The sequence below is a fragment of the Leptospira gomenensis genome (genome assembly GCF_004770155.1).
In the GTDB taxonomy this organism is placed as follows: domain Bacteria; phylum Spirochaetota; class Leptospiria; order Leptospirales; family Leptospiraceae; genus Leptospira; species Leptospira gomenensis.
Map to the genome: position 1 here is coordinate 1 of NZ_RQFA01000066.1, position 57,671 is coordinate 57,671.

The following is a 57,671-nucleotide window of genomic DNA, read 5'->3' on the forward strand; positions in this document are numbered from 1 at the left end:
CGCCTCTCCCCCCACCCAAAACCCGGGCGGGGCGCCCCTCGTCTACGGAAGGATCGTCGGAACAACGACAACGTTCGGCGTACGAGCGTCTCATTTTTTATCCGAGTTCAGGAGCGCGCGTAAAACGGATCCTGTAGATAATTCTCTTTGTATTTGATGTAATTGCCCGTTGTGCGCGTTATGATTTCCCGTTCTTTTTCCGTGATATCCCGGACGATTTTTCCGGGGGAACCCATTACCAACACTCCAGGAGGAATTTTTTTTCCCGGAGTAACGAGCGCTCCCGCACCGATAAACGCAAACTCTCCTACTTCAACGTCGTCCATCAAAGTGGCGCACATTCCCACAAAGGAATTGTCTTTGAGTTTGCATCCGTGAATGGTAGCACGATGTCCGATCGAGACGTTATTTCCGATTTCCACCGGATAAACGTCCCGAGCCACGTGGATCACCGTAAGATCTTGAATGTTCACGTTTTCTCCGATGCGAATGTAGTTGACATCCCCTCGGACCAAGGTCTGAAACCAGATGGAGGAATTTTTTCCGATCGTAACATCTCCCACAACTTGCGAGCCGGGGGCGAGAAAAACCGTCTCGTCAATCTTCGGCCGTTTTCCCATGTATTCCAAAATCTGATAGTTCGACTTCATCTTCCCTCTCGATTCCACTTCCAGATCTTTCTTCGGGAGTCCGCAAAACAAGTCTAAAAAAAGATTTTCTTTTGACCCCCATCTCCGGAGTAAAAGAATGCACGCATGAGTCGCTTGTCCTCCAATCAGGAAAAAGAACGAAGAGAAAAAATCCGTGTCCTATTGAAACGGGCGGGAATCGGCCTTTTTCTCGGGGTCATCTGCGCGATCTGCATACGGCATTTTCTGATCTTTCCATGGAACGTGGAAACCAAGGACATGCTTCCTAACTATTCACCCGGAACGAGAATATACGTTTCCCGTTTCGTCAATCGCACCAATCTATATCTGGGAGATCCGGTTTTAGCCAAACATCCCACGCAGACCGAAAAAGTCGTTTTCTTGCGAATTTCCGGAAAACCCGGAGACACGGTCCAGATGAAAAACAAGGTTCTTTATCGGAATCAGAATTCGGAAGACAACGCCGGTTCCGGAAAAGGATATATGCTTCAGTTCGATGACAAACGAGGTCCCTTCCCCGCCAGTTTTTCGGGGAGAGACAACGGAGAACCGCTGATCCTCAAAGACCGGGAATATTTTCTTCTTTGTGATAACCGTGATTCCTGCTCGGATTCCAGGGATTTCGGTCCGATTCCCATCGAGAATATCCTAGGCAAGATACTTTGATGGTCGAAACAGAAAACTCCCGTATCGTTTCGTTCTAACACAAAGGCAGATCGTTCCGCCCGCAAAATATCCGTACGACGTCCATTATCGAAAGTCAATATTCTAATGTACGATTTTTTAAATTAGAAATTCGTATTTTAGTATTTGACTCGGGGGACGATCGGTGTTATAAATTTCCCGTTTTCTACGGAAAGAAATAGGATTCCGTTTCTCGGGAAACGTTTTCTAAAAACCACTTTCCTTCTCCTTCGACCGATTCCGATCGTCATCCGTATTTAGATTCATTGTAAGGCTCAGAATGAAATTGTCCGAACTCACATTTCAGTTGATGGTGGAATCGACGCCGAACGCGATCCTACTCGCCAATCGGGAAGGTAAAATCGTTTACGTCAACATACAAACGGAACGATTGTTCGGCTACTCGCGGAACGAACTGATCGGACAACCCGTCGAGGAACTGATTCCGATCCGCTACAGACCAAAACATCCCGACTTTCGAAACGCGTTCTTTCAATCGCCGCAGGTTCGTCCTATGGGTGCGGGAAGGGATCTCTTCGGACTCAAAAAAGACGGCGCGGAATTTCCGATCGAAATCGGTTTGAATCCAGTCGTTACTGCGGAAGCGACTTTGGTCTTAGCGTCCATCATCGATATCACGGAAAGAAAAAAAGCGTTGGAGCGGTTTCGTTCCGTGGTCGAATCGGCTCCGAATGCGATGGTATTGGTGAATCGGGAAGGAAACATATCTCTCGTAAACAATCAAACCGAAAAACTATTCGGTTACGAGAGAAACGAACTGATCGGAAATAAATTGGAATTACTTTTGCCCGAACGTTTCCGGAAGGATCATCCCGATCATAGGAATCATTTTTTCACATATCCTATGGTTCGTTCCATGGGTGCCGGAAGGGAACTTTTCGCGTTGAGAAAGGACGGTTCGGAAATCCAAGTGGAAATAGGACTCAATCCGATCGATACGGACGAAGGCCTGATGGTCCTCGCTTCGATTATCGACATCACCGAGCGTAAGATTCAGGAAATAACTTTGATTCGAAAGAACGAATTGGAAGCGAAGAATCAGGAATTGGAACAATTCGCGTATCTCGCGTCGCACGATCTACAGGAACCGCTTCGTACCGTCTCCAACTACATTCAAATCTTGGAAGAGGACTACGGAAAATTTCTCGACGGACCAGGGACCAAACATCTCAAAACGATCGATCTCGCCACCAAACGAATGAGCGCTCTCGTAAAGGCGCTTCTATTGTATTCCAGGATCGGAAGGGATAGAAAGTTGGCCAGGACCGATTGTAACACTCTTCTTACGGAAGTGATTTCCGATTTGGAAAATCTGATCTCCAAATCCGGTGCGTTTATTTCAACGCAAAAACTTCCCGTTCTGAACGTCTACGAAGTGGAGTTCAGACAACTCATCCAGAATCTGATTTCCAACGCAATCAAATTCAAAAAACCGAATATAACTCCGGACGTAAGAATCGAATGCGAAAAACAAGGTGAATTTTGGAAATTCTCCGTAAAGGACAACGGAATAGGAATCGATTCCAAACATTTCGATAAGATCTTTTTTATTTTTCAGAGATTACATCTGGAAAACGAATACGAAGGTTACGGAATCGGATTGGCAAACTGTAAAAAGATCGTAGAATTACACGGAGGAAAAATCTGGATCGAATCGACTCCCGGAATCGGAAGTACGTTTTCGTTCACCGTTCCCAACATCAACTTATGATTCAAAAATTAAATTGCATTCTTTTGATAGACGACAATCAGGACGATAATTTTTTTCATGAACGTGTGATCCGCAAAGGGAATTATGCCGAGATGGTCGTTTCCAAACAGTCCGCCGAATCGGCGTTAGACTATCTCAAAGGTCGTGATCTTTCGCGGGACCCGCGCCCCGATCTGATTTTTCTGGACATAAACATGCCTGGGATGAACGGCTGGGAATTTCTTGAGGAATACAATCATCTTCCTCCAGAGTTTCAGAGTAGAATCATCGTGGTGATGTTGACGACCTCGGACAATTTGGACGACAAGGAAAAAGCGAAACGATTTGGAATCCTTTCCGATTTCAAAACGAAACCTCTTACGGACGCGATGCTTCGCGATATTTTGGAAGAATATTTTTAATCTCTGAATCTTGTTTTTTTCGAACCGCGTCTTGATCTTTTTCTCCGAATGAAAATTCTTTTTTTCGGATTCGGTGGGAGTTCCTACGCGGAACTCTCGCGCGGATTTCGCTTGCCTTTTCCCGAAATTTCCGGTAAAGGAAAATTTCGCCGCAAAGGATTTCCCGCCTCCACACCCCACCACCCAAATCAGGGTGGGGCGCGAGAACTTGCACGGCAAAATCGTGGGAACTCCAACAAATTCTCCTCTTCCCTTCTTTTTTAAAATTCCCTCCAAATTCCCCCAAAAAAACGGATTTTCAAGAGAATGTTCCGTGAAAATACTGTAATCAAATCTTAAAAATTCTCCCCCGGGAACGTAAGCTCCAAACGGGAAGAACGTTGATAAATCTTAACAACAAAGGGAAGAAAATGACCAGAATAGCCATCAATGGATTTGGAAGAATCGGAAGACTTGCTTTCCGTTCAGGAATCAAGGACCCCAATCTGGAATTTGTCGCAATCAATGATTTAGTTACTCCTGACAATCTCGCCTATCTACTCAAATACGATTCCACCCACGGAAGATTCCAAGGAACCGTAGAACACACCGAAAAAGAACTGATCGTAGACGGTAAAAAAATTATCTGCGTCTCCGAAAGAGATCCGGAAAAACTCCCTTGGAAAGACCTCAAAGTGGATTTCGTAATCGAATCCACCGGACTTTTTACCGACAAAGCCGGAGCGGAAAAACATATCAAAGCCGGAGCCAAAAAAGTAGTCATCTCCGCTCCCGCAAAGGACAAGGACGTTCCCACGTTCGTAATGGGAGTCAATCAAGAGAAATACAATCCTTCCAACGATCACGTAGTTTCCAATGCCTCTTGTACGACAAACTGTCTCGCTCCGATCACTAAAGTCGTTCTCGATAATTTCGGAATCGAAGAAGGTCTCATGACCACGATCCACGCCGCAACCGCGACACAACCGACCGTGGACGGACCTTCGAAAAAGGATTTCCGCGGAGGAAGAGGAGCGATGCAAAACATCATTCCTGCGGCAACGGGCGCGGCTAAAGCGGTCGGACTTTGTATTCCGGAAGTAAACGGAAAACTGACCGGAATGTCGTTTCGAGTTCCTACTCCGGACGTTTCCGTGGTGGATTTGACCGTAAGAACCACAAAAGAAACCTCTCTGAAAGAGATAGCCGCAAAGATGAAAGAGGCTTCCGAAGGATCCATGAAAGGAATTCTCGGATATACGGAGGACATGGTCGTTTCCAACGATTTCGTAAGTTCCACCCTTTCTTCCGTCTTTGACAAGGACGCTTGTATCGAACTCAATTCCAGATTCTTCAAATTGGTATCCTGGTATGACAACGAGATGGGATACGCCAATCGTGTTTTGGATCTCATCCGCTATATGGCGAAGAAAGGTTAATTCATGGAATTACCTAGACTCGAAAACGTCGATCTCTCGGGAAAACGCGTTTTCTTGAGAGTGGACTTTAACGTTCCTATCGAAAACGGAAAAGTCACCGACAAAACCAGAATCGAAAAAACTCTTCCGACGATCGAACTTCTCCTCAAAAAAGGAGCGAGAGTCATCGTCGCCAGTCATCTCGGAAGACCGAAGGGTCAAGTGAATCCGGAATTTTCCCTAGCTCCGGTCGTAGAAACTTTCAAGGGCCTTGTAAAAGCGAACGTTCACTTCTCCAAAACCGTGATCGGAGACGAGGCGGTAAAACTTTCCAAGGAACTAAAAGACGGAGAAATCCTCGTCATCGAAAACGTACGTTTCCATAAGGAAGAAGAAGAGAACGACCCGGGTTTTTCCAAAAAACTCGCGGCTCTCGCGGACGTGTACGTCAACGACGCGTTCGGTGCGGCTCACAGAGCGCACGCTTCCACCGAAGGAATCGCCCATCTTCTTCCTTCTTACGCGGGGCTTTTGATGCACAAAGAAATCGTGGAACTTTCCGCGCTTCTTTCCAAACCGGCCCGTCCTTTTGTCGCGATCATCGGCGGTTCGAAAGTATCGACGAAGATCAAGGTTCTCAACAACCTCTTCGATAAAGTAAATCACCTCCTCATCGGAGGTGGAATGGCGTATACCTTTTTGAAATCCAGAGCGATCCCTGTCGGAAATTCTCTGGTGGAAAAAGATTTCGAAGTGCAGGCTTTCCAGTTGATTGAAAAAGCCGGAGTGGCGGGAATCGACCTTCAACTTCCCGTGGACCATATCATCGGCGATCAATTCAGTGAAAAAGCCAAGACAAAGTCCGTGGACAAGATGGGAATTTTGGACGGTTGGATGGGAATGGATATCGGTTCGAAGACCGTTTCCAATTATGAGAAGATCATCAAAAACGCGGGAACGATTTTTTGGAACGGACCGATGGGCGTTTTTGAAATGGATAAGTTCGCAAACGGAACGATGGCCATCGCCAAAGCGGTCGCCAAATCCAAGGCGAAAACGGTCGTGGGCGGAGGAGATTCCATCGCAGCCATCAACAAGGCAGGAGTCGCGGACAAGATCACTCATATCTCGACCGGAGGTGGAGCCTCTCTCGAGTTTATGGAAGGAAGAAAACTTCCGGGTGTAGAAGCCCTCAAAAGAAAAACCGAAGAATAACGGCGACCGCATCGGAAAAACCGTCTCGAAAACCGTTTTACCAAAGCCGGGAAAAACTCCCGGCTTTTTATTTCCAATCCGAACGATTCCGAAACCGGGACCAACGTCTTCCCGGTCCAAAGTGCAACCGCAGAATACGGGTCTGATTTGCATCCGACCAAAAAGTCCTTGAACCCCCGCGGCTTTCCCGCAAACTCTTCCCAACTTTTACGATAATCTCCAAGAGGAATACGAACCCATGCGCAAGACAGTGATCGCCGGAAACTGGAAAATGAATCTCTCCGAAAAGGAAGCGGTTTCCCTGGCACAATCGATCAAAGAAAAAATTCCACCTAAATCCAAGGATCGAGTGGCGCTCGTATTTCCGTCCATGATTCATCTCGCGTCCGTCGCAAAACTTTTAGAAGGAAGCGGCGTCCTGGTCGGAGCTCAAAATTGTTATCCATCCGGATTGGCCGCCTTTACGGGAGAAACTTCCCCCGAACAACTGAAGGAAATCGGAGTCGGCGTGGTGATGATCGGTCACTCCGAACGTCGGCAATTTCTGGGAGAATCGAATTCCTTCTGCAACGAAAAAGTTCGTTTTCTTCTGAAGGAAGGTTTTACTGCGCTTTATTGTGTGGGGGAAACTCTTTCGGAACGCGAATCCGGAAAAACCTTCGCAGTGATCGGCGCTCAAATTCGGGAAGGATTGCAAGGAATCGAAAGTAATTCTTTTTCCAAGTTGATTCTCGCGTACGAACCGGTTTGGGCGATCGGAACCGGCAAGGTGGCAACCCCGGCCCAAGCCCAAGAGGTGCACGCGTTCATCCGCAAAGAAGTGGCCGGTTTGTTTTTAGGCGCGGCGGAAGTGGCACAATCCATTTCCATCCTTTACGGCGGTTCGGTCAAACCAGACAATATCCAAGCCCTTTTGAAAGAAGCAGATATCGACGGTGGACTTGTGGGAGGAGCGAGTCAAAAAATCGATTCCTACGCCGGCTTGTTTTAAACCGAAACACGAAACCGGCCCGGGCCGGTTTCCCCTAACAGGAAAACGTATTTTAATTGTCAGCCCCTCGCAGCTCCATAATCTGGCAAAGGATTCAATTTTTTTTAGGAACTGCTATGTTAAACGGAGTCATTCTAACCCTTTTCGTATTTGTTTCGCTCTTTCTCGTTTTACTCGTTATGATTCAAACGGGAAAAGGAGGAGGACTTTTGGGAGGGGGCTCCAGCCAATCCGTTTTCGGTTCTTCGACGGCGGACGTGCTCACCAAAGCGACACGCGTCACGGCGATTTTATTCATCATTCTTTCCCTACTCCTTTCCTTTCTGTTCGCGAAAAAAGAGGATCGTTTGACTCCGGAAACCGCACCGACTTTGACAGCACCTCCGGAGGAAACTCCCGGTGAAACGAATTCCGCGACTCCGACCGCAGCACCGACTTCTTCCCCCGCTCCAACGGTTCCTGCGACAACTCCTACACCGTAAGGTTCTCGGGCCGTCCGGAGAAACGCCGACTTTCATGAGAATCGGACTTTTTTTTTCTCCGAGATCGGCGTTGCCGACTTCGGTTTTGATCGCCGGCCTCTTTCTTTCGAATTCTTTTTTTCCCTTAATTTCTCAGAATAAAGAAAACGATCCTCATACATCTTCTTCTTCGGACACGGCGTCCTTACTCAATCGTAGAATTCTACGAGTCTACGAAGATTTGGGCGCGGCGAGGGAACTCCTCAAATGGGAGCGAATCGAATCCGTTCCCAACGGAACCTACATTTCCTTTTTAGGAACGTATCCCAATCGAACGGGGATCAAAGTCGTCAAACATTCCATCCAGGAAGGAAGGGCAGGAATCGAACGTTCCGAAAGTAAATCCATTCTACTCGAATTCACCGGAACCACTCTCTCACGCGTCGTTACTGAAATCAAAACGGAGAACGCGGACGGATCGGATTCTACAAACATCCGCCTGATCGATGCGACTCCTTTGGATCAGAATCTGGACGACATCTTAGTGGAAGCGGAACGAAACGGAAAAGCCGTACGGTATCCTATTTTACAACTTCCGGACGAAGGACTTCAAAGAGAACGCAGCAGCTTCAAACAGGAATTTTACCTAAAGTTGATGGAAGACTTTCTCATACAAATTCTGAGACTTCAGGAAATGCAGAATCAGGAATCCGCAAAAAATAAAAAAAAGTTACTGCAAACTTTTAAAGATTCTCTACAATATTGAATCTTCATGTCCTCTTTGCAGGAAAATCTCTTAGAAAGAGCCGGCGAACTTCAATCCATTCTCGATGGGATTACGGAGCCGTTGGTATTGATCGATCCGGGGTTTCGCATTCGAAGGGTCAATAAATCCACACTCGAATTTTCCGGTCAATCGTCGTTTTCCTCCATCATAGGGAAAAAATGTTACGAGGTCCTTTATAACCGCAACGAGGTTTGTCCGTATTGCCCGATGAAGGAAATGCGTTCCGACGAGGAAAACTTCAATCGTCATTTTGAATATCCTAAATCCGACGTAAACCGGGAGATCTTCCATTCGGTGCGGGGACGCAAAGAAACCTTGTACTTGGATTTTTATCCGATCGAAAAGGACGGAGTGGTCGGTTCCGTTTTGGAAAAGGTGAGCAATATCACGCGGATCAAAGAGAAGGAAGAGGAAAATCTTCGAATTAGAAATCTGGCTTCCTTGGGAATTTTTATATCCGGAGTGGCGCACGAACTCAACAATCCTCTGACGGGAATGAGTCTGACTCTACAAAGTCTTTTGAACAATCTCACTTCCATGGATCCCGACTTTTTCAAAAAAAGATTGGATATGATGAAAGAGGATCTCACTCGTGCGGCGATGATCGTCTCCGATATCATCAGTTTCGCAAAACCGGACAAACTGGTAACTACCTCCGCGGACATCTACGAAACCATACAAAAAGCGAAGGAAAACGTAACCTGGGTATATCCCGTTCTTTCCAAAAATATCAGCTGGGAAATTCTCTGCGAACCGGGAACCACCTTTCAGTTCAATCCTGTCAAGATGGAACGACTATTCATCAATCTGTTCAAAAACTCCTTACAGGCCTTCGATTACGGAGAAGGGAAAATCCGTGTGGAAGTGCGAAAAACGAGAAACATGGTTCATATCATCGTGGAAGACAATGCCGGTGGAATTCCGGACAACATGATCGACAAGATATTCTCTCCGTTTTTCACCAAAAACAAAACGGGAATCGGAACCGGCCTCGGACTTTCCATCTGTCATTCGATCGTGCGGGAACACAGCGGAGAATTGTCCGTAAAATCCTTCGAAAGAAAAACACGCTTCCGCGTATCGCTGCCCTTTACGCAACAGCAGAACGGGTATTCGACCTGATGTATACGATTCTAATCGTGGAAGACATTCATTCCATTCGAGAGGCGATCAAGGATCTCCTCACGGGGAGTTACCGAGTGTTGGACGCGGAGAACTACGACGAAGCGGTCCGTGTCTTAAAGAACGAGGATGTACATCTCGTCATCACCGATATTCGAATGCCCGGAAAAACAGGACTGGATCTGATCAAAACGATCCAACACGAGTTCCCGAACGTTCTGTACACTCTTATGACCGCGTACAATATCAATGACTACATCAACTTCGCCTACAAACACGGAATTTGGAACATCATACCTAAGTATTCGTTTCTTGACATCAAACTCATCTCCGTGATGGTACGTAAACTTCTCACCAAAGACATCTTCGGCGTGGAAAAATATTTCGGTCCCGAATTCACGATACAAAAATCGGATACGGACGATCGGGAGTTTTCCGTACCACAAGCGGAAGGCATCGTCTATAAGCGGATCTATTCCGACGAACAAAGAAACTTCCTATGCAATCGAATTTCTAAGTTTCTCGTGGAAAAAGGAGCGCCGAACGCGATCAACCAAATTTTGGAGGAGCTTACTTCCAACGCGATGATTCGGGCGCCCCGCGATTCGAAAGGAAATTATAAATACCAATACGAACTTCCTTCCCGGGATCTTGTCATTCCTCTGGAAAACATCCAATTGGCCGAATCCGATTTTTTCGAAATCGGATACGGAATCGCGGAAAACACGTTCATCATAGTGATCCGGGATCATTTCGGATCCTTGGATAAGAAGGAAATCCTAAAACGTCTGGACCGACACATCACGGTGGACGAGGCGACCGGCTTTCCTCCCGGACTTGCGGATTCACACGGAAGAGGTTTGTATATCTGCAGGGAAATTTCGGATCAATTGATCTTTAATATAGAACGGGAAAAAAGAACGGAGATCATCGCTCTTCTCGACAAACAGGGAAATAAAAGTTATAAATCCCTTTCCATCTACGAAGTCTGAAGTTCCTTTCGAAGTTTGTAGGATTTTAAGATACGATCCCTCACCTTCTGAAGAGGATAATCCACGATTCCATAAACGCAGAAGGTAAACGCGAGTAACGCGCCGAAAAAAACCGCCAGTCCGATCCCGTGTTTGAGATATCCTTGGAAACCGAAACCTGCGTTCGGATCGGTGATGTTGGCGATCGTAAGCAGCACGATATGCCAGAGATACATCGTATAACTCAGTCGAGCGACCGGAATCCAAATCTTTGCGGAGAACAACTTTCCTAAAAACGTGGGTGCACCAGAAACAAACACGAGCACGAGAAGTCCGAATCCTATATTCAAAAAGTTGAATTTAATCGTATTGGAAGCCAGAGAGGTCCCGGTTTTTTCCATACAGTGGGCCAAGATCAAAAGAAAAATCGCAAGAAAGGACAAACCGGAAGACAAAAGACGGCTATGTTTGAGTTTTTCGACGAAAAAGCCGGGTTCTTTCGTAAGATACATGACCGCGATGCCCACGATAAACGCGTCGAATCTCGTTTCCGTGGAATAATAAATGCGGTCCGAAACAAACGGATCTTGTATATTCAAAAAATATAAAGTTCTCAAAAACCCGGGAACGAAATACAAAAGGACCAAAATTCTAAAGGCGAATTTAGAACTCCGTAAAAAAAGGAAAAAACCGCAGATAAAAGGCATTACGACATAGAATTGTTCCTCTACGGACAAAGACCAGGTGTGATAGTGGAGACTACGCACGTAGTTTCCCATAAAAAGAAAATCGCCCCAAGCCCGCTCCAAACCCGCTTTATAATGGGCCAAAGAAATCGTAACCGATCCGTCCGGATCCACACCGGAAGAGACGATCTTTTGCATTGCCGCGACTTGTGCGAGGGAAATCAGAAACGTAATTCCGATAAATAGATAGTAACCGGGAAAAATCCGCATCGTACGTTTGATGAAAAATTCCCCGAGATCCACCCTTCCTTTCTTTTTCCAAACGTCCATCAATCCGGCGGAAATCAGAAAACCGCTTAACACGAAAAAGGCGTCGATACCCGAAGACGTATTCTGAAAAAATGTTACAAGGGAAGCGGGAATCGACTTATAGAAATCTGCGTCGCTGCGGACTACGATATAGAAATAGTGACAGATTACGACGAGTCCGATCGCAAGAGCGCGAAATCCGTGTAAGGCGGGATGTTCGGAATCTTTTTGTTCCGTAAGATGTGTTATGAATTTTTTCATTCGATGTGTTAGAACGAGGAATCCGATTCAAACGTCTTGTTTCGAACATTTCCTTCGAAAGCAGTCTTTGTCAACGCTAAAAGTCCGTGTGCGATAAAGACAGCCTGCAGAGGCATCGCGGTCAGAGTGAAACGATAATCGGCGAAATAGATCAGATGCACTGCAAATATCGAAACATAAACCGCGGGAAGGATTTTTCCTAACCGGTATTTGTAAGAATAAAAAAATCCCCAACCCATCAACAGAAAACAGGAGATCCTGAAAAAATACTGCGCAAAGGAAAGCGGATGTTGGTAGTAGTTCGTAAAAGGCCTCGGGCCTCCCGCCGAAAAAAACCACAACAAGGTTTTTTTACCAAGATTCGAAACCAAAACAAGAGGTTGATTCAAATTTTCGAATATTACTTTTTCAAGGAGTTCATCGCTATTCAGATCCAATGCAACTTCCTTTGAATAAGTCACCCAATGACGAGTATAAGTCCCTTGCGAATACGGATGATTTCCTATTATGAAATTCGATTTTCCGTTGGACGTAGGCAAAAGAAAATTCCCTTCCTTACTCTGATATTCCCGAAACGCAAAACCGCAGCCGATTAAAACGATCGTCAGAATCGCGACTCCGGACACGAATAGGACCGGTCTTTTTTTCAATTCGTAAGATTCAAAAAACCAAAGTAGCAATAAAAAGCAGGCTCCAGTGAGCAAAAACCAACTCCTCAACTGAATCAAAAAAAAGAACGTCGAACCTACCGCGATCGAATAAAAAACGAACGAAAGAAAATATCCCGTCGATAGGGAACGCACAAATCGAAACGAACAAAAGAGAAACACCGAAAGAATAGGATGAAACAGATTCTCGTTCCAGAACTGATTCGAAAAAGAAACGTAATGACTTGAGATCAGATAAAATCCGGCCGCAAAAACAGAGATCGTCTTAGAACGAAAAAAATCCGCAGCAAAAAGGGCGAAACACCCGAGCCCGACCCCTCCCACTAAGATCAAAAGCAGTTTCGCGACAACTTGTCCACTTCCGAACAGGCGGAACGAAGCCGCTAGAAAATAGATCATTCCCGAACTAAAACCGGAATGCGGATGAACTCCGTGTTCGTAGAGTTGAAGCGCCGCGGAATAATAATACGCCGGATCATCCCCCTCCATCAGCAGATTCGGATCTAAATACAAGGCAACAACTCGCTGTAAGGTGGAAAACAGTAGGATAAAACCCAAATATAAGGAATACTTTTCTTCGATCGATTTGATCAGAAGCTCTTTATATTCCTTTATTTTACCGAAACGAAACAAAATCGTATAAAGAATCGAAAGACAGAACAAAACGTATAACGTAGGTTTGATCCGCCAATTCGATCCCTTCCATTCCTGAACCTCGACGGCGAGCAGAGCAGTTACGAAAAACAAAGCCGCGCTCTTAGATATCGAATCGATTCCGAAAAATCGTTTCGCTATGACACAAAACAAAAAGATCAAAACGAAGAACGCGGTATAAGCCCCTAAAAAGATCCAGGTTTCGAGGTAAACCCAAGGTCCGACGAGCGGCGGCTCAACGGAAAGAATGGACTGCGATATCTTGAGGAGCTCACCTTGAGTTCGATTCGAAAAAAGTACAATTCTATAAAAAAGAAAAAAAGAAACGACCGCCATTAGAACCAGAACGTATTTTTCGTTTCGTCGCATAAATATTATAAATTTCTAAATAAAAAAAGTTCTTTGCCCGTTTCCATAATCGCCGAACCTTCTTTGCCCGAAGGAAAAAACCGGGCGGGCAAATCGGAGGAACGAATCCGTTCCCTCTTTAATAGGATCCCTTCTTCATCCCAAAAAAGAATTTCCTGATTCAACTCCGCAACAAACCAATTCCCGTTATGGTAGGCGGTTTGGTAAACGCCGATTCCGGTAGTTCGTTTCGATTCGAATTTCTTCTTTCCAGAGGCGTCGTAAAAAACGATCTTCTCGGGAACAGCCGCAAGGACCCGCCCTTCGTTTGAAACCGCCAAATTCAATTTATGCGGGTAAACGGATTCCAATTCGAACGAGCCGAATTCATCTCCTTTCTCATCCAGAACAAGCACCACGTCCCTGTTATCGTCTAACATGTGTATTGCGACTTTCCCGCCGTTAGGAGAAAGGGAAATACTTTTCGCAAAGACCGGTTTTTTTTCGGATCCTAAATTCTTTTTTACCCTGATCCCACCTTTGGGGTCCAAAATGAAAAGTTCTCCTCCTGAAAATAATACCGCCGTAACCTTCTCGGATACCGCGAAGGAATAATCGGTCAAAAATCTTCCGTCCAACTTTCCGGCTCCGGTTGTGTTTCCGTTGATATCGGAAAGGAGAACCTGATTATGGTCTCCAGCAATCAGCAATACAAGATTTCCCGAAGGTGAAATACGAGGATAACTTCTATATTCCTTGGTCCAAAGAATTTCTCCGTAAGGAGAATAGAAGTTCACTTCGGTTCCGATTTTTTTATACTCAAGATACCCTTTGGTATTGGACGGGAATTCGATCCTCCGTGTGTCGTCTAACGCGATTCCGTCTTGGGACTGGATCGTATAATAGGCGTTATCGAATTTATATCCGTTCAATGCCTCGTCCGGATTCCAGGCAAATCTGGGATCGGGAACCATTCCGGCGTGCGCCGCTTTGGAAAAGGCCCAAACCTTTTGAATTCCGACCGCCGACGGATACGGATTTCCTAACAGATAGAAGAACAACGTGGAAAAAAATAAACCAAAACCGACTATCGGCAGCAAATTCATACGGACCTCTTCAAACGATCGTATAGCAGATAAATTCCCGTGTGAGCCGCATACTCCCGGAAAGAACTTCTCGGAAAAGGAAAATAATGTTCGTGTATTTCTGTTTCTCCGTCCTTTTTTCCGATTCCGAAAAAAACGAGTCCCACTTTTTTTTGGGCCGTTCCACCGCCCGGCCCGGCAATTCCCGTCACGCTGATAGAATAATCAACGCCAAGCGCGACTAACGCTCCTTCGGCCATTTCGCGCGCCGTTTGCGAACTAACAGCTCCGAATTGATCCAATGTTTCCTGCCGAACTCCGAGTAATCCCGCCTTAACACTGTTATCGTAAGACACTACTCCGCCGTAAAAATAAGCGGAAGAACCAGGCGTATCGGTAATCGTTTTGGCGATAAGGCCTCCGGTGCAACTTTCCGCGGTCCCCACTACGATTTTTTCTTCCATCAGAAGTTTGGGAAGTTCCTCGAACACGTTTCCGGTCGATTTTGATCCGTAAACAGAATCCAGTTTTAGTAGAAGCTCTTCGACTAACGCATGTTCGTCGGACTGGAAAGCGACCCGGATATAACCTCGTTTTGCGGCGACTCCCCAAATCACCCTACCCGATTCGATCGTTTTCTCTCGGGAGATGAATTCTTTCTGAAATTGTGATTCGCTCATCCACCAAATAAAACGGAAGCCTGAATAAAGTTGTTTCGCGGAATACGTTTTGGAAAGCCAAGGGGAAAATTCATCCCGAAACATCTCCGTCATTTCCCCCGGCACACCCGGCATACAACACAGGTTCGCGTTCGCGTATTCGCCCAAAGTCGTTATAAACCCGGGAGCGATTCCGACTACGTTGTTCAGAATTAAGGATCCTTCGGGAACCGAAACCTGTCTGATCGCAGTTTGCATCGAATCTTGAAAATTTCTTCCTCGGAGCTTGTAAAAGGCTTCGATTCTTTGTCTTGCGATCTTACTTTCCACCGAGCTCACTCCGTTGATTCGGCAGACCACTTCGAGTGTGTAATCGTCTTCCGTCGGACCTAATCCTCCGGTCATAATCATCAATACCGGATCTTGTTCGTCGGCAAGAGCGGCTAACGCGCGTAATTCGGTTTCGATAGAATTCGGATCATCGGGTAAAACCACAAACTTAGAAACAGTAAATCCCATTCCGAACAACTCGTTTGCGATCCAGGAAGAATTCGTATCCTGACTTCTTCCGGCCGTTAATTCCGAGCCGGTCGATATAATGAAAATCTTAGGCGGGTTCATCAGATTTCTTTTTCCATTTTTTCAGGAGCGGAAACGCCGATCAAACCTAGGCCTTGCGCGAGTACGTCTTTAGCAGCGAGACAGATTCTCGCCAATCCCAATTTCGTTTCCTCGGAAGCCTCTTTGAGACGGTTGTTTTTACCCAAATAAAAGGTCGTAAAAGTTTTCGCGAAACTCTGTAAATAGTTGGTAACTCGATGAGGTTCCATAGCGATCGCGGAATCCAATATCTCTTCAGGAAAACGGGCGATCCAAAAAAGCAGACGTTTCCGTTCATCAGACATTTCTAATTTAGATGCGGCCTCTTTTGATGTTTCATCCCCTACTTCCCTGAATATGGAGCAGATCCTTGCGTGAGCGTATTGAAGATAGAAGACCGGGTTTTTATCCGATTCGTCTTTGGCCAAATCCAAATCGAAATCAAGAGGAGCGTCGAGAGAACGCATAACGAAGAAATAACGCCCCACATCCTTTCCGTGTTTTCCCAAGAAGCCTATCAAATCGCTCATCGTTTGAAACGAACCCGCCCGTTTGCTCATCTTTACCTTTTGTCCAGATTCGAGAAGATTGACCTGTTGAGCGATGATCACTTTAAAATTCTCTTTCGGATATCCGATGGACTGAACCGCACCCGCCAACCTCGCGATATAACCGTGATGATCCGGTCCCCAGATATCGTAGATCCGATCGTAACCTCGCTCTATTTTGTTCTTGTGATACGCTATATCTGCCAGAAGATAGGTGGGCCTTCCGTCGTCGCGCACCACGACACGGTCCTTGTCGTCTCCGTATTCCGTGGAGCGAAATATTTTTTTCCCCTCTTCCACGTAGATTTTTCCCGATTTTTCAAGATCGTTCATTACGGAGAGAACCTTATCCGCTTCATGTAACGTGCGTTCGCTGAAGTAATTATCGAACTCAACTCCGAATGAATCCAGATCCTTTCTTTGCCAGATAAGATTACTTTCCACCGTCCAAGCGGAACAAAGTTCGGCGAGCTTGCGATATTTTTTCTCGTTTAACAACGAAACGATTTCAGCCGAACGAACCGGATCGTTCAGCAGAGTATTTGCAATATCCTTAATATATTCTCCCCGATATCCTTCCGCGGGGAGCACGTTTTTTTCGAGAAGGACTTCGATCGGCGTGGAATCGTCCGATTCCTGCTGCGAGTATGATTCTCCTTTTAGTTCCCGGATGCGCACAAGCGTCGATACTCCGAGTAGAAAGACCTGATTTCCGTAGTCGTTTATGTAGAATTCTTTATCGACCTTATGACCGATCGCCCGTAAAAGCGATGCCATCGCGTCTCCGGTGGCGGCGGCCCTCGCGGAAACTATATTGAGCGGGCCGGTCGGGTTTGCGGATACGAATTCCAGGTTGATTTTGAGAGGTTTGTCCACTTGCGGAAAATAGTCTTCGGAAAGAATCGAAGATTCTATAAAACTCAGAAGAAATGAGGAGGAGACCCTGAAATTAACGAAACCGGGAGGGGTAAAATCGACGGTTTCGAATAGATCCTCCCTTTTCCGGAGAACGTCGGACAACTCTTGCGCAACCTGCAAAGGATTCTTCTTTAGAATTTTAGAATTTTCTAATGCAAAGGAAGTGGAATAATCTCCGAACTTTTCGTCTCTGGAATATTCAATTTTTATTTTGAATGAATTCCGATCGGAATCAGGAAACGATGCGAAAAATTCACGAATCCCTTCCTCGAGGGCTTTTAATACGATCTGTTTGAGCGTTTCATTTTCTTTCATTGTCTAAAAGTCCGTTGGGCGCCGCATCGTCGCGGAAACGAGGAACTGCCCGTTTAAAGTTTGTCGGAATTACGACGATTTCTCCGTAAAAATCCGGCCCCACCCGGATTGGGTGGTGGAGGAGAGGTGGCGGGAAAAATCCGATCCCATTCCCCCTATCACAAAAATCGAGCTTTGGAAAGCGAAAATTCGAACTCGCTCCGTGGGAGCTCCCACAAAATCCGCGGTTTCAACCTCTCCTCGAATCACATCGGATGAAGCGGATGAGTGCTCCCATTCCTTTCGTAAAACACGTTTTTCTTTCGGGAGATATCCCAACTCGCGTCCAATTCCTGAAAGACCATTTTTTTAAAATCCATTACGGAAACAAGTATTGATCTTTTTCCGACGACTTCCTTCGCGGATACGGACGGAATTTGCACCGGTTTTTTTTGATCCCAGCGAATATCCAAAACGACGAGAAACAGCAGAACGCAGAAATAGAAGAAGAATAGTATCGTTTTAAGAAAATTTTCCAAGATTTTCTCCCAAGGCCTCGTAAAGTGTAAGAGCCGATTTTAACTTTTTACGGAGAATCGGCTCCAGGATTCCGTTACAAATCCTGTCGAGGTCCAGAATGTTTTCAACGGATATTTTTCTTTCCTTAAGATCCCGAAACCGAAGCACCAAAAACGTCTGGATCCACTGCGCCGTTCCGAGATCGTTCCTATCACCGTGAAGACAGTTCCCGCAGACGATTTCCAAAGGAGAAGTCTGTAACGTCACCGAGGTCATCTCCTTCAATTCGGTTCCACAGGAATGACAAAGCAGTTCCTTGGATAAAAATCCGCCCGCGACAAGAAGACGTAGTTTAAAGAACGGCAAAATCAAAGCGGAAGGACCGTTCTCCTCAAGCTCTTCCAACGCCCCGTAAAGCAACCTGAATTCGCCGGGATGTTCCGCTCCGTCGGGAGTAAACGCGGACGCAAGTTCCACGAGATAGGATACGAGCACCGTTCCGAAATAACCGGACTTCGCTTTATCGAAACGATTGATAAGCGAAATCTCTTTTACGTTATGCGTCTCTTTAATCTTGGAATGGTAATAATCCACGTCCGATAACGAACCAGGCTCCACGGATGCGATCGCTCTGGTTTTACTTTTACGGATACCTCGAACGCGAAAATTCTCGACCTGCCCCGCTTCCGGCAACAAACGAACGAGCGCGTCTCCGTCCAATATCGATCTCGATTCCAGAACGATCCCCCGGATTTTCCTCAAAGATCCGTTAGAATTTCCAGACATTCGTCTTCCTTCGATTTCATGATTCGCTCCTCCTCTTCACCACGTTCGTGATCGTATCCGAGCAAGTGCAGGAATCCGTGAACTAGGAGACGATAAAATTCGTCTTTGAAAGAATGGCCGATCTGCAAAGCCTGTCTCTCCAAAGTATCGACGGATATAACAATTTCGCCTAACGCGATCGGAGGAAGAGATTCGGACGGCAAAACGTTTCTTCGGACGAGTACGTTCTGCATCGGCGCCGAATCGAATTCCAACGGAAAAGAAAGAACGTCCGTAGTCTGATCCTTTCCCCTTCTTAGTAGGTTGATATCCCTCATATCGGAATCTCCCACTAACAGAATGGCGAGCTCACAAGGAGAATTTTTTAGTTCTTTGCGGAAAAGAAGTGCACAATTGGAACGAACCTCTTCCTCCTTCCACCAGGAAACGGTTCCGTAATCGTTAGAAATGGAGACGATATCTTCGATCAGTTTCCTTTCCCCGATGCGCCTTTGGTTTGTTTTTGCCCGTTTGAAAATTGCGCCGAGTTTTTCTTTTCCAAAGCTCTAGTCGCTTCCATACTGGGATATTTCGGTCTTGAATGAAGACTGGATAACAACACTTCCTTGAAAGAAGCCTTGATGACTTCGAGATCGCCTAACGTCAAACCGCATTCATCCAACTGATTTTCCGCAAGTTTGATTCCGATGATCTTCGAAATGAGATTGTCCAACGATTCGGGCGTAATTTCTTCGAGAGAACGGGAAGCAGCTTCCAAGGAATCCGCGATCATTACGATGGCCGTTTCCTTTCTTTGGGGTTTAGGGCCCGGATATTGGAAATCCTCTTTTTTCAGCTTTTTCTTTTGAGTCGGGGAAAGTTCCGACAAAGCCTTGTGATAAAAAAAAGCCATAGTGGAAGTCCCGTGATGTTCCGGAATAAAATCGATCACTTCGCGGGGGAGTCGCGCTTTTTTGGCCATTTCGATTCCGTCTAACACGTGATCGATGACGATCTTCGCCGCCAATGCCGGATTGTTCTTATCGATGTTTTCCTTTTTGGGAATCAAATGTTGATTCTCCACAAAAAAACCTGCGTTGGGAATCTTACCGATATCGTGAAAGTAAACCCCCACTCTGGTCAAAAGCCAATCCAGTCCGAGATTTTGACAGGCCCGTTCGGAAAGAGCCGCGACCATAAACGTATGTGTGTATGTGGACGGAGCCTTTGTCAAAAGATCCTGCAACAAAGGATGCCCCGTATCGGCCAATTCCATCAGTTTAAAACGAGTGGGGACGTTGAAAAGATATTCGTATATGGGAAGCAGAAACTGAGCCGCGGTAGAACAAGCGAAACCGTTAATCAGACAGAGAACATACAATTTGAATATGTTCGATTCGAGCAAGTCCCGAATCCAAGAACCGCTCGGAATAGCCACCCAATAATTTCTGGAATCGAAAAGATAACCGCTGGACGCGATGATGATTTGAACTCCCGCGATATACAAACCGGCTTTGATGAAGTCGATTCGTTTCCTAAGATTTCTTCCGTAACTGGCCGAGACGATGCAGGAAACGAAGGCCAACATAAACGAAACCGGGTTGTAGTGTGCAGCCGTAAAAACGAAGAAGGAAAGATAAAATCCGATCGCAATGGAAAGTTGTTCGTCGTAGATAAAACTGATGATCAGACAAATCATCCCGACCGGCACGAATAAAGCGAAGTAAAAGATCGAATCGTATTTGGTTTCGAAATTGAAAAAAATCCGGGAAGCGATCGTACAACTCAAAACCAAAAACCAGATCAAAGAAAACACGATCACGTTACTCGAAACGTCGTTCAAACGTTTCGGATTGTATTTTTTGAGAAAAATGTAGATGATGACGACGAAAACGGTCTGTATCAAAAGAATCGATACGATCGAGGCGATATTCGCCCGAGTCGCATACGTGTTTACTATTTGCAATTTTTTGAATATTTCCGGCGTGATGATCTCTCCGGATTTTACGATCACTTCTCCCGCTAAAATTCTGGAATTGACCGGCTCGGCGCGATCGGCCGCAAAACGTTTCGCCGCCAGAGTTTCTTCCGCGTTATACGAACAGGAAGGATTGGAATAAACGTAACTCAAGGCGATTTTCTGGACGATCGGAAGTACGGCGGAATCCATCCGAGAAAGTTTTTCCTGAGCCATCCGGTTGAGTACGTTCACGGTTTCCGGATCCCGATAAAGGTAGGATCTCGGAACGATATAACTTCCTTCCAGATTCGAAATTTGTTCTTTGATGCCTTGGTTACGAACCCGTGCACCGGTAGCTTTGAGAGTCGAAAAATCGGGAGGTAGATCGCGCAATATGCAAAAAGAAGAAAATACTAAATTAGAGTATTGTTGAACTAGATCCTTGAGTTTCCCCTTACCCGGGGTTTTATAGAGGAGTTCGATTTCTTCCTTAGAACGATTCTTCCACCGAGGAACAACGCCCAAAAGTTCGGGATAAACCTTACCTTCCGCGCTGGGTTTGAAGGAGCGGAAATTCTCCATGTCTTCCTGGATTGCGTTGTTGATCTGCTCCTGAAGCGCCGCGTAATCGCGATCGAAAACGAACGGCGCCGATTGGTAAGCGGCGAGTTTTTTCGCCTTGGTTTTGTCCTCGTCTTCGTAGACGATTTCCTTGGCGGAGATGATTTTTTCGGGAGCGGTTTTCCCCTCCGAATACAAACCGTCCGGAGAAAGATCCATCTTGTCCTGACCGAAAAAAGGAATGGCCAACATCCAAGTTACCATCAAAAGGGTGATCACAACAAGAACGACTTGAAATCTGCGGACGAACAAAATCGGACGAACACGGGTTAAAGTGTCCGTAATCCAAGCCATCGCAGATTCGACCTGTTCTCCCGGGCTGGGCATACGATCACAACTCCTCGAATTTACGAACGATCACTTCCACGAGCGGATGTCTGGTGATGTCCTCTTTTCCGAAAAACACCATTCCGATTTGATCCGTGTTTTTGAATAAAGTCACCACTTTTTCGAGTCCCGAACGACCGTGATCCAAATCGATTTGGGTAGAATCCCCGGAAATACACATACGGGAATTCCTTCCCAAACGCGTCATAATCATCTTTAGCTGAGCCAGAGTACAGTTTTGAGCCTCGTCCAAAATGATAAACGCATTCGAAAGAGTTCGTCCGCGCATAAACGCAACGGGAGCGATTTCGATTTTCGTAAGAGAAATGTATTCCTGCGTTTTTTCCGCGCCGATACATTCGCCTAACGCATCATAGACGGGTCGAAGGTAAGGATCGACCTTTTGATTGAGATCACCCGGTAAAAAACCGAGATTCTCCCCCGCTTCCACCGCCGGTCTCGTAAGTATGATTTTATCGATGCTCCCCGCCTGAAGAAAACGACACGCCGTAGCTACGGATAAGAACGTCTTCCCCGTACCGGCAGGCCCGAGTGCGAACGTGATCAGATTCTCCTGAAAGGACCGAAAGTACGTTTCCTGGTTTCGAGTCCTCGGAAAAATATGTTTTCCCCGGTATGTGGTGAGGATTTTTTCGCTCGGTTTCCAGGGCATGGCTCGATCGGTTTCGGTTTCCCATACCTTCTTTTTGCGAAGTTCCTTACCTGCATCTTTTAGAATATAAGCGAAATCGAATGAATCGGTAAAATCCCGATCGGGTCTTTCCCGGTAATTCGCTTCGAGTTTTTTGAAAAAATCGAGGGCAAAGTCAACCTTAGCGGATTCGCCTTCGAGCTGAAACCCGTTTCCTCTCGGGATGATATCCATCTCGAGTTGTTTTTCGAGAATTTTTACTCCTTCGTCGTTGATCCCGCAGATCTTACGGTAAAGATCCTGATTCTCGAAGTTGAATTGTTCTTTGCGCGTGGAAATAAACTTATACCTTTACGAGTTTGATCTTGAGTTCCTGGAGTTGTTTTTCCTCGACGGGAGAAGGACATTCGCTCATCAAACAAATACCCTTTTGCGTTTTCGGAAAAGCGATCACGTCTCGGATCGACTTTCCTCCGGTGAGAAGCATGAGCATACGATCGATTCCGAACGCCAAACCTCCGTGAGGAGGGGCTCCGTATTCGAGTGCTTCGAGTAAAAATCCGAATTTTTCCTTCGCATCTTCTTCTTCGATTCCGAGAACCTGAAAGACTTGATTCTGAATGTCGCGGGAATGGATCCTGATCGAACCGCCTCCGATTTCGACCCCGTTCATCACGAGGTCGTACGCCTTTGCGGTCGCGTTGCCCGCATTTTTTTGTAGGCTTTCCCTAGATTCAAAAAACGGAATACTATCGTCCGAAGGAGAGGTAAACGGGTGATGCAGAGCGTCCCAACGTTTGTGATCCTTGTTCCACTCGAACATCGGAAAGTCCACGATCCAAGTGATGTTGTTCTCGCCTTCTTTCGGAGTCTCGAAACGTTCCGAAAGTTTCAAGCGAAGAGCGCCTAACGAGTGATTGACGATTTCCTTTTCGTCTGCTCCGAAGAACAACATGTCCCCTTCTTTCGAACCGCAGGCTTTGGAGATCGCGTCGAGTTCCTCTTTTTTAAAACGTTTGGTGATCGTGGATTCGAGACCTTCGTTTCCGTGTTTCATATACGCGAGGCCCTTCGCTTTATAATCGCGATTCAACCACGCGGTGTAATCTTCGATTTCTTTTCTCGAGATAATGGAACCGCCGGGAACACAAACGACCTTAACGGTTCCTCCGCTTTTTACGGCTCCGGAGAATACGTTGAAGTCGCAATCCTTGACGATTTCGGAAACGTCCACGAGTTTCATACCGAAACGAAGGTCGGGTTTGTCGGAACCGTATTCTTCCATTGCGGTTTTATAGGTCATTCTCGGAAAAGGAACGGTAAGTTGAATGTTAAAAACTTCCTTATAAACCGAAGCGACCAGTCCTTCGATCTCCGCAAGAATTTCCTCCTGACTGACGAAGGAGAATTCCATATCGAGCTGAGTGAACTCGGGTTGTCTGTCCGCGCGCAGGTCCTCGTCACGGAAACACTTTACGATCTGGAAATATCTTTCCATTCCTCCGACCATGAGAATCTGTTTGAAAATCTGAGGCGATTGGGGAAGCGCGTAAAACTGATTCGGATTGAGACGGGAAGGAACGAGAAAGTCGCGAGCTCCTTCGGGAGTGGATTTGTTTAAGATCGGAGTTTCGATTTCTACGAACTTGCGTTTGTTGAGATAATTACGGATTGCGAATATGAATTCGTGTCGTTTCAACATCCGGTTTTTGAGTTCGTCCCTTCTGAAATCGAGATATCTGTATTTTAACTTCAGTTCCTCCGAAACGTCGTCGAACTCGTCCAAGGAGAACGGAGGCGTTTTAGCTATATTCAAGATTTCTAATTTGTCCAGAACGACTTCGATGGTTCCGGTTTCCATTCGGAGGTTGATGGATTCCGCGTCGCGTTTTTTGAGGGTTCCGGCGACCGCGAGAACGTATTCGGATCGGACCTTTTCCGCCAAAACGAACGTATCCCCGAGGAGTTCCTTGCGCGCAACGACTTGGATGATTCCGGTTCTGTCGCGGAGATCGATGAAAATCACACCGCCTTGGTCTCGAAAACGGAACGACCAACCGTAGAGAACGATCTTTTTTCCTTCTTGGGATTCGTTCAACTCTCCCGCCCAAGAACGATTTTTATAATTTTCCTGAATCCACTGTTCCAATGATTTTCCGTTTCCTATGCGGGACTTACTGAGGTCGCCTAAATTAATCTATATTATCAAATCTGCTAAGCTCGGGCCTAAAGGCAAGATGAAAAGAACCGATCGGACCGGAACGGTTTTTTGCGATGATGATTTCCGCTTTTCCTCGCATTTCGGGGCTGATCTCATCGTCTCCTTTTACCTTCTCTTCCCGGTAGATAAAGGAGACGATGTCCGCATCCTGCTCGATCGCACCCGATTCCCGAAGGTCGGAAAGCTGCGGTTTTTGATCCTTGGATCTTTGTTCCACCGCACGCGACATCTGGGAAAGCGCAATGATGGGACAACGCGCTTCCTTAGCCATCTGTTTGAGGGAACGTGAGATGGATGCGACTTCCTGTTGACGGCCCCCGTCCTTGTTTTTCGGATCGCTCATGAGCTGAAGGTAATCCACGACGATCAGACCGATCTTTTCGGTGGTGAGAAGTTTTCGCACTCGCCCTTTGAAGTCGTCTATCGTCAAACCGCCCGAGTCGTCGATGTAAATAGGAGCCGAAGTGACTCGCACGATCGATTCCAAAAGTTTGGGAGCGTCCGAACGGGTAAGTTCGGATTTTTTGAGTTTCATCGATTCCACCTGGGAATCGGCGCAGACCATCTTGAGAAGAAGTTCGATCCGGCTCATCTCCAAGGAGAAAATGACGACCGGCTGATTGTAAATCAAAGCCACGTTAGACGCTATGTTAAGCGCGAACGTGGTTTTACCGTTACCGGGACGGGCCGCGAGAATCATCAACTCGTGCTCTTTGAGTCCCGAAGTGGCCTCGTCGAGTTTGGTGAAATTAGTGCGAAGACCTGTGATCTGCCCCCGATTCTTCATGATCTCCATGATATAATCGGAAAGGGCCGCCTTGTCCGAAGAAACGGGAAGCAGACCTTTGGCGTCTATACTTCTGGAAATTTCGGTGAGATTCTTTTCAACCGTATTGAATACGGATTCGTTGTCGCCCGGTTCTTTGCGGATCAGCTCCAAAGATTCCTGAAGAATTTTGGCATACATTCTTCTTTCGGAAAAACGTTTGATCCGGGTCGCGTAGTACGCGATCGGTTGTGTTACTACGGTGTCTCTATAGAGAGAATAGATATAATTGAATTCTTTTTCTTCGTCTTTGAGAAGGGAATTTTCTTTGAGAAAGTTAAGGACGGAAACCGGGTCGATCGTGATCCGTTTATCGACGAGATCGGCGATGGCTTTGTAAACCCTTCTGTGAAGATCTACATAAAAGTCTTCCGGGGTAACGGGGACATCGATGAGATTGTCCGCTCCTTTGAGAAGCAGGAATCCTAAAAAGGCCCTTTCGGATTCCGGTTCAAATAAGGAGTCGGACTGCATGTCCCTCTAAAGAAGAAGAATTACTCTTCTTCTTTTTTAACGTTGAGCGTGATTACCGGTTGGATTCCTTCGGCAAGACGAATCTTGATTTTGTAGGAACCCAAATTGCGAATCGGCTCCGCGATTTCGATCTTTCTTTTGTCCAATTCGAAACCGTTCTTTTTCAGAATGGAGGCAACGTCGATCGGAGTCACGGCTCCGAACAGTTTTTCTCCCCCGCCGGTTTTTACGAGAATATCGTATTCTTTTCCGTTTAGATCGGAGGAAACTCCTTCCATCGTTTTTTTACGTTTTTCTCTTTTCAGTTCGCCCAACTTTCTTTGATGAAGGGCGGCTTTGGTATTTCCTTCGTTGGCGCGTACGGCGAGTCGTTTCGGGAAAAGGAAATTTCTCGCGTAGCCGTCCGCGACTTCCTTCACGTCCCCCGCGTCTCCGAGATTGATAACGTCTTTTTGTAAAATCACTCTCATGTTCGTACCTCAGTTCACCTTGTAGGGAAGAAGACCGATGCTTCTGGCTTTACGGATCTCGCGGGCGAGAACTCTTTGATAACGAGCGCTGGTTCCCGTAATTCTTCTCGGGATGATTTTACCTCGGTTGGTGATGAATCGTTCCAGAAGTTCGATGTTCTTATAATTGATTTGTTTTGCAAGTTCCGGATCGGCGGTAAAACGGCAGACCTTCTTCTTGTATTTATTCTGTTTTCTCTGCGGCTTTCCGTCCATTTCGGCGGATGCTTCGTTTTGTTCCGGTCTTTCGGAACGTTCTTCTTTGATTTCGTTTTCACTCATACATGTACCTCATTAAAACGGTATATCGTCGTCGCCATCCGGTGCAGGGCTGTAGTATTCCGGAGAGGATGGATAAGAATTTCCTCCGGAAGAAGAGGCGCCCGAAGAAGGAGAAGAGGAAGAATCGTCTCTGGAACCGAGGAGTTGAAAGTTCTCCACCACGATCCGAATTCGAGACGCCTTTTTTCCTTCGGGAGTTTCCCAAGTGTCCTGTTTTAGTCTTCCTTCAATGGCAATCTGCTTTCCTTTTTTGCAGTATTGCTGAATGATATCGGCCGGTTTTCCCCAGACCTCACAATCGAAGAAGTGGGACTCTTCCCTTTTTTCGCCGTTGGACACATACGTTCTACCGTTGGCCAAGGAAAAATTGACGAGAGACGTCCCGTTGATCGATTTGAACTCCGGGTCTCGCGTCAAACGCCCGACCAGAGTCACTCGGTTGATATCATTAGCCATTGAGGCGGACAACCATGGAACGAAGAATGTTCTGGTTGATTAAAAATTCTTTTTCCACTTTTTCGATGGCGCTTGGGTCCGCGCTGCATTTGTAGTGGTGAAAGACGCCCTGCTCTTCGTGTTTGATCGGATGCCAGAGTTTTCTTTGGCCCCAATCTTCGTCGGAAGTGACGCTCACGGAATGTTTCTTCAAAGTATCCTGTATTTCGGACTTTGCAGATTCCCGCGCGCTCACACGTGTGATGGTGGTGAGTTCGTAGTTTCTCAAAAAGTTTCTCCTATGGTTATAGCCCGCCTGCGATCGCGACGAGCAGAAGAACCGATAATTTAGCCTATTTTTTGCGCTGAGAGGTCGGGGTCAAGGGAGAATTGGTCGGTAGATCGAGAAATGCCCGATCCCCTTCCACTCTCAGCTCGGTTCCCAGTTCTGCGGAGAGAACGGAAATTTCGTGTAGGAATTCCTGCGCCTCCGGACCGGTAACGGGACGGATTCTATGATCCTCTTTTTGGAATTTGCCGAAAATCGGAACCAATTCCACGCGTTCCAAAACGTTTCTACGAATGTGGAGGATCGCAATCAGGTTGTGATTGAGGTAGGAATTCCTACTTCCGAAAATCAGATTCCCGAGAGAATACAAAATCACACCGCCCTTGTACAGTTCGATTCCCTGAGGAATGTGAGGATGGTGACCTACGACGAGTTTGACGCCTGAGTCGATCAAAACCTTCGCCGTTTTTCTCTGATCGGGGGTGGGAACGGGGGAATACTCCACACCCCAATGGAGCGAAACGATTCGGACCGGAGGAGGAATCGTCCTTCTTCTTTCCGCGAACGAAGACTGCAAAGAAGGCAAAAAAAACGGGGCGACACCCGGTTTGGAAGCGGTCGCGTAATGCGAAGGCTCAGCGATCGCGGTCACGGAATGGATTCTCAGATCGGAGCCCTTGCGACTCAACGAAAGCGGTTTGACCACTTCCGGCATTTTTTTGCCGGCACCTACGTTGAGAATATTATTTTTCTGTAATATAGAAAGTGTTTCCGTCATTCCCTGCGGACCGTGGTCGAAGGAATGATTGTTCCCGAGAAAAACCAGATCCACGCCTAAAAATTTGAGGGAATCCAAATCCTTTTCGTGTGCGGTGAAAACATAAGCCTTCTTGGATTCCTCGGTTTTGGAAGCGACTACGGGAGTTTCCAGATTGACCATCCGAAGATCCGCCTCTCCGAAAAGGGTCTTTAAACCTTCCACGGGAGCGACTTCGCCGTGTTTGTCGATCGTATCACGGATTCCCCAATTGAACATCACGTCTCCGCCGACAAGAACCTTGAGAAGATCCGGATCACGGTTCTGCTCCGGATGTAAGACCGCTTCGATCTTATCCTGAAGAATTTCCAAGGAAGAAGGAGTTTCCACGTCGGAAGGTTCGGAGTCTCGAATCCCCGGAAAACAATTCGCCGAAAGAAAAAGAAGGATAGGAACACAAAGACGCGCAACGAAAACGGTCGCGGGGAAAAGCGAGCATCGATCCGGAACGTTTTCGCTCGCAGAAGAATTAGAAAAAACGAATGTGTTTTCGGAGGCGACACCGTCCGCGGCAGCGGATCCTTTTTCGGAACCGGAATTACGACGATTTTGATCGGCACAACGGACTTCGCAGAAAGAACGACCGCGCATAAGAAGGCGTGTGAGGGAAAAAACGTCACCTTCGGCAAAAATACGGGAAAAATTTCGAAATCTTAAGACAAAAAAACGATACAAAGACGGAAAGCGGGGCACGAAGGTAGGATAGGAATCGGAGGTCGGTTTGGAAAGATTTTTTTCACTCGTAGGAATTCCGACCGATAGATAAGAACTGAGTTGTAGTTCCCACGTTTTGGCGGGGAAATTTCCCTGGATGAAAAATTCCGAGCAGAAACACGTTGTGGAACAGAAACGATCGGAGAGGGAGTTCCCGCAAAAAAAGAGGACGTCAAAGAAGAAGACGAAAAAAATCCCCGATTCGAAATCGGGTCCTGCGCACGCATTTTCGAACGATTTTTAGATCGAAATTCGGACCGAATATATTATAAAAATATAAAATATCCAAGAACCGTGAGCGATAAACCGAACAAACCGATCGGCAACCCGGCCTTGATCATATCTTTGATTTCGAAACCTCCCACCGCATACGCGATCGCGTTCGGCGGAGTGCTCACCGGAAGCGACATGGCGAGGGACGCCGACAAGGCGATTCCAAGACAGATCTCCAAAAGATAAACGGACGATCCGGGCAAAATAGAGGCGGACAAAGGAAAGGCGAACGGAACGAGAAGATTGGTCGCCGCGGTGTTCGACATAAACGTACTTAAAAGAAGCGCGACTCCGCAAAGAAAAAACAAAACTCCGACGGCATATTCTAATTTTGTAATAGGTTTTAGGATTTCGGAAAACCAAACTCCCATTCCGCTCTGTTGCAAACCGACTCCGATCGCGATTCCCCCCGCGATGAGAATCAAAACGGACCATTCGAGCGAGTTGACGTCCTTTTCGTCCAGAATTCCGAAAGAGGGGAAAAGGATCAAAGGCAGAAGAGCCACGACCCCCGCCGGAATCCCGTGAAGATTCTCCGAAAACCAAAGCGCGACCGTTCCAAGAAAAATCAAAGCAGTCGTTCTGAATCGAAACGAGTTCGTTCCCCCTTCGGGTTCGTCGAATTCGACCGAAATCTCCAGACTTCCGTTCTCCGGAAATAATTTCAAAAGAAGAAGCCAGGCGAACAGGATCAAAACGAGGGCCAACGGAACCGCGAACATCATCCAGCTTCCGAAAGAAACAGAAATTCCCTGCTGTTTCAAAAGACTCATAGCGATGATGTTAGGCGGCGATCCGATCGGAGTCCCCACTCCTCCGATATTTGCGGCAAAAGGAATTCCGAGTAGCAACGCCTTTCGAAACGGCTCTTTTTCTGGTAAAACTCGGAACAAAGGAAAACAAAGAGCGATCATCATGGAAGTGGTCGCAGTATTACTCATCCACATCGAGATAAATCCCGTCGTGAACATAAAGCCCAGTAATACACGGGAGCTTTTCGTTCCGAACCTGCGTATGATTCGATTCGCAAGAAACCGATCCAATCCGGTTTTTACGCTGGCCTTCGCCAGAACGAAACCACCCAAAAAAAGTATAATGGAAGAATCGGCGATCGAGGAAAGAAAAACGTTCGGTGGAGGGTTCTTTCCGGTTTTGAATTCGAAGAGGGAAAGTTGTAAAGGATTGGAAAGGAAAAAAATTTCCGCGAAGAGAATCAAAACCGAAGTGGCGTAACCTGGAATCGGTTCCGAAACCCAAAATACCGCCGCGATCAAAAAGATCGCGATCATAATCGCAACGTGAATCGGAATCGAACCTACAAAAGCCATTTGAAAAAGAAAAGCGAACGTTACCGCGGGAAAAAGAATTAGCAGGGAGATTTTTTTCATCATCGTATTGAAGTTCGACCGAGGATCGTCCTTAAAACCGGAAACACAAGCACGAAATCGATCCCTACGTTCTTATACGGGAACGGAAGAGAGTCCGTTTAAAAAATTGTAGTCCGCTTTCTTTCGGAAAGAATCATGGTATTCGATTTAGAAAAACGTATGTCCGAAAAAGTTTCCGTAATCATGCCCGTATACAACTCCGAAAAATTCATAGGAGACAGCATACAAAGCGTTCTCCGTCAGACGTATACGGATTGGGAATTGATGATCGTGGACGATCTATCAAAAGACGGAAGTCGGGAATTGATGAAGCAATACGCAAAGTCGGACTCCCGTATCCGCGCCCTGTTCAAAGAAACGAACTCCGGTTCCGCCGACACTCGCAATCATGGAATTCGAAACGCGACCGGAAGATACATCGCCTTTTTGGATTCAGACGATCTTTGGGACGAGACCTTTTTGGAAGAGCAGATTCGTTTGATGAAGGAAAACGACGCCGCCTTTTCCTTTTCCGCGTTTCGAGTAATCGACGAAAATTCGAATCCGATCCTTCGGCCGCAACTCGTACACAAAACGAAAATAGATTATAAGGATTCCCTGTTTTACAATCGTATCGGCCTATTAACGGCGATGTACGATTCTCGGGTCGTTGGGAAGATGTATTTCGACGTTTCCCTGAAAAGCCTTAGGGACGACTACGCGTTATGGTTGGATATTTTGAAAAAGACCCCGTTTGCGATCGGGAATAGGAAAGTCCAGGCGAGTTATCGGGTAAGAAAAGGGGCGGTAACGGCTAACAAGAAGAAGTTGATCCTTCCGCATTACCGTATGTTGAGAAACCGTGAAAAGGTGGGTTTAGCGAGGGCGCTTTTTTCCACGGCGGTTTGGGGATTATTAGGATTAAAGAAATACTATCTCGAACGCAACTAAATTCGTAAGAACAAAAACCACACCTTCAGCTCGGTTTTATATCCGACAAAAACCTGGCGGCGACTTCTCTCGCCTCGCGGATGACGTGATGCATATCCATATAACGATACGTGGCCAGCCTGCCCAAAAAGGTGACTTTCGTTTCTTTCATTAGAATATCTTGATATTTTTGTAATCTTTCCATGTCGGCATCCAAACGTTTCGGGTAATACGGAACGTCAGAAACGTCGGTCTCTTTGCTGAATTCCTTGAACCATACGGTCTTTTCGTGTTTTTCCCAGGGCGCAAAATGTTTGTGTTCGTGGATTCTAGTCCAGGGAACTGATTCGTCGCAATAATTGATCACTGCGTTTCCTTGAAAATCCCCTTCCCCGGTTCCTTTTTCGAAAAAGACGGTCCGGTAACCCAAACGACCGAATCGATATCCGAAGTATTCGTCTATCGGGCCCGTGTAAAACGTATGATCGAAATCAATCCCCCGTCCTCCGGGATCGAACTTTGTATTCAATAAAACTTGTATATTAGAATGATCTAACATTCTTAGAACGATCTCCGTATAACCCGACTCTGGAATTCCTTGATACGGATCGTTGTAATAGTTATCGTCGTAACTAAAACGAACCGGAAGCCGTTTTAAAATGGAAGCGGGAAGCTCTTTTGGATCGCAACCCCACTGCTTTTTCGTATAACCGAAAAAAAACGCTTTGTATAACCTTTCCCCGAGAAACTTCAGAGCCTGTTCTTCGAAATTGGCGGGCTCTTGAATGGAAGAATCCGCCTGCTCTTCGACAAATCGTCTCGCTTCGGAAGGATTCAAGCTCTTCTCGAAAAGTTGATTGATGGTATGAAGATTTACCGGCAGCGAATATACACGGTCTCCATATTTCGCCTTCACACGATTGACGAAAGGAATGAACTTAACGAATGAATTCACGTAATTCCAAGTTTCGACGTCGTCCGTATGAAAAATATGCGGTCCGTATTTATGAACCATCACACCCGTATCGCCGTCGCGTTCGGTATGACAATTTCCGCCGATATGATCTCTTTGATCCAATACGGTGATTTTTACGGAATCCTTGAGAGCGGACGCCAGTTCGTGTGCGACGACCGCACCCGAAAAACCCGCACCTACGATCAAAACGTTCAGAGACGAAGACAAATTAGTTTCTCCTAATATACTTACGCGAACTTATCACCGAAATCGCCGTATCAATCATACGAAACGGCGATATAAAAAAAGCGAGGAACAAAAAGAAGATCGCAGCCGGTTTAAACCCGTTACGCAGACAACGTTTCATATAAAACCGCATCTGATCGAACGCAAGACTTTTCACCAAACCGATCCGATAAAACAGACGTTCCGGGAGATTCAGACGCGCATAAAATTTAGACGCGGACGGACGTTTGATTTTTTCATACCTTTCGAACGGGGGAAGTTCGATCACCGAATAGGTTTTCGTTCCGGGAGAAACCTCGAAGGTTCCCATGAGCACCGGAACTTTTAAAATGGAAAAATTTAATGCGACAGAACAGAGAAACTCAAAATCCATATCGTAGTGATTATCCCCGTTCATCCCTCCCACGGTCCGTTGTACTTCCGGCTTATAAAGATAACCGACCGGATTAAAACAATAGGAATGAAAATTCCACCAAAACATCATACCCCGAAAGGTCGAAGAAGGAGTCTGCCTTCTTACAAAGCCGTCCATACGAACTAAAACGTCCCCCATTACGAAATCCGGATCCGATTCCAAATACGGGGAAACCTCGGATAGGGCTCCCGGCAAAAGGCGATCATCCGCGTTTAGATAAAGCATATAATCGCCCGTAACGAAACGTAATGCCTTGTTCATCGCGTCCGACTGACCTTTATCGGGTTCGCTGATCCATTTCAAATGCGGATAACGTTTCAAAATATCGACGGTACCGTCGGTCGAACCGCCGTCAATGACGACGTGTTCGAAATTTTCGTAACCCTGCTCTAAAACGTTTCGAATACAGCCCTCGATTACAGCCGAAGACTGATAGGAAGGAGTGATGATCGAGATTTTTTTCTTCAAAATAAAAATTCCGTCTACGTCGGTTTATATTTTAGCACTGTACGTTACGATCAACGCGGCTTCAAAGATAAATTTATATGAGTAAATCATAATAAAGAACGATAAACTTCCGCAGTTTTTTCTGCGGTCTTTTTCCAACTAAAATCCGCCGCCCGCTTTTTTCCGGCACGGAGAATTGTATCCCGCTCTTTTCCTTCTTTCCAGGCGGATTCCAAGGTGGAAACGAAACTATCCTTGTCTCTCGGATCGAAATAAAAAGCCGCCTCCGCTCCTATCTCCGGCAAACTGCTCGAATTCGACAAAAGAGGAACACAACCGTGATTCATGGATTCCAAAACCGGAATCCCGAAACCTTCGTATAACGAGGGGAATACGAAAACCCGCGCGTTTTCGTACAAGAATTTCAGCTCGGAATCGGAAACCTCTTTTTGTATCGCCCTTTCCTTCAAACCGTATTCTTCCAAAAGAAACAATTCCTTTTCCGAAAAATCGCCTCCTCCCGCACAATATAAGAATATCCGGTTATTCTCATGTATAAACGGAGCCGCCGCCTGGACGAAAAAATCGAAATTCTTATAGCCGTCCCTATTTCCTACGAAAAGGATAAAATCCGCGTCCGGAAGCGGTATTTTCTGAGAAGGAGAAGATGTTCCTCCGGAAGCAGACAGATGAATAACCCGGACGAGGTCCTCCGGAATTCCGAATAATTCGACCAGGTCTTTTTTTGTGTGTTCCGAAATCGCAATAATTGCGTCCGCATTCTCGACGACCGCACGTTTGGTTTTCCGGATCGGATCCCTTACGAGATAATCGGGAAAACGTTCATGAATCATATCATAGACGGTAATTACATAAGGTTTATTTAATATATTCGAATAGTAATCGAAATAATAAGTCGGGTGAAATACGTCAAAAGAGCCCTTTCGGATCATGTTCGACGACCGGGGCTGATTTAACAAATTCGTGATCCTGTTTTTACCCGGAAAAGCGAACGAATGCGGATACAACTCATCCAAAAAGGAATTCTTCCGATATGAACGTATATACTCGTTTCTATTGATCCAAAGGGCCAGCGCCGGCTCGACGTCGCAGTCCGGACAAATATCGAAATGTTCGATCAATTCGGAAAAATATCGGGAAATCCCCCCAAAACGCTGCAAAGAAAACGTTTGATGATCGTACAAAACCCTCATAAAAAATAATATAAGAAAATTAGAATAAACAAATATTCAAAGAGTTTTATTCAATATCCGATAGTGATCGGACATCGTTTTGGATTTTAAAAATATCCGAATCCAGAGTAGATATAGTTTACGAAACGGTCCCCGAAGGAGGTTCAAAAACAGACCGGAAAGTCTCCTCTTCGAGAATATATGAAACGTTCCGTTGGAATAAAAACGCAGGTTTAGCCGCGATGCGATTTCCGTTAACGTTCTTTTTTGGAAGAATACGATATGTTGTCCTCCTTCGAAAGCGAAATAAAACCAATCCTTCGGTGCCGGGGCCTTAAAAAGTTCGGTGGAAAAAACGATAAGATCGGCATTCGTTTTTTGGAATGTATCCGCAATAAATCCGATTGGATCGACCGTATGTTCGAGGACTTCGAAGGCGGAAACGGCGTCGTATTTCCTTTTTTCGGAGAATTCGGCCTCAAATCCCTTAGCGAGAAAATTATCGCAGTACGGATCCGACCAGTAATAATCGAAACCGCGGTCGCGCATCAAACGGGTCATCATTCCGTAACCGCCCGCGATATCGGCATAAGACCCTTCCGCTCCGAAAAGTTTAAACAGAATGCAGGAAAGCATTTCCGAAAAATACAGATTTCTGCGGATTAAACCCGTATCCGCGTCTATGATCGCATCGCCGTACGCTTCCTCCAACCAATAAGGGTGTTCCGTTTGTAACGCCCCGCAACGATCGCAATAGTAGTACGATACATCATATTTCCCTAATACTCTTTCCCGGAAAGAAAAAGCGACACTCTCATCACAAACTCTACAATTCATTCTATTTTCTTAATCAACCTGGCAGGATTTCCCGCATAAACACACTTAGGCGGAATGTCTTTCGTAACGACCGAACCCGCACCGATCACGCTTCCTTCTCCGATCGTTACTCCACCGAGTATGATAGAGCCGCTTCCGATCCAGACGCCGTTTTCGATACGAATAGGCTTTTCCGTGATCCCGGTTTGACGAAGTGTAGAATGTAGGGAATATTCATGTCCGCGCGCCAAAACCATAACTCTGTGCCCGAACGTTACCGCATCCCCGATTTCGATCGAGCCGTTTCCGTCACCCGCATTCAAAAGTACGTCCACCAAAAAAACGTCTTTTCCTATTTTAATGTTCTTGTGCCCGTTATAAACGCGGAAACCGTTTTCGAACGTCGTACGATCGCCTACACGGCGAATTTTACGAAAGTGCCATCCGGAACTTCTGGAGTCTCGCCAAACAATGATGAGACGATTGACGAGATATTGAGGTAACAAACCGAATAATAGTCTAAGCATATTTAAGTATATTAGAATTTTATCATCTTTCTGATCAACCGGAAGATCTTTCCGATCCAAAGACGCGAACTGAAAAACTCGGATTCGATGTAAGAGTCGAAATCCGTATTTCTTTTGATTTCCTGCGGAAATACGATCTTATCAGGTAACGAGTTCCGTTTGAACTTTTCTCTCGGATCGTCGGCCGCATCCGTATGACTGGATCCTTCGCCGAAACCGATGTTCTCAACGAGATTGACCGGAGGATTTACCGCAAGTCCGCCTTCCACATTGAGCGTGTAAACCCACTGAAAATCCCAAGTGTCGATCAAGCCGGAATAAGTTTTTTCCAATCGATCCTCCCAAAAGCGTATAACGTAAGATCGACTTCCCTTCCAAGGTGATACGAGCAGACGCTTCCAAACTTCCGCGCTCCGCAGATATTTTCCCCAAGCCCGTCTCCAAGTCGCCCAACCCCAGACCTGCGGATATCGCGAGAAATAGATTTCTTCCGATCCGATTTTTTTCCGTTCGTGAATAAAATTCGTTCCTGCGATGTGCATGACCTTAGGATCGTTTCGAAATTCAGCGAGCATATGTTCGCAAAAGAGAAAGAATTGGTCGGAAGGAAGACAATCATCCTCCAAGATAATTCCTTCTTCTTCGTTTTCGAAAAACCAATCGATCCCTTCCGAAACGGCTCGTTTACATCCGAGATTTTTTTCTCTAAAAAGAGTTTTCACCTCGCAACTCCAATCCACAGAACGAACGATCGAACGGACCTGCTCGCATCGCTCCTTCTCCTCGGGTCGATTTTCCCTCGGACCGTCCGCCGCGATATAAAGACGGGAAGGTTTTCTGCTTCGGATGGAGTCGAACACCTTTCTCGTTTCTTCGGGACGGTTGAAGACTAAAAATAATATAGGGACTTTATACATTAGACTATTAAAATATACTTAATTTTCTCGAATTTGATTCCAAACTAACAAAAGCCGACCAAGCGCTACGCTTATGAGAAAAACTTACGATAAACGATCCAAGTATTCTAAAAAATCTTTTTTCCATCTATCGCGGGAATAAAATTTTTCGACTCTTTTGAAACCGCTTTCTCCCATCGAAGAAATAAGACGCGGAGCGTTGTGGAGTAAAATTAGTTTTTCCACGAACGTATCCGGCGACGATATCGGACAAACAAAACCCGTAACCTCGTCGAGCACTGTCTCCGGAAGACCTCCCTGATCGGAAACGACACAGGGAAGTTTGGCCGCCATCGCCTCCAAAACGGAGATCCCCTGGCTTTCTATCCTACTCGGCTGAAGGTAAACGGAACCTTCCGGAACCTCGGAAATAGGATTTTTTCTCCAACCTAAAAAACGAATATTCGAAAAACCTTGTGTTCGAAGGCGACATTCTTCCAAAAGGGAACCTTCTCCAAACCAAAAAAATTCGCTCTCAATCCTTGCGGAAACCGACTTGGCGATCTCGATCCACAAAAAGGGAGACTTGTATTCCTCTACGTGACCGAACGTGTAAACGGACAATTTATCGTTCGAATCGGAGCGCGTTTTTTTCCGTATTCCGGAATCGACGTTGGTAATCGGATTAGGAAGAACGTTTATGTATTCTTGTCGATTCTCGAGTCTCCAAGTTTCTGCGATTCTCCGTTTGGAGAATTCACTGACGGTAAGTATTCTCCTACTTTTTGTTAAACGAACTCGGAAAGGCCAAACTCCGAGAAGCCGAACACCCCGAACAACGAATTCCGGATACGTATGTTGGACGTAGACGAGTTTAGAAAAGAGAAAGAAGAATACGGATCCAATCGGGGGAGATCCGACACTAAGGAGAACAAGATCGGGTTTGATCTTCCATCGAACGTAAACCGACAACAGAAAATCATGGATCAGAAAAAAAGGAAATTTTCTTAAAAGACGAACCCGAATCACGGAGAAAAAACGAGGAAGACGAAACCAGACGATTTTTTCGTTCATCCTTTGGCTTTCTTTTAAACCCGATACGGCCTCCTCCGAATCGTATACGAATACCACCTCATACGCGGAGTCCGAAAGAGCTGATAACGTATTTTCAAGAGCAGTACGCGTTCCTCCGAATTCTCCGAACTCAGCCAAAATTGACAGTTTCATTTTCGAAATTCCGGTTTGATCCGCTTTGGAAAGAATAAATCGTTCACAAAATCAAATTCTCCTGAAAATAACGTCCAAAAGAACTCTTAAAAGAAAGCGAGGAACATACTTTAGAATATTATAATTTCTGTATTTTGCTGTCTTAATCCAAAAAAAGAAACGCCTCACTCCTATGGCCCGGGATCTATAACAAAGCGCTTGCCATTTTTCTCCGACGACAGACCGAATCGTCTCCGGTCTTCCGCCGCGTAGAACGAATAAAGAGGTGAGTTTATCGATCCAGAGTAAGGTTTCCTCCAATCGTTTTTGCTCATCGGCGCGGTCCGTTATCGAGGAAATCCAACGATGCGATTCGAAATCCTGCGGAATCGAAGCCCCGACTTTGATCACTTCGCGCGTCTGGATTTTTTGTACCGCCGCCCTCTGTTTTTCCTTCGCAAGGTTCGAAGCGTTCGAATGATGAATTCGGTAAAAGGTCAAAAACCTCGGCACGTTGTGCGCTTCGGTACGCTCTATCAATCGACTCCAAAGATCGTAATCCTCTGCGGGAGCGAACTCTTCTTGAAAGCGAAACTCTGCTGAATCCAGAAGACCGCGTTTTACTATTAAGGACGATGTCGCAAACGGATCTTCGAACATCATTCTACATCGGATTTCTTCGTCTGAAACCGGATATTTCCAATCGACTTTGTACGAACCGAACGTTTTAACCCAAGTTCCCAATAAACCGACATTGGGACTTTTACGTAAAAATTCGATTTGATAGCCGAGCTTTTGGGGATGGGCGATGTCGTCCGAATCCAACCAGGCGATCCAAGTTTTTCCCTTAGTAAGTTCGATTCCTAAATTTCTTACTCCCGCCAAACCGAGGTTAGACGAATTTTTATGAAGACTAAAACGTTTATCGTTTAAAAACCCTTTTACGATCTCGGAAGTGGAATCTGCGGAGCCGTCGTCGATGACGATGGCGTTCCAATTCGTAAAGGTTTGTTTTTGGATGCTAAAAAGACATTCGGCGATAAACGCTTCCGCATTAAAAGCAGGAACGAGAAAAGTCACGTCGCTCATGGGTTTTTGGCGATCCTAATCCAGTGCGGAGGAATGAGTTTCGTTGATACGATCGGATAGGCGTCGAACCAAGGCGTTGGAGCGACAATCTTTACGATCGAGTTCTCGTTGGCAAAGGCGGCCCACCAACTATACGAGCTGTTCGACAGAATCAGATTCGGTATATTTCTCATCAGTTCGAACTCTTGTACGTCCGTTAAGCCGAAGTCGGAAACCCTGATTATCTTTTCTTTTCGATTTCTTAAAAAATCGGGAATAAATTCGGAATCATCCGAAAAGATACAGATCGTTTTTATATTCCCGGCTTGTTCAAAAACACGCAGAGCTTCCACGAAATATTTATCGGAACATATTCCGTGAATCTTATTGACTTCCTGGTTGGAAACATAATCACCTTTTCGAATATGAATTCCGAGCGTACTATCAGCGGTGATACGATTCAAAGATTGATCGACCGGACTTCTATATTCCCGTTTCAGGCGCAAATCGGCGCGTAATACCGAAACGTCTTTCTGAACGTAATTCAAATTCTGCCAATATCCGCCGATTAGCAGTATTTCGCTTTTTTCCAAATCAGGAAGTTCCTGAAATTCGAAAAGATTCCTTTCGTAAATTCGGGTGACTTTTTGCGGAACGCCGATTTTTGCCAACAACTTGCGGTAAAAACCGAAATAGTCGGCGTATTCTCTTTTTACTGCTTCGGTTAGGTTTGAAAATCTGGTCTCGAAAAAATTCAATTGGAATTTTCTCGGTGTGACGTTAGCCGAAACATGATCTTCCCCCGAAATCCCGAACCAGGAGAGGTCCAGATAAAGTTCTCCGTCGATCCCATCCGCGACGGTCCTGGCCATCGCGTATTGAAAAATTTGGTTCCCCAATCCCCCGTAGACGTCGGCGATTATTTTTTTTCTCATCGTGGAATCCGTAACTTCCAGTAATAATTTTCATATTTTTGAATATATTGCTTTTTTAAAATAGGTTCGATTCCCCTTTTTTTCCCGAAATAATTGACTGTTTGAAATTCGTTCATGAATTCTTTAGGCTCCAAAACCGAAGGTCAATTTCGAAAAATCGACCGGAAACCGGGGGAAATTTTTCAGCGAACGAATCGTAAAAGCTCCGGTACAAAAGATCTTTTTCCGCTTTTTTCTCTTTAAAAACGCATGAATGGGATTTGAAAATCTGATAGAAAGAACCGTTTTTCGTAGTTTTTGCGTTTCGTTCGGTTTCATAACGGCGCATAACGTTTTTTATTACTCGCGATTGGGAATAGAACGATCGTAAACATTTTCGTACGATCCGCCTTCACTTACGAATAAAAGTCCTTACAACGCGGCAGGAGAACCTTTAGCAAAATGGAAAGTGGAAGAAATTTGCGGATCGTCTCTTTTCAACTATAGTTGCGGAAAAAACTTATAGAAGAGCAGAAAAACGACAATTCCACTAAAACGTGATACGACTATCGAATAAAAATGAAACGGTAAAAAAGACAGAAATTCCGATCAAAAAAAGGATTCTGTCTTTAGATCAACGGCAAGAAGGAACACAAATACGATGTATAACAGAGCGGCAATTTTGAAAAACCTTTGTTGCATTCACCGAATCGTGTAGGACAAGCCCTACGATTTTTAACCAAAGGGCTCAAATACCGGATCGAAAATTTCCCTACCCGTTCTCCCTTTTTACATTCGATATGCCGCGTCGATACGAATACCTCGATCCGGATGATCCGGAAAAAAACTTACTAACAAGCGGCATGATTCCAGGAAAACAACAAGATCGAACGCAACAAAACCGTCTTCATACGGGTTATATAAAAAGCAATATTAGATTTTTGTAAAATGAAAGCAACCGCATCCATAATTTTGATTTTCGAAATCCTCTCTTTTCGCCCTTTGAATCAGACCGCCGTCTGAGAAATTCTCACCGATGAGCGCCCAATCCAAAAGCTCCAGACCGGGGAATAACTTTAACACGTCGTCGAAACCGTATATTCGATGTGCATTGTATTGTATTCTGGGCTTTCCAACCGGAAGAACGATATACAGGTTTCCTTTCGGCGCTAAAATTCTGGAAAGTTCGGCGGACGCTTTTAAATCACCTGAGACATCAAGCGGGTCCCCGTATCTTCCTAAGCCGATATGTTCCAAAACGTGCATGCAAGAAATAGAGGATATCGAATCGGTTTTAAAATCTAACTTCGTCAAATCACAGGATAAGGTTTCTAAATCACTCAACAACAAGTCAGCCGGACGATAATCAAAAAACTTAACCGGAACAAAGGCAGATACAATCGCCGAAAAATATAAATAGGAAGAGAAGTCGTAGTGCACGTGCGGTTTTTTTTCCTTAACTTTCCGAGCGGCCCAAGCCGTGTGATATACGTAATGACGGTCGAATCCGGTGTTGGAAGTATCGTCAAAGAGACAAGGATAACGATCCTTCCAGAATACAGAAAAACGGGTTTCATCCTTTCGGAAGTTTTTAAACTTATTTAAGTATTTTGCATATCGAATCCAGTACGATATGATTCTTCGTATTCTAATCATTGGAATTTTTTACGGATTTTCTTCAGAAAAAGAATAATCCTCTCCTGCCACGAAATCGCTTTATAAAATTTGAATGCGGTTTGACGGAGGTCCTGGTAGGTTTTGTGTAACCAACCGCCTTCATACTCGTCCGGAGTGTTCGGAAAATAAAAAATACCCGTCCATTTCTGCAGATACCGAGACCAGTCTTGTTGTTGTTTTTCGTTATTGGATTGGCGAACCCTCAAATTGGCGTGACTATAATGTTCGACATACGAGGATTCGGCAGCGATGATCTCGTAACCGGCGTGCCACATCTTCAGACAAAGATCTCCGTCTGCGTGATAAAAATGAAACGAATCCTCGTCGATAAAGTCCACGGCTAACATCGCTTCCCTCGTATAGAGTCCGTGGTTGACGAAGATTTTTTTTCCGATCGCTAAACCGACGAGATACTCCGGCTGTTCCGGCCAATTACGCCAATAAAATGCCGCGCCCCCTATTTTAGGATTTTTCTTCTTCGCCGCCGAAATACTTTCGATTCCCCGTTCGATCGAGCCAGGTACGATCAGAGAATCATCGCTGATCATGCAGATATATTCTCCTTCGCAGGACCTAAATCCTAAATTCATAAAGTATCCCCAAGATCTACGCGGAATCTCTTTTCCTTTCCAAACACCTCGATTGTGTTGTAGAATTAAGATCACGTCCTTTTGACGCACGAGCCAAGGAAGACTACCGTCGTTCGACCCACCGTCCACAACGACGATTTCTGCATCCAAACCCGAGGTTTCGATTTCATCCCGGATCGATTGGATAGCGAGTTTCAGAAATTTGTACCGATTGTACGAACCGAGCACGAACGATACTTTGCCTTTTTTTTCAGTCTTCAATTCTTATTACCATATTTTTCGCGGAAATTCGCGGATGTTTTTGCCGTGATTGTGGAACGAAGAACGCGGAATAAACGTCTCGAACAGAGTCGTCTTTCTAAAAAAAATTTTGCCGGTTTAAATTCAGAAAGAAGAGGTATAAAAACGAAGAACGATTGTATGATCTCCTCCTCTGACCGCAAAACTTTCCGCACCTAATTTTATCTACGGTAAAACCTTCCAGCACGAAGATCTTCGCTCCGGGAACGATGTCAGCGAGATAGGATTCTAAACCGAACGATCTTAGAAAGAAGTCTCCCGATTAAAAGTCGCGCCATACTAAGGTCGAAAACTCCGAATCCGACTTCTCTTTTAATGTATTTCCAATTCTTAAGAGTATTAGGTCCCACGTCGTCGAAACGATACTTAGAAGAAGTTGCTGTGGTTCCTAACGTTCTGACGTGTTCGCTAAACGCCGTTACGTATCTTTCCGCCTGCGATTTGTAAGAATAATCCCTAAGCATGATTTCCCTCCCTTTCTTTCCCATCGTTTTCCTTCGATCGGAATTTTTTAAGGATTCGAGAATCTTTAACGCCAATGCTTCCGGACCGAGTCCGTCGGAGAGATATCCCGTTACACCCTCTTCAACCACATCACCCACACCCCCGATCGGAAACGCGATCACCGGCGTTTCACAAGCAAGCGATTCCAACATCGTATTCGGCAAATTATCTTCCAAAGAAGGGAGCACAAAAACATCCGCAGCGGAATAAATCTCCGCCAAAGCGGACTCGTTCTCCACCGCCCCGAGATCCGTGTAGGGAATATTCAAATTCTTTAATTCTTCGGCGGGATTACCGAAAAACAAAAAATGGATTTTCCCCGATTCTACAAAACGCCTCCAAGATTCGTCCTCGTTACAATAGCGCAACGCGGACAAAAGCGCGGTAAAGCCCTTTCTCTTTTCCGCCGCCGAATTCGCTCCAAAAAGGAGCACAAAAACATCTTCGGAGAAACCCAATTCGTGTCTCTTTTGCTCTCTGGAATAAGGATTGTAAATTTCCGCATCGATCGGATTCGGAATGCAGGTTATTCGCGAGTTCTTGAAAATTGCGCTCGATTTAGCTCTTTTATAAATCCATCGACTCGGAGCAATTACCGAAATTCGATCCGAGAAAAGTTCGATCTTATCCGCTAAATTCGATTTCGGAATGGTAGAATTGTCGCTTAAAATTTGCGGGCACTGCGCGCAGTCGCTTCCGAAACGATCGCACCCCGCCGTATAATGACATCCGCCCGTATAAGGCGACTCGTCGTGTAACGTCCATACGATTGGTTTATTAGAATTCAATAAATTATGAATATTAATGGGGGATAAAAAATAAGAAACCCAATGTAAATTGACGACATCACATCCCCGTACGATCGGATGATCGAAAATATCCACACCGGGATAAGGGTAGGAAAAAAGAGTATTGGAAACGGAGGTCCTATTTTTTCCCAGATAGGAATGGATTAAGTCCAGAGAAATTTGAGTAAACAGGTTCTTACCCGATCGGGACGTCAGGCTCCTGGAAATTGCTTCGACCGAATCATCCTTACCGTTTTTGAATCTACAAAGAATATTGGACGAAACGCCGACTGACAACAGACCCCGATGAATTCGATACATCGCCTTTGCAGCACCTCCGGCGGAATCGTTCGTGCCGACTAAACACACTTTCACGAAGGCTTCCTTGCCTCCATAAAAAGTGAATCAGGTTTACGGACGGAACCGTCAAGTTCGGTATCCAATCGATAAGAGCTAAAATCAGGAATATTCGACTGATCTGCGGCGCATCGATTCGGGCCCACAAAACCCGTTTCCAACAAAACGCGTCTCAAAGAATATTCGTCATACATACAATAATGAATCTCTCCGGATTTCCTAAACTTTCCTATCTCGGCCATTTCATAAGTATATCCTAAAATACGAAGACAATACTTTTTTAATCTATGGATTATCCTTGAATGAATAGCGGGGCGGCCTTGAGGATCGGCGACGGGTTGTATGCGAATTTCCTTGAGAGCGTCTTTGACTTCGGAACCTAATCTTTTTATAATATAATCCTCCGCAGGAAGAGGAGTCTGTTTCCAATGTTTCAACATTTCGCCGCCTGAAGAATTCCTCGCCACTTGATCGAACAATTCGAGAAGAATCCAATCGTAACGAGCGGAGGCTTCTTCATTTCCTTCTTTCGCCGACTTCATTTGGAGAAGATACTCGGTTATAATCGTTTCCAAATCCGGAACGACGACCCTAAGTATTCCTCCCGGTTTTAAAACGAAAAAACAATTCTTCAAAAAGGCAAGAGCCTCATGACGGGGAAAATGTTCTAGAACATGCGAATGATAAACGACATCGACCGAATTCGCTTGAAGAGGGATTCCGGATCGTAAGTCGTATTGGATCACGTCCGGACCACTTTTTAAAAAATCGATATTCGTCCAAGCCGAATGATAGCGGCTTCCGCATCCTAAATTGACCAGCATATACCTTATTTCACTACGTTCTTGATTTTTTTATATACGATCTCGAACGACTTTCCGAATTCCTGATCTTCGAATACGTCGAACGCACGATCGCGAAAAAGTTCGTATTTCGATTCAATCTCTGCGATCGAATCCGCTATTTCTGATTCGGTTTCGGCCACCAAACCTACACCCTTCATCAGTTTTTTCATCATGGGGATTCGATTTCCTATCATCGGCAGACCGCATTTTAAAGAATCGTAATATTTCCCCGCGGAACCCGCCGCGTATTTTAAGTTTATATCGGCGGGAGCGAACCAAACAAAACAAAGGTCCACCGATTGAAAAACGGAAAACTTCTCTTCGGCGGGAAGAATTTCGGAGGATAAAAATACTTTTCCTTCGTAAGTCGATATTTTTTTTAACACTTCTTCCTTAAAATCGGAGTCTGGAATCCATCCGTGTAAAACGAGGACCCAGTTTTTAGGCCAATTCGAAAGCGAATCCAGAATACGATCAACGCCCGAAAACCGCAAGAGAGTTCCCGTCACAAGTGCGATCCGCTTATCGGGTGAAATCGGGAAACGATTCCTGAAGTAATTTTCTTTTTTCCTTAGGACGGAACCTGCGGAACTATTCTTAAGAATTATGATTTCGCGGTTTCTAAGACCGCTTATCACGCGCAGAATTCGAAGTCTGTTCCTATCCTGAATCAGACTGAAACGCGCCTGACGCGCGAAAACTTTCGCAAGGGAAAGAAAAAAGGAACGATCTCTATGATACAATTCTAATGAATGATAAGCGAAGGGAATCCTTAAGACGAAAGATACGATTCCTGTTCGAATGATACCTTGCGGATCGTAACCGATAAGAAAATCAGATCGTCTACAAATTCCGAAAAATCGAACGAGAATGTATATTCCGTATATGAATTCCTGAAGAAATGCGGGAAGTTTAGAAATCCGTCCGGCAACGATAGACGGGCCTTTGTACTGAATCACTTCCACGTTCGGATGATTCAGCTCCGGATTTTTTAGTCCGATTTTTTCCAATCCGGGATCGAGTTGAACCAACAATCGAACCGTATCCCCTTTGGAAGCGAGAAATTTTACCGTTTCGATGACCGGCGTAGAAATCGCCACCCAAGGATGAGCGGTAATCAAACAAAAATTCATGAAGTCAACGAATCGTTTTTCCTAACGACGAATACCACGCCCCAAGTTCCCGTCCCCGGATCCTTTCCGGTCAACCACTCTTCCGATCGGAGAATTTCGAAGCCGTTTTGCGCTAACAACAACTCAAGCTCTGGATTGAAGAAATATCGCATAGGATGTTTCTCCTGTATCAACTCCAATGAGTTCGTGTTCTTCCTGCGGATCCATACTTCGTAGTCCACTTCTACGATATTTTTTTCGTGAATCACTTTCGACTCCGCCAATCTAGTCACGTGAATTTTCTCATCGAACAAACGTTTGATTCTCGTTTCGGGAATCTGCGATAAGACCGCCGGTCCGTACCACACATCGAAAATAAAAATGCTTCCGCTATTAGAATGTAACGAAGCCGTTTCAAACGCGGCGAGAATATCCTTGTTCGAAGTTTGATAAGACATTACGTGAAATAAGGACAGAACCACGTCGAATCGCGAAGAAACCCGCACCGTACGCACATCCCCTTGTACGAACTTAGGAAAGACACCCGATCCGGTTTCGGCTTTTCTCCGCTCCGCTTCCGCCAACATTTGCGGGGAAATATCGACGCCCGTTACCTCGTAACCTTTTTGTGTCAGAAGAAGAGCGTGTTTACCGGTTCCACAACCTAATTCCAGGACGGATTTAGAATCGGCCTTATAAGACTTGATCAACGAATCGACGTAAGACACCTCTAATTCGTAATTTTTGTCCTTATAGAGTAGATCGTAATATTCAGAATACTTACCGAATTGAGACATACAAAATTCCTAATTTACGGAAATATAATCGCGCACTAATCGACTGATTCGAGAAATCTGTTCATCCTTCAGACTACTCGAAGAAGGAAGATACAAACCTCGTTCCGAAATCGAATCGGTGACAGGATAGGTCCCGCCGACGTCACAACCGAACTTTTTTAAACTCGGTTGTCTGTGCATTCCTGTGAAGAGCTTGCGCGAATCCACTCCGTTTTCCTTTAAATGAGTCATCAAACCGTCTCTTAGTTTTTTCCTTTCGTCTCCGACTAAAATCGCATTCATCCAATGAACGTGCGTAAATTTGGAATCGGAATCCTTTTGAAATCCGATTCCCGGGTGACCCTCGAGATTTCGGCGATAAAGAGAATTATTATGTTTTCTTAATGCGATATACTCGTCGGCCTTTTCTACTTGGGCTAGCCCGATTGCGGCGTGAAGATTCGACAAACGATAGTTAAAACCGATATCTTCGTGGAGATATTCCCGAGCAGCAACCAAAGGAAACGATAAGTTCTTCAGATATCGGAGGCGATCATAAATGTCCGAATCGTCGGTCAGACACATTCCTCCTTCTCCCGTAGTCAAATTTTTGTTGGCGAAAAAACTGAAACACGACACGTCCGAAAAGGAACCCGACTTTTTTCCGCCGTATTCCGCACCGTGCGCTTCCGCCGCGTCTTCGATTACCTTAATTCCGTGTTCCGCCGCGATATTTAAGATAGGATCCATATCGCACAATAAACCCATAATATGTACCGGAATGACCGCTTTAGTTTTTTTGGTGATCTTTTTGCGGAATAGATTAGGATCCAAATTCCAAGTATCGGGTTCTACATCCACGAAAACGGGCATCGCACCCGTATAACAGACCGCAAACGCGGTCGCTATCATCGTAAAGGAAGGAATGATCACTTCGTCACCGGGACCGACTCCGAGCGCTTGAAGCGCCAAATGGAGAGCGACGGTTCCGTTACAAACACCTACTCCGTATTTTACACCGCAATAATCGGCGAATGACTTTTCGAATTCCTGTACGTATTTTCCGGAAGAGGATATCCATCCGCTTGAGACCGCGTCCGACACGTATTTCAACTCGTTTCCGCCTAATAACGGTTCGCACACGGGTATAAATTCTTCGTGTTTCATATTAGAATCTTGTTTTGTCGTTTTCCCCGGCATAAGGTCCTTGTTTCACTTCGATCATTTCCGTCTCCTCCAACATCTCGAACCCGTGTCCGCCTCCGGCAAGAAGTATAACGTCGCCCGTCGATAGAATGCGACTTTCTAAAAATCGTCTATCTTCGTCGAAAAAATCAACTCTTACCTTACCCTTACGTATAAACAGAACTTCGTGCGTAAATTCAACGCTTCGCGGAACCGGATTGTGGTGGTGAGGTTGTATGTTGTAACCGGCGGGACGTTTCATATAAGCAAGCTGTTGAGAAAGCTCGTTCGGTGTGAAAAATTCTATTCCATCTTTCGAAAAGTCGTTCCTAATGATGATCGAATACAACTTTCCGCCATGATCAATTTGTTCTATCATATTTCGTCAAACCAACTCGAATCAAAAACCAATTTTCTAAACTTCGGATTAGTATAAAGTTTAATAAGGTAGGAATATTGGGCCAGATTAAAGTGCAACATAAAATAAAAACCCAAACGAGGTTCGGAGAATTTGTCCTTAAAATAAAACTTCAACAATCCCCTCATACATCGAATCGTATTTTTGAGAATCTGAAAAAAATATTCGACGATTTCCCGAATACCCTTACGATCCGCTACGATTAAGTTATAGATTTCACACCGTCCGTTATTCACGAATCTCCTTTTAATATCGGCGATCGTCGCGTTCTTGGAAATCATCTGACAATGCTCCATCAAAGCATCCGGAGCCCAACCTATTTTGTACCCTTTTTTGTGTAACTTTTTACACAAACCAGTCTCACCGTCCCCGACAAGCCAATCGCCGATTTGATCCGGATTAAAACCGCCGACCTCTTTCAGGATATCTTTTCGGATATGAAAATTCCCTCCGTTGATGAATACGTCCTTCTTTACGAATTTTTCGTTCCCGTAGCTCAACTTACCGAGTAAGAATTCGTAATCCCGCACCCATTCCGGGGGAGTTTGATCCCAGCGAATCACGATCGGTCCACCGACTGCGGCGGGGCTTTCCGAAGATTCGAAAAGTTCATCGACGGCGGAAAGCCATTTCCGATCTAAAACAGCATCGTCGTCGGTATAAGAGAGAATTCCGTAACGAGAGTTTTTATATCCGCAATGCCTGGCGTGTACGAGTCCCGGCTTTGCTTCGTAAACATATCGAATTAAATTTTCTCCGTATTTAGACTGGTATTCGCGAACAGTCTCGAACGTGTTATCCTTCGACGCGTTATCAATGATTAGAATTTCATAATTTTCTTTTGGATAGTCTTGCGACAATAGTGATTCGATGCAAGCCGGTAGAAATTTTTCCCGATTAAAAGTCGGAACGATGACTGAGATACGCAAAACTAATTATTCCCTTTAATGGTAATACGGAGGATTTTTTTGGAAAAATCCCTCATATTGCGGATAAAATCGAAAGGATTCAAATACCAAAAACGCAACGAGATCAGCAAGTCCTCGTAAATCGTACGTAGATATTTTTTGGAAGAAAGATTGGAATCATGAATCCTATAATAGGCAAGCGGCTCCTGACAAGCCAAGACGGTTCCGTATTCCGCCAGTCTTACCTCCAAATAGTAATCTAAAGATATTGCGAAAGAACCGGGAAAACCGCCGACCCTATCGTAAGCCGCTTTCTTCACCAACAACGTAGGAAAACCGATCCAGGTTTTTCTAAGAAGCAAAGACGCTATTTTACCTTCAGGCAAATCGTATTCCTGCGTTAGCACTTTTTTGGAGTCGGAATATAAGTTAAAATATTTCGAATATACTAATACGACATCGTCGTTTTGCGATTCCAACACCCTTCGAATCTGTTTTTCCAACTTATCCGACATCCAAACGTCGTCGCAGTCCAAAAATCCGATCCATTCCCCGGAGGCCTTACGAATCGCTCTTCTTCTACCTTCTCCGAGTAAAGTATGTTCGTCGGACCTAAAATAGAATATCCTCGGGTCGTCGTAGGATTGAACTATGGAAGCGCTTGTATCGGAGGATTGATTGTCCCAAAAGATGAGTTCCCAGTTTTTATAGGTCTGATCGATAACGCTTCGAATCGCTTCATGGAGATAAGCCTCTCCATTGTAACAATTCATTAAAACGGAAACGAGCGGCCCTTGTTTTACCAGATTTTCCACGGAGCTTTTCCGGATCTCCAAAGATCTTCTAAGTAATTTTTATCGCGTAACGTATCCATACACTGCCAAAAACCGTCATGAATATAAGCGGTTAACTCGCCTTCTTCGGCGGCCTTTTCCAAGGGTTCCTTTTCCAGAACCGTCGAATCGTTTTCGATCCAATTTATGAAGGAAGGTTCCATAACGAAAAAACCTCCGTTGATATACCCTTGATTCGCCTGAGGTTTTTCGCTGAAGTTCGTAACGATTTTTTTTTCGTCTATCTGAAGCTCGCCGAACCTAGCGACCGGTCTGACTGCGGTAACTGTAACTTTTTTTTTCTGCTGCTTATGAAAAGCGATTAGCTGATTCACATCGACGTTCGCCACCCCGTCTCCGTAAGTTAATAGGAAAGTCTCTTCGCCTAAAAATTCCTTCAATCGTTTTAGCCTGCCTCCCGTCATCGAATTCATCCCGGTATCCACCAAAGTAACTTTCCAATCCAAAACGTTTCTCGAGTGGTAAGATATGTCGTTATTCGCAAGATCGATCGTAAAATCGCTGTTTAACGTATAATATTTCAGAAAATATTCTTTGATCAATTCGGCCTTATATCCCAAGGCGATATAAAAGTCTTTGTGACCGGCAAAAGCGAAGGTATTCATTATATGCCAAAGAATCGGATATTCTCCGATTTCAACCAGGGGTTTAGGGACTAAATTCGTGTATTCCGATAAACGGGATCCGAAACCTCCCGCGAGTATTACAACTTTCATTCTTTCTCCAGTATCTTCCGAAATTGCGGATCCGAAATTGACAATGTTTCCGATTCTTCAGGATCATGCATTAGGTTGGCGACGTTACAAAGTACATTTTCCCCTTGTGTATTTCCACGAAACGCCGTCCAAATTCCAGGGGGTACGGTTAGGCGACGCGGATTATCTGCGGAGATTCTAATAATATCGTTCTGATCGTAAGTACGGGAGTCCTCCCTCTTATCAATCAGAAAGAAAGTTATCTCTCCGCTGATCACGATTAAATTGGAAATCATCCTAGTATGTCTTTTCCAACCCTTTGTCTTCCCGAAGAATACGGAAGAAAAATAGACCTCTTCAAATCCCGAAAAACCCGGATCCGTGCTTTTTATTCCGTGTCTCACGCTGCCTAATTCCCCCGGAATCAATTTTAGTTCGGAAAGAATAATGTCCTCGATTTTGGGAGAATTCATCTTAGTCGATTGCCCAGGCGATTTTAGAATTTTTTGCGATCGTCTCGTATTCCTCTATTTGATTCTGCATCAGTTCGTCGGGCACCGTATTCCGGTTATAATATTCAAGATACCATTCCATGGTAAAGCGTATCGTATTAGATAATTCTAAATTAGGCTTCCATTGAAGGATCTGCAACGCCTTATCGCAGCTCAACTTTAAAAGCCCCGCTTCATAGGACTTATTCCCGGCGCTCGTATCCGTCCAGGAAGAATTTTTCCAATAAGGTTTCATACGATCCAACAACTCGGCCACCGTGGCGTTCTGTTCTCCCGGAGGACCGAAGTTAAACGATTCACCGGTTAAAATCTTACCTTCGAACAACGCCTGTCCGACTCTCAAATATCCGCTCAAAGGTTCCATGACGTGTTGCCAGGGCCTAGTAGCGAACGGATTTCTAACTTGTAGGGACTTTTCTTCGGACCACGCTCGAATAGCATCCGGCACGATTCGATCAGGGGCCCAGTCTCCGCCGCCGATCACGTTACCGGCTCGACCGATTCCGATTTTTACGTAAGGATTGTTTAAGAGAAAAGATTTCAGGTAGGCGTTGATTAAAATTTCCGCGGCGGATTTGGAGGCGCTGTAAGGATCGTAACCTCCCAGACGATCGTTTTCGCGATAACCGTAATACCACTCTACGTTTTCATAGACCTTATCGCTCGTGATCAATACGACCGTACACGGATAGTTTAAATTCCGTACCACATCCAAAACGTTCGCGGTTCCCATTGCGTTCGTTTCAATAGTCTCCAAAGGATTGGAGTATGAGGTTTTTACGAGGGCTTGCGCGGCTAAATGAAAAATAAAATCGGGTCGATAAAGTTGAATCGCATCCGATAAACTGCTTCGATCGCGAACGTCTCCCCAAATCTGATCGGTTCCTTTTTTCAAAAGGTCCGAGCCCTGAAAAATCGAAGGTTCGGTGGGAATATTCGAAGAATATCCTCGAATAGAAGCTGCTCCAAGACGAACCAACCATGAACTAAGCCACGATCCTTTGAAACCGGTGTTTCCGGTGATGAGAATTTTTTTTCCCTTATATACTTGATTGAACAAAATCTATTTCCTATAAAAATTTATCGTTTGCAACAAACCGGTCTCCAATCGTGTGATAGGTTCCCATCCGAGCAGCCGCTTTGCTTTCGTAATATCAGCATACAAAGACATATTTTCGCCGGTTCGATACGGTAGAGCTCCGAAATCCGGCGTCCCCTTTCCGACCAACGTAGAAATCATTCGTATAACTTCTTTTATTTGAATCGGAATACCGGAGGCTATATTAAATATTTCTCCTATAGCTTCCTTAACTTGTAAAGCCCTGATTACGGCGGTGCACACGTCGTCGATATAACAAAAATCGCGAATCTGCTCTCCCGCGCTGGTAGGAAACGTTTCCCCGTTCAAACTCTTGGAAATAATTTGCGGCAAGAAACGGTCGTTGTTTTGATTGGGGCCGTAGACCAAAAACAATCTGAATACGGTGACTGGAAACCCTTCCGATCGGTTCAACATTTGCAGAAAATGAGAAGCCGCGACCTTTCCGAAGGAATAGGACGAAAATGGAAGTTCTCTCATCGTTTCTTTTTGCGGCGAAATTTGCGAACCGTATTCGTCGCTGCTTCCCAACTGCAAAAACGAATTCAAGTGATTCCTATCAACGGAGTTAACAAGATTCACAACGGTCGAAAAATGGTTCCGTATAACCGCTTCTCCATTTTTGAAGAACGAACTGTGATCAATTTCTCCGGAACAATTAACGACTACGTTGAATTTTTGATTCCTTAAATCCTCCTGCCATTTACCCGGAACCGAATAATCGGCCACAATACGATCTACTTTTTTATCGTACGACCCGGAGCCGACGCCTCGAGTAAGGACAGTAACATCGCAGGAAAGATCTATAAATTTTTTCCGTACGTGTTTCCCTATAAAGCCGTCTCCTACGACCAGCACTTTTCCGAAATTATCGCTTCTCATAATCGAATCGGTTCGAATATATTATAATTTTCTACTATTGCTTTACTAAAATCCATAGCACAACGAATTCAAAAATAATCACGAATCATAACCCAACATTCTTCGTTTCGACCCTTCGTCAACTGGACTGAAATAATTCTCCCGAATCCAAGCTCCGATTTCCTGATAAAGCTCCTTTTTAGAATCGTAACTACTCCGAATATCCAAAACCTGTTCCTTAAATTCCTCGGATGTATAACAAACGGACCAAATTTCCTTCGGGACACGTTCATCCAAAGGATGAGATGTGGGCTCTTTACCGCCGCGTATGACGATCGTGGGAATCCCCATCGCCACGGCCTCCAAACAAGTTGAGGATGAAAAACCTACGAGCAAATTGGACGAAAGCAACGACTCGTTAAAATCGCCGGATACGTAAGAAAAACCTTTCGGCAAACTCTCCTTGGGGAAGTTTTCCAGAATGATTCGAGTGTTAACCGGGTGCGGCTTAATCCAAATTTCGAAACCGATTTTATAAAATTCATTCAGCGAATCGATTGCAAGTTTAAGAAGAAATATACTTTGCTCCACCAAAATAGAAAGTGAGATCAAGATTACGAAAACATCCTTCTTCGGCGGTAGTTTTCTTTCTAAAAACAAATACTCGAACCGCAAAGCGGGAGTCAATACGACGGACAACCGTGGACAATATCTTTTGATTAACTCGGTTTGTCGGCTGCCGATGACTCCGATTTTTTTTGGAAGAATATTCGCGTTCCTCTCGTAATCCGTCGGAAACACGTTCAGATGAAACTTGTTCATCGTATAACCGCAATATCCCAAAGAAGGGACCTCGGGAAAATAACGATTCATTCCGTGATGTAATCCTCTATCAAACCACTGATTCTCCCACCAATCCAATAAAAACCGAATCCTGAATCCGTTCCGTTTCAAACGATGGATAAAACGAGAATTCAACAACGCTTCAATAGAAGCCGCTTCCCAACGATCCACATCCACTAAAAATTCGACTAGATACGTTAGGTCGAATCCCTGAAAGCTGCAATCCGTAAAGCGCAGACGATTCAAACGATAAGGGAAGAAAAAGGAATACAGATAATCGCTTAGAGTCAGAAAATCTTCTTTGATTAAGAAATTATAAGGATGTTTTCGTAAATCCGTATATAAACTTAAAAAATCCGTATCTTCGTACGCGGTAAAAATAAAATAAATTGAATCTCTTGTATTCGGATCCAAATTCGAAAATAAATTTCCGAAATAACGATCTTGAAATTGTCCGTCCCTAACGAAATCCTCCTTGATATACGTATCAACGAGAGTAATCGGTTTCTTATCGGCGACTCTTTTGCCGATTTTTTTGGTTCGTTTTGCGGCTCGGGCTCGTGTCACCCATGTTCTAAAAAACTCCCGCGCGTATTTCCATCTTTCATTAAAATAAATCCGGATCTTATATTTCCGACTCAGAGGATATTTCACCTCGATCCTAATTTTAGAGTTTTGAACGACGGGATTCGTAAGTAGGATTCGTTTCAGCGCGACGGTAGGAACTAAAATCGTTTCTATCTCTTTAGAATCGATAAGTCTTACGATCAGTTTCAGTTTACAACATTCGTAAAACAACGGTGACGCGTACGGATTTCGACTTGCAATATTGGAGACCCACCAATCCAGAGATTCTTCCTTACCGACGGAGAGTTTGCCCACGAAATTTTGATATGGATCGAGCAACTCTTCGGCGATCTTGTCCAAAGTCCGGCTGTATTTTTCCTCCAGATTCTCAAAGTCGAAAACGGACATCGGCGTATGTTCTATTACTTAAGCCCGGTTACCCATATATGGGAGCTTAACTTATGTTTTCGCAGAAATTCCTGAAAATCGGAAATGGCTTGCTCGCCGCGATCGCCTAAAACACGAACGAAGTCGTCCGCAAACCCGCTATTCTTTACGATATCAAAATCCAACTCGCCGGGAGTTTCGATCCGCACAAACCGAAAGCCTATGGTCTTGAACAGAAACTCGAAACCAGCAACACTCAAAAAATTTAAATGATGCGGCGGAAAAACGCTTCGCGAGCGCTCCTGAAGAGTTAAAATATCGAAACCTTCGTATCCCAACCCGGTGATCAAAACGGTTCCGTTGTCGTTGGCTAAATCGAACAAGGATCGTATAAAATCTTTCGGCGAAAAAACGTGCTCGATCACTTCCGAACTTATAACGAGATCGAATCGATTCTTCCAGAGTTCCGCTTTTTCGGAAGTCGTTTCTAAAACGGAAAAACCCTTTTGCCGGCACATTTTGGCGGACTCTACTCCGGGCTCGATCGCGAAGAATTCCGCATCTGGAAAAAAAGGACGCAATTCCTCTAAAAAAATTCCGTAACCCGCACCGACGTCACAAATCGTCTTCGGCTTCCTTTCCAATTTTAAGAGCAAGGAATGTAACGAGTTCGCCTTATTTCTAAATAATTTCTCCCTTCTCGATTCGGCAACGGCGGGAAAAAAAACGTTCGCCCAGTATGCCGAAGATTCGCTTTCGCTATAAAATAATTCCAATGCTTTTTCCGAAGGCCTCGGATCGCAAAAAAGAGAATTACACTTTTTGCATATTCGATAAACAAAATCGTTTTTCCGAAATTTAATCTCTTTAGACCGTTCGCCACATCCGGGACAGTCCACTTCCACTAAATCGCTTTTATTAAAATTTTGCGCATCCTTCAGGCTAAGTTCGAGATATTTTTCGAAAAGCTCTTTGGGCCGGATTTCAGATTCCTTCATACCGATAGTTCCTTAAAATTGCAGAGCAGACGGTTTACGAATAACTTTTTCTAATCGAATCATGAAGCATATGTTTTTCGACGTTGACACGATCGGCTTCCGTATCGACGGAATAACTCACCGCATCCGTGTGAACCATCTTAACCCGATATCCGTGCTCAAGAACCCTCAACATATCGACGCTCTCTATGATTTCAAGCGGAGTCGGCTCTAGTTCGTTGAACTTCAGAAGAAAATCTCTTCGAAACGGAATGATACATACCTGCTTCAACATGGGGACATTTTTAGCCCCTTTTTTCCAGGAAGGAATTGGTTCCCGGGAAAAATATACGGCGAAACTTTTTAGATCCACCACGACTTTAACTTCGTTAGGATCTTCGTGTTCTTCACGGGTCTTTAGTTCGCTCATTAAGTTCAGAACTTGCAACGATTCGTCCGACACCATGGGTTTTATCGACTCTTCGATCATTTCAGGAGTCAACATCGGTTCGTCACCTTGGATCATTACCACGATATTGGTTTTTTCACCGGTAATCTTTTCGATCTGAAGCATAGCTTCGGCGGCGCGATCGCTGGCGCGTTCGTGTTTATCCGAGGTCATGATAACCTTACCGCCGATGGACTCGATGTATTCCTTGATTTCGTCATCGCAGGTCGCGACATATACTTCATCCAATAAAGCGCACATCTTAGAACGGAAAAACACGTGCCCCACCATTGGAACGCCGTGAATCTTAGCGAGCGGCTTTCCTGGCAACCTACTCGACGCCATCCTTGCCGGAATAATTCCTATATTCTTCAATGAACTTTTACCTCGATCTTTAATATTATTTGAATGAGTTTAATTCGATTTATTTTGGAAAAGATGTTCCAGAATACGATTTCCAACCGACTTATGCGTCTCGTTCGTAAAATGGACTCCGTCGTAGGTAACGTCCAAATGGTTATCGGTTTTTTCCATTTCTGATTGAACGGAAATCAAACGGATGTTCTCCGCGTTATTCGCCACGTTTTTTAAAAGGTCGTTCGTTTTCACAAGTTGAGAATAAAAAGACCTAGGCCGCTCCCTTTTGAATTTACGACTAAAATCCAACTCTAACGTTTTTATCAGATAAATAGTTTCGAATTTGTTCGTAAGAGCATTCGCGATATCGGCGGTAAATTCATCGAAGTTCAATGAATTCAGTTTTTGTATTTCTCCGTTCGACAACGTATAGTCTTCCAATTCCTGAATTTCATACTCGTGTTGATCCGATGAAAAGAATGCGGACCCTTGTAGTATGATATCTT

General features: G+C 45.1%; 57 protein-coding genes (1 of these 57 running past the window's edge). 11 read left to right on the top strand and 46 right to left on the bottom strand.

Annotated features, from left to right (window positions below; genetic code table 11):
• Positions 1 to 107: 107 nt before the first annotated feature.
• Complete coding sequence (locus EHQ17_RS14170; RefSeq protein WP_135592993.1) at positions 108 to 650, bottom strand: gamma carbonic anhydrase family protein; 543 nt, start codon at positions 648 to 650, stop codon at positions 108 to 110.
• A 105-nt stretch (positions 651 to 755) separates the two neighbouring features.
• Between EHQ17_RS14170 and lepB the strand changes: the two genes are divergently transcribed.
• From lepB to EHQ17_RS14220, 10 genes are all read left to right on the top strand, one after another.
• Positions 756 to 1,316, top strand: a complete 561-nt coding sequence (gene lepB / locus EHQ17_RS14175) for a signal peptidase I (protein WP_135592995.1) — start codon at positions 756 to 758, stop codon at positions 1,314 to 1,316.
• Positions 1,317 to 1,614: 298 nt separating this feature from the next.
• Complete coding sequence (locus EHQ17_RS14180; protein WP_135592997.1) at positions 1,615 to 3,066, top strand: sensor histidine kinase; 1,452 nt, start codon at positions 1,615 to 1,617, stop codon at positions 3,064 to 3,066.
• Positions 3,063 to 3,467: a response regulator gene (locus EHQ17_RS14185; RefSeq protein WP_135592999.1), complete on the top strand. Its 405-nt coding sequence runs from the start codon at positions 3,063 to 3,065 to the stop codon at positions 3,465 to 3,467. Before EHQ17_RS14180 ends, EHQ17_RS14185 begins: the two co-directional genes overlap by 4 nt.
• Before the next feature lie 410 nt (positions 3,468 to 3,877).
• Positions 3,878 to 4,885, top strand: a complete 1,008-nt coding sequence (gene gap / locus EHQ17_RS14190) for a type I glyceraldehyde-3-phosphate dehydrogenase (RefSeq protein ID WP_135593001.1) — start codon at positions 3,878 to 3,880, stop codon at positions 4,883 to 4,885.
• 3 nt (positions 4,886 to 4,888) lie between these two features.
• Positions 4,889 to 6,079, top strand: a complete 1,191-nt coding sequence (locus tag EHQ17_RS14195; RefSeq protein ID WP_135593003.1) for a phosphoglycerate kinase — start codon at positions 4,889 to 4,891, stop codon at positions 6,077 to 6,079.
• Positions 6,080 to 6,317: 238 nt separating this feature from the next.
• Positions 6,318 to 7,070, top strand: a complete 753-nt coding sequence (tpiA, locus tag EHQ17_RS14200; RefSeq protein ID WP_135593005.1) for a triose-phosphate isomerase — start codon at positions 6,318 to 6,320, stop codon at positions 7,068 to 7,070.
• A 116-nt stretch (positions 7,071 to 7,186) separates the two neighbouring features.
• Positions 7,187 to 7,552, top strand: a complete 366-nt coding sequence (gene secG, locus EHQ17_RS14205) for a preprotein translocase subunit SecG (protein ID WP_135593082.1) — start codon at positions 7,187 to 7,189, stop codon at positions 7,550 to 7,552.
• A 34-nt stretch (positions 7,553 to 7,586) separates the two neighbouring features.
• Entirely contained in the window at positions 7,587 to 8,297 is a 711-nt protein-coding gene (gene lenA / locus EHQ17_RS14210; RefSeq protein WP_246057562.1) for an endostatin-like outer membrane lipoprotein LenA, read from the top strand.
• Between the two features lie 6 nt (positions 8,298 to 8,303).
• Positions 8,304 to 9,440 carry an LIC_12097 family sensor histidine kinase gene (locus EHQ17_RS14215; RefSeq protein WP_135593007.1) on the top strand — a complete coding sequence of 379 codons (1,137 nt, stop codon included), beginning with the start codon at positions 8,304 to 8,306 and terminating at the stop codon, positions 9,438 to 9,440.
• Positions 9,440 to 10,432 carry a response regulator transcription factor gene (locus tag EHQ17_RS14220; RefSeq protein WP_135593009.1) on the top strand — a complete coding sequence of 331 codons (993 nt, stop codon included), beginning with the start codon at positions 9,440 to 9,442 and terminating at the stop codon, positions 10,430 to 10,432. Before EHQ17_RS14215 ends, EHQ17_RS14220 begins: the two co-directional genes overlap by 1 nt.
• Here the strand turns inward: EHQ17_RS14220 and EHQ17_RS14225 are convergent.
• From EHQ17_RS14225 to EHQ17_RS14310, 18 genes are all read right to left on the bottom strand, one after another.
• Positions 10,420 to 11,667, bottom strand: a complete 1,248-nt coding sequence (locus tag EHQ17_RS14225; RefSeq protein WP_135593011.1) for an acyltransferase family protein — start codon at positions 11,665 to 11,667, stop codon at positions 10,420 to 10,422. The genes EHQ17_RS14220 and EHQ17_RS14225 overlap by 13 nt on opposite strands.
• Positions 11,668 to 11,675: 8 nt before the next feature.
• Positions 11,676 to 13,358 (bottom strand): glycosyltransferase family 39 protein, encoded by a 1,683-nt coding sequence (locus EHQ17_RS14230; RefSeq protein ID WP_135593013.1) that lies wholly within the window; start codon positions 13,356 to 13,358, stop codon positions 11,676 to 11,678.
• A gap of 5 nt (positions 13,359 to 13,363) precedes the next feature.
• The gene (locus EHQ17_RS14235) at positions 13,364 to 14,443 is read right to left on the bottom strand and encodes a hypothetical protein (protein ID WP_135593016.1); all 1,080 of its coding nucleotides are present in this window, start codon (positions 14,441 to 14,443) and stop codon (positions 13,364 to 13,366) included.
• Positions 14,440 to 15,702: a nicotinamide-nucleotide amidohydrolase family protein gene (locus EHQ17_RS14240; protein WP_135593018.1), complete on the bottom strand. Its 1,263-nt coding sequence runs from the start codon at positions 15,700 to 15,702 to the stop codon at positions 14,440 to 14,442. The genes EHQ17_RS14235 and EHQ17_RS14240 overlap by 4 nt, the downstream gene beginning before the upstream one ends.
• Positions 15,702 to 17,462 carry an arginine--tRNA ligase gene (gene argS / locus EHQ17_RS14245; RefSeq protein WP_135593020.1) on the bottom strand — a complete coding sequence of 587 codons (1,761 nt, stop codon included), beginning with the start codon at positions 17,460 to 17,462 and terminating at the stop codon, positions 15,702 to 15,704. Before argS ends, EHQ17_RS14240 begins: the two co-directional genes overlap by 1 nt.
• A gap of 245 nt (positions 17,463 to 17,707) precedes the next feature.
• Positions 17,708 to 17,980, bottom strand: coding sequence for a hypothetical protein (locus tag EHQ17_RS14250; protein ID WP_135593023.1), 273 nt, complete (start codon positions 17,978 to 17,980; stop codon positions 17,708 to 17,710).
• A complete protein-coding gene (gene recO, locus EHQ17_RS14255; RefSeq protein WP_135593025.1) occupies positions 17,964 to 18,746 on the bottom strand; it encodes a DNA repair protein RecO in 783 nt (260 codons plus the stop codon). The genes EHQ17_RS14250 and recO overlap by 17 nt, the downstream gene beginning before the upstream one ends.
• Complete coding sequence (gene ybeY, locus EHQ17_RS14260) at positions 18,719 to 19,195, bottom strand: rRNA maturation RNase YbeY (protein WP_135593028.1); 477 nt, start codon at positions 19,193 to 19,195, stop codon at positions 18,719 to 18,721. Before ybeY ends, recO begins: the two co-directional genes overlap by 28 nt.
• 17 nt (positions 19,196 to 19,212) lie before the next feature.
• Positions 19,213 to 21,633, bottom strand: a complete 2,421-nt coding sequence (locus tag EHQ17_RS14265) for an HD family phosphohydrolase (protein WP_135593030.1) — start codon at positions 21,631 to 21,633, stop codon at positions 19,213 to 19,215.
• 4 nt (positions 21,634 to 21,637) lie between these two features.
• Positions 21,638 to 22,519, bottom strand: a complete 882-nt coding sequence (locus EHQ17_RS14270; protein ID WP_135593032.1) for a PhoH family protein — start codon at positions 22,517 to 22,519, stop codon at positions 21,638 to 21,640.
• A 109-nt stretch (positions 22,520 to 22,628) separates the two neighbouring features.
• Positions 22,629 to 24,434 (bottom strand): aspartate--tRNA ligase, encoded by a 1,806-nt coding sequence (aspS, locus tag EHQ17_RS14275; protein ID WP_135593034.1) that lies wholly within the window; start codon positions 24,432 to 24,434, stop codon positions 22,629 to 22,631.
• A gap of 43 nt (positions 24,435 to 24,477) precedes the next feature.
• Positions 24,478 to 25,806 carry a replicative DNA helicase gene (gene dnaB / locus EHQ17_RS14280; protein WP_135593036.1) on the bottom strand — a complete coding sequence of 443 codons (1,329 nt, stop codon included), beginning with the start codon at positions 25,804 to 25,806 and terminating at the stop codon, positions 24,478 to 24,480.
• A 20-nt stretch (positions 25,807 to 25,826) separates the two neighbouring features.
• Positions 25,827 to 26,276, bottom strand: coding sequence for a 50S ribosomal protein L9 (rplI, locus tag EHQ17_RS14285; RefSeq protein ID WP_135593038.1), 450 nt, complete (start codon positions 26,274 to 26,276; stop codon positions 25,827 to 25,829).
• Positions 26,277 to 26,285: 9 nt separating this feature from the next.
• Positions 26,286 to 26,597: a 30S ribosomal protein S18 gene (gene rpsR / locus EHQ17_RS14290; protein WP_135593040.1), complete on the bottom strand. Its 312-nt coding sequence runs from the start codon at positions 26,595 to 26,597 to the stop codon at positions 26,286 to 26,288.
• A 12-nt stretch (positions 26,598 to 26,609) separates the two neighbouring features.
• Positions 26,610 to 27,053, bottom strand: a complete 444-nt coding sequence (locus tag EHQ17_RS14295; RefSeq protein WP_135593042.1) for a single-stranded DNA-binding protein — start codon at positions 27,051 to 27,053, stop codon at positions 26,610 to 26,612.
• Positions 27,046 to 27,321, bottom strand: a complete 276-nt coding sequence (rpsF, locus tag EHQ17_RS14300) for a 30S ribosomal protein S6 (RefSeq protein WP_135593043.1) — start codon at positions 27,319 to 27,321, stop codon at positions 27,046 to 27,048. The genes EHQ17_RS14295 and rpsF overlap by 8 nt, the downstream gene beginning before the upstream one ends.
• Positions 27,322 to 27,385: 64 nt before the next feature.
• Positions 27,386 to 28,468 (bottom strand): CapA family protein, encoded by a 1,083-nt coding sequence (locus EHQ17_RS14305; protein ID WP_425460717.1) that lies wholly within the window; start codon positions 28,466 to 28,468, stop codon positions 27,386 to 27,388.
• Between the two features lie 650 nt (positions 28,469 to 29,118).
• A complete protein-coding gene (locus EHQ17_RS14310; RefSeq protein WP_135593088.1) occupies positions 29,119 to 30,513 on the bottom strand; it encodes a DASS family sodium-coupled anion symporter in 1,395 nt (464 codons plus the stop codon).
• 135 nt (positions 30,514 to 30,648) lie between these two features.
• On the opposite strand from EHQ17_RS14310, the gene EHQ17_RS14315 reads away from it, so the two are divergent.
• Positions 30,649 to 31,443 (top strand): glycosyltransferase family 2 protein, encoded by a 795-nt coding sequence (locus EHQ17_RS14315; protein WP_246057563.1) that lies wholly within the window; start codon positions 30,649 to 30,651, stop codon positions 31,441 to 31,443.
• Positions 31,444 to 31,468: 25 nt separating this feature from the next.
• On the opposite strand, the gene glf is transcribed toward EHQ17_RS14315, so the two are convergent.
• The 27 genes from glf to EHQ17_RS14450 form a co-directional block, all read right to left on the bottom strand.
• A complete protein-coding gene (gene glf / locus EHQ17_RS14320; RefSeq protein WP_246057564.1) occupies positions 31,469 to 32,605 on the bottom strand; it encodes a UDP-galactopyranose mutase in 1,137 nt (378 codons plus the stop codon).
• Between the two features lies 1 nt (position 32,606).
• Positions 32,607 to 33,506, bottom strand: coding sequence for a glycosyltransferase family 2 protein (locus EHQ17_RS14325; protein ID WP_210412919.1), 900 nt, complete (start codon positions 33,504 to 33,506; stop codon positions 32,607 to 32,609).
• 86 nt (positions 33,507 to 33,592) lie between these two features.
• On the bottom strand, positions 33,593 to 34,699 hold the full coding sequence (locus tag EHQ17_RS14330; protein WP_135593045.1) for a glycosyltransferase family 4 protein: 1,107 nt from the start codon (positions 34,697 to 34,699) through the stop codon (positions 33,593 to 33,595).
• A 36-nt stretch (positions 34,700 to 34,735) separates the two neighbouring features.
• Complete coding sequence (locus tag EHQ17_RS14335) at positions 34,736 to 35,515, bottom strand: class I SAM-dependent methyltransferase (RefSeq protein ID WP_135593047.1); 780 nt, start codon at positions 35,513 to 35,515, stop codon at positions 34,736 to 34,738.
• Positions 35,512 to 36,021 carry an acyltransferase gene (locus EHQ17_RS14340; protein WP_135593049.1) on the bottom strand — a complete coding sequence of 170 codons (510 nt, stop codon included), beginning with the start codon at positions 36,019 to 36,021 and terminating at the stop codon, positions 35,512 to 35,514. The genes EHQ17_RS14335 and EHQ17_RS14340 overlap by 4 nt, the downstream gene beginning before the upstream one ends.
• An 11-nt stretch (positions 36,022 to 36,032) precedes the next feature.
• Positions 36,033 to 36,938, bottom strand: coding sequence for a hypothetical protein (locus EHQ17_RS14345; protein ID WP_135593051.1), 906 nt, complete (start codon positions 36,936 to 36,938; stop codon positions 36,033 to 36,035).
• 84 nt (positions 36,939 to 37,022) lie between these two features.
• Positions 37,023 to 38,144: a glycosyltransferase family 4 protein gene (locus EHQ17_RS14350; protein ID WP_135593053.1), complete on the bottom strand. Its 1,122-nt coding sequence runs from the start codon at positions 38,142 to 38,144 to the stop codon at positions 37,023 to 37,025.
• Between the two features lie 51 nt (positions 38,145 to 38,195).
• Entirely contained in the window at positions 38,196 to 39,212 is a 1,017-nt protein-coding gene (locus EHQ17_RS14355; protein ID WP_135593054.1) for a glycosyltransferase family 2 protein, read from the bottom strand.
• A complete protein-coding gene (locus EHQ17_RS14360; RefSeq protein ID WP_135593056.1) occupies positions 39,209 to 40,126 on the bottom strand; it encodes an alpha-1,2-fucosyltransferase in 918 nt (305 codons plus the stop codon). The genes EHQ17_RS14355 and EHQ17_RS14360 overlap by 4 nt, the downstream gene beginning before the upstream one ends.
• A 912-nt stretch (positions 40,127 to 41,038) precedes the next feature.
• Complete coding sequence (locus EHQ17_RS14365) at positions 41,039 to 41,761, bottom strand: DUF268 domain-containing protein (protein WP_135593058.1); 723 nt, start codon at positions 41,759 to 41,761, stop codon at positions 41,039 to 41,041.
• Positions 41,758 to 42,633, bottom strand: coding sequence for a glycosyltransferase family 2 protein (locus EHQ17_RS14370; protein WP_135593060.1), 876 nt, complete (start codon positions 42,631 to 42,633; stop codon positions 41,758 to 41,760). The genes EHQ17_RS14365 and EHQ17_RS14370 overlap by 4 nt, the downstream gene beginning before the upstream one ends.
• Before the next feature lie 251 nt (positions 42,634 to 42,884).
• Positions 42,885 to 44,339 carry a glycosyltransferase gene (locus EHQ17_RS14375; RefSeq protein WP_135593062.1) on the bottom strand — a complete coding sequence of 485 codons (1,455 nt, stop codon included), beginning with the start codon at positions 44,337 to 44,339 and terminating at the stop codon, positions 42,885 to 42,887.
• The gene (locus EHQ17_RS14380; RefSeq protein ID WP_210412920.1) at positions 44,336 to 45,145 is read right to left on the bottom strand and encodes a class I SAM-dependent methyltransferase; all 810 of its coding nucleotides are present in this window, start codon (positions 45,143 to 45,145) and stop codon (positions 44,336 to 44,338) included. The genes EHQ17_RS14375 and EHQ17_RS14380 overlap by 4 nt, the downstream gene beginning before the upstream one ends.
• A gap of 5 nt (positions 45,146 to 45,150) precedes the next feature.
• Positions 45,151 to 46,299, bottom strand: a complete 1,149-nt coding sequence (locus EHQ17_RS14385) for a glycosyltransferase family protein (protein WP_135593066.1) — start codon at positions 46,297 to 46,299, stop codon at positions 45,151 to 45,153.
• On the bottom strand, positions 46,296 to 47,075 hold the full coding sequence (locus tag EHQ17_RS14390) for a class I SAM-dependent DNA methyltransferase (RefSeq protein WP_135593068.1): 780 nt from the start codon (positions 47,073 to 47,075) through the stop codon (positions 46,296 to 46,298). Before EHQ17_RS14390 ends, EHQ17_RS14385 begins: the two co-directional genes overlap by 4 nt.
• A 9-nt stretch (positions 47,076 to 47,084) precedes the next feature.
• Positions 47,085 to 48,221, bottom strand: a complete 1,137-nt coding sequence (locus EHQ17_RS14395) for a DegT/DnrJ/EryC1/StrS family aminotransferase (RefSeq protein WP_135593070.1) — start codon at positions 48,219 to 48,221, stop codon at positions 47,085 to 47,087.
• 1 nt (position 48,222) lies between these two features.
• Positions 48,223 to 48,618, bottom strand: a complete 396-nt coding sequence (locus tag EHQ17_RS14400) for a cupin domain-containing protein (RefSeq protein WP_135593072.1) — start codon at positions 48,616 to 48,618, stop codon at positions 48,223 to 48,225.
• A complete protein-coding gene (locus EHQ17_RS14405) occupies positions 48,615 to 49,586 on the bottom strand; it encodes a glycosyltransferase family 2 protein (RefSeq protein ID WP_135593074.1) in 972 nt (323 codons plus the stop codon). Before EHQ17_RS14405 ends, EHQ17_RS14400 begins: the two co-directional genes overlap by 4 nt.
• A 2-nt stretch (positions 49,587 to 49,588) precedes the next feature.
• Positions 49,589 to 50,380 carry a glycosyltransferase family 2 protein gene (locus EHQ17_RS14410; protein ID WP_135593076.1) on the bottom strand — a complete coding sequence of 264 codons (792 nt, stop codon included), beginning with the start codon at positions 50,378 to 50,380 and terminating at the stop codon, positions 49,589 to 49,591.
• On the bottom strand, positions 50,365 to 51,135 hold the full coding sequence (gene rfbF, locus EHQ17_RS14415) for a glucose-1-phosphate cytidylyltransferase (RefSeq protein WP_135593078.1): 771 nt from the start codon (positions 51,133 to 51,135) through the stop codon (positions 50,365 to 50,367). Before rfbF ends, EHQ17_RS14410 begins: the two co-directional genes overlap by 16 nt.
• Positions 51,132 to 51,587, bottom strand: a complete 456-nt coding sequence (locus tag EHQ17_RS20435) for a dTDP-4-dehydrorhamnose 3,5-epimerase family protein (RefSeq protein ID WP_135736202.1) — start codon at positions 51,585 to 51,587, stop codon at positions 51,132 to 51,134. The genes rfbF and EHQ17_RS20435 overlap by 4 nt, the downstream gene beginning before the upstream one ends.
• A gap of 1 nt (position 51,588) precedes the next feature.
• On the bottom strand, positions 51,589 to 52,686 hold the full coding sequence (rfbG, locus tag EHQ17_RS14425) for a CDP-glucose 4,6-dehydratase (protein ID WP_246057566.1): 1,098 nt from the start codon (positions 52,684 to 52,686) through the stop codon (positions 51,589 to 51,591).
• Between the two features lie 3 nt (positions 52,687 to 52,689).
• Entirely contained in the window at positions 52,690 to 53,607 is a 918-nt protein-coding gene (locus tag EHQ17_RS14430) for an NAD-dependent epimerase/dehydratase family protein (RefSeq protein ID WP_135590671.1), read from the bottom strand.
• Between the two features lie 78 nt (positions 53,608 to 53,685).
• Positions 53,686 to 55,404, bottom strand: a complete 1,719-nt coding sequence (locus EHQ17_RS14435) for a hypothetical protein (protein WP_135590670.1) — start codon at positions 55,402 to 55,404, stop codon at positions 53,686 to 53,688.
• 14 nt (positions 55,405 to 55,418) lie between these two features.
• The gene (locus tag EHQ17_RS14440; protein WP_135590669.1) at positions 55,419 to 56,381 is read right to left on the bottom strand and encodes a class I SAM-dependent methyltransferase; all 963 of its coding nucleotides are present in this window, start codon (positions 56,379 to 56,381) and stop codon (positions 55,419 to 55,421) included.
• 34 nt (positions 56,382 to 56,415) lie between these two features.
• Positions 56,416 to 57,183 carry a 3-deoxy-manno-octulosonate cytidylyltransferase gene (kdsB, locus tag EHQ17_RS14445; RefSeq protein ID WP_135590668.1) on the bottom strand — a complete coding sequence of 256 codons (768 nt, stop codon included), beginning with the start codon at positions 57,181 to 57,183 and terminating at the stop codon, positions 56,416 to 56,418.
• Positions 57,184 to 57,222: 39 nt separating this feature from the next.
• On the bottom strand, positions 57,223 to 57,671 hold the 3' portion of the coding sequence (locus tag EHQ17_RS14450) for a hypothetical protein (protein ID WP_135590667.1). It continues 325 nt past the right edge of the window; 449 of the gene's 774 nt are visible here — the last part of the coding sequence; its start codon lies off the right edge, out of view — the gene reads right to left on this strand; the stop codon is at positions 57,223 to 57,225.

Bases quoted from the DNA above. Each gene is read 5' to 3' on its own strand.
- EHQ17_RS14435 (WP_135590670.1), bottom strand. From the start codon at position 55,404: ATGTCCGTTTTCGACTTTGAGAATCTGGAGGAAAAATACAGCCGGACT.
- EHQ17_RS14345 (WP_135593051.1), bottom strand. From the start codon at position 36,938: ATGTATAAAGTCCCTATATTATTTTTAGTCTTCAACCGTCCCGAAGAA.
- EHQ17_RS14230 (WP_135593013.1), bottom strand. From the start codon at position 13,358: ATGCGACGAAACGAAAAATACGTTCTGGTTCTAATGGCGGTCGTTTCT.
- EHQ17_RS14360 (WP_135593056.1), bottom strand. From the start codon at position 40,126: ATGAGAAAAAAAATAATCGCCGACGTCTACGGGGGATTGGGGAACCAA.
- dnaB (WP_135593036.1), bottom strand. From the start codon at position 25,806: ATGCAGTCCGACTCCTTATTTGAACCGGAATCCGAAAGGGCCTTTTTA.
- EHQ17_RS14385 (WP_135593066.1), bottom strand. From the start codon at position 46,299: ATGAATTTTTGTTTGATTACCGCTCATCCTTGGGTGGCGATTTCTACG.
- EHQ17_RS14235 (WP_135593016.1), bottom strand. From the start codon at position 14,443: ATGAATTTGCTGCCGATAGTCGGTTTTGGTTTATTTTTTTCCACGTTG.
- EHQ17_RS14330 (WP_135593045.1), bottom strand. From the start codon at position 34,699: ATGAGGGTTTTGTACGATCATCAAACGTTTTCTTTGCAGCGTTTTGGG.
- EHQ17_RS14335 (WP_135593047.1), bottom strand. From the start codon at position 35,515: ATGAATTGTAGAGTTTGTGATGAGAGTGTCGCTTTTTCTTTCCGGGAA.
- lenA (WP_246057562.1), top strand. From the start codon at position 7,587: ATGAGAATCGGACTTTTTTTTTCTCCGAGATCGGCGTTGCCGACTTCG.
- EHQ17_RS14225 (WP_135593011.1), bottom strand. From the start codon at position 11,667: ATGAAAAAATTCATAACACATCTTACGGAACAAAAAGATTCCGAACAT.
- EHQ17_RS14270 (WP_135593032.1), bottom strand. From the start codon at position 22,519: ATGGATATCATCCCGAGAGGAAACGGGTTTCAGCTCGAAGGCGAATCC.
- EHQ17_RS14265 (WP_135593030.1), bottom strand. From the start codon at position 21,633: ATGCCCAGCCCGGGAGAACAGGTCGAATCTGCGATGGCTTGGATTACG.
- rfbF (WP_135593078.1), bottom strand. From the start codon at position 51,135: ATGAAAGTTGTAATACTCGCGGGAGGTTTCGGATCCCGTTTATCGGAA.
- EHQ17_RS14340 (WP_135593049.1), bottom strand. From the start codon at position 36,021: ATGCTTAGACTATTATTCGGTTTGTTACCTCAATATCTCGTCAATCGT.
- secG (WP_135593082.1), top strand. From the start codon at position 7,187: ATGTTAAACGGAGTCATTCTAACCCTTTTCGTATTTGTTTCGCTCTTT.
- EHQ17_RS14180 (WP_135592997.1), top strand. From the start codon at position 1,615: ATGAAATTGTCCGAACTCACATTTCAGTTGATGGTGGAATCGACGCCG.
- EHQ17_RS14170 (WP_135592993.1), bottom strand. From the start codon at position 650: ATGAAGTCGAACTATCAGATTTTGGAATACATGGGAAAACGGCCGAAG.
- EHQ17_RS14215 (WP_135593007.1), top strand. From the start codon at position 8,304: ATGTCCTCTTTGCAGGAAAATCTCTTAGAAAGAGCCGGCGAACTTCAA.
- recO (WP_135593025.1), bottom strand. From the start codon at position 18,746: ATGTCTGGAAATTCTAACGGATCTTTGAGGAAAATCCGGGGGATCGTT.
- EHQ17_RS14390 (WP_135593068.1), bottom strand. From the start codon at position 47,075: ATGTCTCAATTCGGTAAGTATTCTGAATATTACGATCTACTCTATAAG.
- EHQ17_RS14315 (WP_246057563.1), top strand. From the start codon at position 30,649: ATGGTATTCGATTTAGAAAAACGTATGTCCGAAAAAGTTTCCGTAATC.
- EHQ17_RS14310 (WP_135593088.1), bottom strand. From the start codon at position 30,513: ATGAAAAAAATCTCCCTGCTAATTCTTTTTCCCGCGGTAACGTTCGCT.
- EHQ17_RS14430 (WP_135590671.1), bottom strand. From the start codon at position 53,607: ATGAGAAGCGATAATTTCGGAAAAGTGCTGGTCGTAGGAGACGGCTTT.
- argS (WP_135593020.1), bottom strand. From the start codon at position 17,462: ATGAAAGAAAATGAAACGCTCAAACAGATCGTATTAAAAGCCCTCGAG.
- EHQ17_RS14295 (WP_135593042.1), bottom strand. From the start codon at position 27,053: ATGGCTAATGATATCAACCGAGTGACTCTGGTCGGGCGTTTGACGCGA.
- EHQ17_RS14395 (WP_135593070.1), bottom strand. From the start codon at position 48,221: ATGAAACACGAAGAATTTATACCCGTGTGCGAACCGTTATTAGGCGGA.
- EHQ17_RS14195 (WP_135593003.1), top strand. From the start codon at position 4,889: ATGGAATTACCTAGACTCGAAAACGTCGATCTCTCGGGAAAACGCGTT.
- EHQ17_RS14350 (WP_135593053.1), bottom strand. From the start codon at position 38,144: ATGAAACTGTCAATTTTGGCTGAGTTCGGAGAATTCGGAGGAACGCGT.
- EHQ17_RS14185 (WP_135592999.1), top strand. From the start codon at position 3,063: ATGATTCAAAAATTAAATTGCATTCTTTTGATAGACGACAATCAGGAC.
- EHQ17_RS14380 (WP_210412920.1), bottom strand. From the start codon at position 45,145: ATGCTGGTCAATTTAGGATGCGGAAGCCGCTATCATTCGGCTTGGACG.
- EHQ17_RS14220 (WP_135593009.1), top strand. From the start codon at position 9,440: ATGTATACGATTCTAATCGTGGAAGACATTCATTCCATTCGAGAGGCG.
- gap (WP_135593001.1), top strand. From the start codon at position 3,878: ATGACCAGAATAGCCATCAATGGATTTGGAAGAATCGGAAGACTTGCT.
- lepB (WP_135592995.1), top strand. From the start codon at position 756: ATGAGTCGCTTGTCCTCCAATCAGGAAAAAGAACGAAGAGAAAAAATC.
- EHQ17_RS20435 (WP_135736202.1), bottom strand. From the start codon at position 51,587: ATGAATTCTCCCAAAATCGAGGACATTATTCTTTCCGAACTAAAATTG.
- rplI (WP_135593038.1), bottom strand. From the start codon at position 26,276: ATGAGAGTGATTTTACAAAAAGACGTTATCAATCTCGGAGACGCGGGG.
- EHQ17_RS14240 (WP_135593018.1), bottom strand. From the start codon at position 15,702: ATGAACCCGCCTAAGATTTTCATTATATCGACCGGCTCGGAATTAACG.
- EHQ17_RS14400 (WP_135593072.1), bottom strand. From the start codon at position 48,618: ATGATAGAACAAATTGATCATGGCGGAAAGTTGTATTCGATCATCATT.
- tpiA (WP_135593005.1), top strand. From the start codon at position 6,318: ATGCGCAAGACAGTGATCGCCGGAAACTGGAAAATGAATCTCTCCGAA.
- EHQ17_RS14355 (WP_135593054.1), bottom strand. From the start codon at position 39,212: ATGAGCGACGTGACTTTTCTCGTTCCTGCTTTTAATGCGGAAGCGTTT.
- rpsR (WP_135593040.1), bottom strand. From the start codon at position 26,597: ATGAGTGAAAACGAAATCAAAGAAGAACGTTCCGAAAGACCGGAACAA.
- EHQ17_RS14365 (WP_135593058.1), bottom strand. From the start codon at position 41,761: ATGATTAGAATACGAAGAATCATATCGTACTGGATTCGATATGCAAAA.
- EHQ17_RS14440 (WP_135590669.1), bottom strand. From the start codon at position 56,381: ATGAAGGAATCTGAAATCCGGCCCAAAGAGCTTTTCGAAAAATATCTC.